Source organism: Desertivirga brevis, assembly GCF_017355835.1.
This window is the reverse complement of sequence record NZ_JAFEWF010000001.1, coordinates 1,557,130-1,613,759: the sequence shown is the minus strand read 5'-3', so window position 1 is coordinate 1,613,759 and position 56,630 is coordinate 1,557,130. Positions and strand designations below refer to the sequence as shown.

At 40.6% G+C, this 56,630-nt stretch carries 56 protein-coding genes and 1 tRNA gene (1 of these 57 running past the window's edge); 20 read left to right on the top strand and 37 right to left on the bottom strand.

Going from position 1 to position 56,630, the window contains the following annotated elements; all coding sequences use genetic code 11:
- From J4N25_RS07125 to J4N25_RS07110, 4 genes are all read right to left on the bottom strand, one after another.
- A protein-coding gene (locus tag J4N25_RS07125; protein ID WP_207421448.1) for a hypothetical protein crosses the window boundary here: on the bottom strand, positions 1–333 show its 5' portion. It extends 63 nt beyond the left edge of the window; 333 of the gene's 396 nt are visible here — the first part of the coding sequence; it begins with the start codon at positions 331–333; its stop codon lies off the left edge, out of view.
- An 11-nt stretch (positions 334–344) separates the two neighbouring features.
- On the bottom strand, positions 345–806 hold the full coding sequence (locus J4N25_RS07120; protein WP_207421447.1) for a DUF4268 domain-containing protein: 462 nt from the start codon (positions 804–806) through the stop codon (positions 345–347).
- Between the two features lie 42 nt (positions 807–848).
- Positions 849–2,252 (bottom strand): APC family permease, encoded by a 1,404-nt coding sequence (locus tag J4N25_RS07115; RefSeq protein WP_207421446.1) that lies wholly within the window; start codon positions 2,250–2,252, stop codon positions 849–851.
- A 136-nt stretch (positions 2,253–2,388) separates the two neighbouring features.
- Entirely contained in the window at positions 2,389–3,099 is a 711-nt protein-coding gene (locus J4N25_RS07110) for a pirin family protein (protein ID WP_207421445.1), read from the bottom strand.
- Positions 3,100–3,417: 318 nt separating this feature from the next.
- Between J4N25_RS07110 and J4N25_RS07105 the strand changes: the two genes are divergently transcribed.
- From J4N25_RS07105 to J4N25_RS07095, 3 genes are all read left to right on the top strand, one after another.
- A complete protein-coding gene (locus J4N25_RS07105; protein ID WP_207421444.1) occupies positions 3,418–4,755 on the top strand; it encodes an O-acetylhomoserine aminocarboxypropyltransferase/cysteine synthase family protein in 1,338 nt (445 codons plus the stop codon).
- Between the two features lie 95 nt (positions 4,756–4,850).
- Positions 4,851–4,921 (top strand) — tRNA-Cys (locus tag J4N25_RS07100).
- A 651-nt stretch (positions 4,922–5,572) separates the two neighbouring features.
- Positions 5,573–6,208: a peroxiredoxin gene (locus tag J4N25_RS07095; RefSeq protein WP_207421443.1), complete on the top strand. Its 636-nt coding sequence runs from the start codon at positions 5,573–5,575 to the stop codon at positions 6,206–6,208.
- Positions 6,209–6,246: 38 nt separating this feature from the next.
- On the opposite strand, the gene J4N25_RS07090 is transcribed toward J4N25_RS07095, so the two are convergent.
- The 4 genes from J4N25_RS07090 to J4N25_RS07075 all read right to left on the bottom strand — a co-directional run bounded on the left by J4N25_RS07090 (position 6,247) and on the right by J4N25_RS07075 (position 10,191).
- Positions 6,247–7,431: a THUMP-like domain-containing protein gene (locus J4N25_RS07090; RefSeq protein ID WP_207421442.1), complete on the bottom strand. Its 1,185-nt coding sequence runs from the start codon at positions 7,429–7,431 to the stop codon at positions 6,247–6,249.
- 46 nt (positions 7,432–7,477) lie between these two features.
- Positions 7,478–8,743, bottom strand: coding sequence for an aspartate kinase (locus J4N25_RS07085; RefSeq protein WP_207421441.1), 1,266 nt, complete (start codon positions 8,741–8,743; stop codon positions 7,478–7,480).
- A 161-nt stretch (positions 8,744–8,904) separates the two neighbouring features.
- Positions 8,905–9,438: a GNAT family N-acetyltransferase gene (locus J4N25_RS07080; RefSeq protein ID WP_242695792.1), complete on the bottom strand. Its 534-nt coding sequence runs from the start codon at positions 9,436–9,438 to the stop codon at positions 8,905–8,907.
- A 42-nt stretch (positions 9,439–9,480) separates the two neighbouring features.
- Positions 9,481–10,191 carry a YggS family pyridoxal phosphate-dependent enzyme gene (locus tag J4N25_RS07075; RefSeq protein ID WP_207421440.1) on the bottom strand — a complete coding sequence of 237 codons (711 nt, stop codon included), beginning with the start codon at positions 10,189–10,191 and terminating at the stop codon, positions 9,481–9,483.
- Positions 10,192–10,231: 40 nt separating this feature from the next.
- Between J4N25_RS07075 and J4N25_RS07070 the strand changes: the two genes are divergently transcribed.
- Positions 10,232–10,765: a DUF4296 domain-containing protein gene (locus J4N25_RS07070; RefSeq protein ID WP_207421439.1), complete on the top strand. Its 534-nt coding sequence runs from the start codon at positions 10,232–10,234 to the stop codon at positions 10,763–10,765.
- The gene (locus J4N25_RS07065) at positions 10,762–13,128 is read left to right on the top strand and encodes an endonuclease MutS2 (protein WP_207421438.1); all 2,367 of its coding nucleotides are present in this window, start codon (positions 10,762–10,764) and stop codon (positions 13,126–13,128) included. Before J4N25_RS07070 ends, J4N25_RS07065 begins: the two co-directional genes overlap by 4 nt.
- A gap of 84 nt (positions 13,129–13,212) precedes the next feature.
- On the opposite strand, the gene J4N25_RS07060 is transcribed toward J4N25_RS07065, so the two are convergent.
- Complete coding sequence (locus tag J4N25_RS07060) at positions 13,213–13,782, bottom strand: pyridoxamine 5'-phosphate oxidase family protein (RefSeq protein ID WP_207421437.1); 570 nt, start codon at positions 13,780–13,782, stop codon at positions 13,213–13,215.
- A gap of 156 nt (positions 13,783–13,938) precedes the next feature.
- Between J4N25_RS07060 and J4N25_RS07055 the strand changes: the two genes are divergently transcribed.
- Positions 13,939–16,281, top strand: coding sequence for a TonB-dependent receptor (locus J4N25_RS07055; protein WP_207421436.1), 2,343 nt, complete (start codon positions 13,939–13,941; stop codon positions 16,279–16,281).
- Between the two features lie 4 nt (positions 16,282–16,285).
- A complete protein-coding gene (locus J4N25_RS07050; RefSeq protein ID WP_207421435.1) occupies positions 16,286–17,080 on the top strand; it encodes a DUF4249 domain-containing protein in 795 nt (264 codons plus the stop codon).
- Positions 17,081–17,094: 14 nt separating this feature from the next.
- Here J4N25_RS07050 and mobA read toward each other — a convergent pair whose 3' ends face one another.
- The 13 genes from mobA to J4N25_RS06985 all read right to left on the bottom strand — a co-directional run bounded on the left by mobA (position 17,095) and on the right by J4N25_RS06985 (position 31,708).
- The gene (mobA, locus tag J4N25_RS07045) at positions 17,095–17,658 is read right to left on the bottom strand and encodes a molybdenum cofactor guanylyltransferase (protein WP_207421434.1); all 564 of its coding nucleotides are present in this window, start codon (positions 17,656–17,658) and stop codon (positions 17,095–17,097) included.
- On the bottom strand, positions 17,655–17,975 hold the full coding sequence (locus J4N25_RS07040; RefSeq protein ID WP_242695791.1) for an Rdx family protein: 321 nt from the start codon (positions 17,973–17,975) through the stop codon (positions 17,655–17,657). Before J4N25_RS07040 ends, mobA begins: the two co-directional genes overlap by 4 nt.
- A gap of 110 nt (positions 17,976–18,085) precedes the next feature.
- Positions 18,086–18,607, bottom strand: a complete 522-nt coding sequence (locus J4N25_RS07035; protein WP_207421433.1) for a molybdenum cofactor biosynthesis protein MoaE — start codon at positions 18,605–18,607, stop codon at positions 18,086–18,088.
- Positions 18,567–18,800: a MoaD/ThiS family protein gene (locus J4N25_RS07030; RefSeq protein ID WP_207421432.1), complete on the bottom strand. Its 234-nt coding sequence runs from the start codon at positions 18,798–18,800 to the stop codon at positions 18,567–18,569. The genes J4N25_RS07035 and J4N25_RS07030 overlap by 41 nt, the downstream gene beginning before the upstream one ends.
- Positions 18,801–18,802: 2 nt before the next feature.
- Entirely contained in the window at positions 18,803–19,765 is a 963-nt protein-coding gene (locus J4N25_RS07025; protein WP_207421431.1) for a GTP 3',8-cyclase MoaA, read from the bottom strand.
- A complete protein-coding gene (locus J4N25_RS07020; RefSeq protein ID WP_207421430.1) occupies positions 19,765–20,496 on the bottom strand; it encodes a sulfite exporter TauE/SafE family protein in 732 nt (243 codons plus the stop codon). The genes J4N25_RS07025 and J4N25_RS07020 overlap by 1 nt, the downstream gene beginning before the upstream one ends.
- A gap of 4 nt (positions 20,497–20,500) precedes the next feature.
- On the bottom strand, positions 20,501–22,003 hold the full coding sequence (locus J4N25_RS07015) for a rubredoxin domain-containing protein (protein WP_207421429.1): 1,503 nt from the start codon (positions 22,001–22,003) through the stop codon (positions 20,501–20,503).
- Positions 22,000–25,521, bottom strand: coding sequence for a nitrate reductase (locus tag J4N25_RS07010; RefSeq protein WP_207421428.1), 3,522 nt, complete (start codon positions 25,519–25,521; stop codon positions 22,000–22,002). Before J4N25_RS07010 ends, J4N25_RS07015 begins: the two co-directional genes overlap by 4 nt.
- Positions 25,522–25,785: 264 nt before the next feature.
- Positions 25,786–27,111: an MFS transporter gene (locus J4N25_RS07005; protein ID WP_207421427.1), complete on the bottom strand. Its 1,326-nt coding sequence runs from the start codon at positions 27,109–27,111 to the stop codon at positions 25,786–25,788.
- A gap of 42 nt (positions 27,112–27,153) precedes the next feature.
- Positions 27,154–28,038 (bottom strand): ABC transporter ATP-binding protein, encoded by an 885-nt coding sequence (locus J4N25_RS07000; RefSeq protein WP_207421426.1) that lies wholly within the window; start codon positions 28,036–28,038, stop codon positions 27,154–27,156.
- A 32-nt stretch (positions 28,039–28,070) separates the two neighbouring features.
- A complete protein-coding gene (gene ntrB / locus J4N25_RS06995) occupies positions 28,071–28,859 on the bottom strand; it encodes a nitrate ABC transporter permease (protein ID WP_207421425.1) in 789 nt (262 codons plus the stop codon).
- Between the two features lie 48 nt (positions 28,860–28,907).
- Entirely contained in the window at positions 28,908–30,113 is a 1,206-nt protein-coding gene (locus tag J4N25_RS06990) for a CmpA/NrtA family ABC transporter substrate-binding protein (RefSeq protein ID WP_207421424.1), read from the bottom strand.
- Between the two features lie 41 nt (positions 30,114–30,154).
- Positions 30,155–31,708 (bottom strand): alginate export family protein, encoded by a 1,554-nt coding sequence (locus tag J4N25_RS06985; RefSeq protein ID WP_207421423.1) that lies wholly within the window; start codon positions 31,706–31,708, stop codon positions 30,155–30,157.
- Positions 31,709–32,282: 574 nt separating this feature from the next.
- Between J4N25_RS06985 and J4N25_RS06980 the strand changes: the two genes are divergently transcribed.
- Positions 32,283–33,014 carry a Crp/Fnr family transcriptional regulator gene (locus J4N25_RS06980; protein ID WP_207421422.1) on the top strand — a complete coding sequence of 244 codons (732 nt, stop codon included), beginning with the start codon at positions 32,283–32,285 and terminating at the stop codon, positions 33,012–33,014.
- Positions 33,015–33,018: 4 nt separating this feature from the next.
- Here the strand turns inward: J4N25_RS06980 and J4N25_RS06975 are convergent, their stop codons facing one another.
- From J4N25_RS06975 to nirB, 4 genes are all read right to left on the bottom strand, one after another.
- Complete coding sequence (locus tag J4N25_RS06975; RefSeq protein WP_207421421.1) at positions 33,019–34,203, bottom strand: molybdopterin molybdotransferase MoeA; 1,185 nt, start codon at positions 34,201–34,203, stop codon at positions 33,019–33,021.
- 45 nt (positions 34,204–34,248) lie between these two features.
- Entirely contained in the window at positions 34,249–35,199 is a 951-nt protein-coding gene (gene moaCB / locus J4N25_RS06970) for a bifunctional molybdenum cofactor biosynthesis protein MoaC/MoaB (RefSeq protein ID WP_207421420.1), read from the bottom strand.
- Between the two features lie 173 nt (positions 35,200–35,372).
- Positions 35,373–35,738 (bottom strand): nitrite reductase small subunit NirD, encoded by a 366-nt coding sequence (gene nirD, locus J4N25_RS06965; RefSeq protein WP_207421419.1) that lies wholly within the window; start codon positions 35,736–35,738, stop codon positions 35,373–35,375.
- Positions 35,739–35,780: 42 nt separating this feature from the next.
- A complete protein-coding gene (nirB, locus tag J4N25_RS06960; RefSeq protein ID WP_207421418.1) occupies positions 35,781–38,285 on the bottom strand; it encodes a nitrite reductase large subunit NirB in 2,505 nt (834 codons plus the stop codon).
- A gap of 634 nt (positions 38,286–38,919) precedes the next feature.
- On the opposite strand from nirB, the gene J4N25_RS06955 reads away from it, so the two are divergent.
- The gene (locus J4N25_RS06955) at positions 38,920–39,123 is read left to right on the top strand and encodes a hypothetical protein (RefSeq protein ID WP_207421417.1); all 204 of its coding nucleotides are present in this window, start codon (positions 38,920–38,922) and stop codon (positions 39,121–39,123) included.
- A 144-nt stretch (positions 39,124–39,267) separates the two neighbouring features.
- Here J4N25_RS06955 and J4N25_RS06950 read toward each other — a convergent pair whose 3' ends face one another.
- The gene (locus J4N25_RS06950; protein WP_207421416.1) at positions 39,268–39,492 is read right to left on the bottom strand and encodes a PID-CTERM protein-sorting domain-containing protein; all 225 of its coding nucleotides are present in this window, start codon (positions 39,490–39,492) and stop codon (positions 39,268–39,270) included.
- A 218-nt stretch (positions 39,493–39,710) separates the two neighbouring features.
- Positions 39,711–40,397: a class I SAM-dependent methyltransferase gene (locus J4N25_RS06945; RefSeq protein ID WP_207421415.1), complete on the bottom strand. Its 687-nt coding sequence runs from the start codon at positions 40,395–40,397 to the stop codon at positions 39,711–39,713.
- A gap of 80 nt (positions 40,398–40,477) precedes the next feature.
- Here J4N25_RS06945 and J4N25_RS06940 point away from each other — a divergent pair, with 80 nt between their 5' ends.
- Both J4N25_RS06940 and J4N25_RS06935 read left to right on the top strand, forming a co-directional pair.
- A complete protein-coding gene (locus tag J4N25_RS06940) occupies positions 40,478–40,990 on the top strand; it encodes a YdeI/OmpD-associated family protein (protein WP_207421414.1) in 513 nt (170 codons plus the stop codon).
- Between the two features lie 2 nt (positions 40,991–40,992).
- The gene (locus J4N25_RS06935) at positions 40,993–41,370 is read left to right on the top strand and encodes an SRPBCC domain-containing protein (RefSeq protein WP_207421413.1); all 378 of its coding nucleotides are present in this window, start codon (positions 40,993–40,995) and stop codon (positions 41,368–41,370) included.
- Between the two features lie 235 nt (positions 41,371–41,605).
- On the opposite strand, the gene J4N25_RS06930 is transcribed toward J4N25_RS06935, so the two are convergent.
- The gene (locus J4N25_RS06930; protein WP_207421412.1) at positions 41,606–41,821 is read right to left on the bottom strand and encodes a hypothetical protein; all 216 of its coding nucleotides are present in this window, start codon (positions 41,819–41,821) and stop codon (positions 41,606–41,608) included.
- A gap of 254 nt (positions 41,822–42,075) precedes the next feature.
- On the opposite strand from J4N25_RS06930, the gene J4N25_RS06925 reads away from it, so the two are divergent.
- From J4N25_RS06925 to J4N25_RS06915, 3 genes are all read left to right on the top strand, one after another.
- Entirely contained in the window at positions 42,076–42,924 is an 849-nt protein-coding gene (locus J4N25_RS06925; protein WP_207421411.1) for a phosphatase PAP2 family protein, read from the top strand.
- Positions 42,925–43,113: 189 nt separating this feature from the next.
- Complete coding sequence (locus J4N25_RS06920) at positions 43,114–43,557, top strand: protein-disulfide reductase DsbD N-terminal domain-containing protein (RefSeq protein WP_207421410.1); 444 nt, start codon at positions 43,114–43,116, stop codon at positions 43,555–43,557.
- 20 nt (positions 43,558–43,577) lie between these two features.
- Positions 43,578–45,242 (top strand): protein-disulfide reductase DsbD family protein, encoded by a 1,665-nt coding sequence (locus J4N25_RS06915; protein ID WP_207421409.1) that lies wholly within the window; start codon positions 43,578–43,580, stop codon positions 45,240–45,242.
- Between the two features lie 4 nt (positions 45,243–45,246).
- On the opposite strand, the gene J4N25_RS06910 is transcribed toward J4N25_RS06915, so the two are convergent.
- On the bottom strand, positions 45,247–45,639 hold the full coding sequence (locus J4N25_RS06910) for a response regulator (protein WP_207421408.1): 393 nt from the start codon (positions 45,637–45,639) through the stop codon (positions 45,247–45,249).
- 118 nt (positions 45,640–45,757) lie between these two features.
- Between J4N25_RS06910 and J4N25_RS06905 the strand changes: the two genes are divergently transcribed.
- From J4N25_RS06905 to J4N25_RS27105, 3 genes are all read left to right on the top strand, one after another.
- Positions 45,758–46,192: a hypothetical protein gene (locus J4N25_RS06905; protein ID WP_207421407.1), complete on the top strand. Its 435-nt coding sequence runs from the start codon at positions 45,758–45,760 to the stop codon at positions 46,190–46,192.
- A gap of 139 nt (positions 46,193–46,331) precedes the next feature.
- Positions 46,332–47,561 (top strand): U32 family peptidase, encoded by a 1,230-nt coding sequence (locus J4N25_RS06900; RefSeq protein ID WP_207421406.1) that lies wholly within the window; start codon positions 46,332–46,334, stop codon positions 47,559–47,561.
- Positions 47,561–47,782 carry a ferredoxin gene (locus tag J4N25_RS27105; protein WP_207421405.1) on the top strand — a complete coding sequence of 74 codons (222 nt, stop codon included), beginning with the start codon at positions 47,561–47,563 and terminating at the stop codon, positions 47,780–47,782. Before J4N25_RS06900 ends, J4N25_RS27105 begins: the two co-directional genes overlap by 1 nt.
- Here J4N25_RS27105 and J4N25_RS06890 read toward each other — a convergent pair.
- A complete protein-coding gene (locus J4N25_RS06890; protein ID WP_207421404.1) occupies positions 47,769–47,978 on the bottom strand; it encodes a hypothetical protein in 210 nt (69 codons plus the stop codon). The two genes, J4N25_RS27105 and J4N25_RS06890, sit on opposite strands and share 14 nt — an antisense overlap.
- 70 nt (positions 47,979–48,048) lie before the next feature.
- Between J4N25_RS06890 and bioA the strand changes: the two genes are divergently transcribed.
- Positions 48,049–49,290 carry an adenosylmethionine--8-amino-7-oxononanoate transaminase gene (bioA, locus tag J4N25_RS06885; RefSeq protein ID WP_207421403.1) on the top strand — a complete coding sequence of 414 codons (1,242 nt, stop codon included), beginning with the start codon at positions 48,049–48,051 and terminating at the stop codon, positions 49,288–49,290.
- Positions 49,291–49,320: 30 nt separating this feature from the next.
- On the opposite strand, the gene J4N25_RS06880 is transcribed toward bioA, so the two are convergent.
- The 5 genes from J4N25_RS06880 to J4N25_RS06860 form a co-directional block, all read right to left on the bottom strand.
- Entirely contained in the window at positions 49,321–50,298 is a 978-nt protein-coding gene (locus J4N25_RS06880; RefSeq protein ID WP_207421402.1) for a hypothetical protein, read from the bottom strand.
- Positions 50,299–50,622 (bottom strand): DUF3817 domain-containing protein, encoded by a 324-nt coding sequence (locus tag J4N25_RS06875; RefSeq protein ID WP_242695790.1) that lies wholly within the window; start codon positions 50,620–50,622, stop codon positions 50,299–50,301.
- 1 nt (position 50,623) lies between these two features.
- On the bottom strand, positions 50,624–51,133 hold the full coding sequence (locus tag J4N25_RS06870; RefSeq protein ID WP_207421400.1) for a hypothetical protein: 510 nt from the start codon (positions 51,131–51,133) through the stop codon (positions 50,624–50,626).
- 51 nt (positions 51,134–51,184) lie between these two features.
- A complete protein-coding gene (locus J4N25_RS06865) occupies positions 51,185–51,769 on the bottom strand; it encodes a TetR/AcrR family transcriptional regulator (RefSeq protein ID WP_207421399.1) in 585 nt (194 codons plus the stop codon).
- Between the two features lie 90 nt (positions 51,770–51,859).
- Positions 51,860–53,149: a nucleoside hydrolase-like domain-containing protein gene (locus tag J4N25_RS06860; RefSeq protein ID WP_207421398.1), complete on the bottom strand. Its 1,290-nt coding sequence runs from the start codon at positions 53,147–53,149 to the stop codon at positions 51,860–51,862.
- A gap of 120 nt (positions 53,150–53,269) precedes the next feature.
- Here J4N25_RS06860 and J4N25_RS06855 point away from each other — a divergent pair, with 120 nt between their 5' ends.
- Together J4N25_RS06855 and J4N25_RS06850 are read left to right on the top strand one after the other, a co-directional pair.
- A complete protein-coding gene (locus J4N25_RS06855) occupies positions 53,270–53,446 on the top strand; it encodes a hypothetical protein (protein ID WP_207421397.1) in 177 nt (58 codons plus the stop codon).
- On the top strand, positions 53,443–54,156 hold the full coding sequence (locus tag J4N25_RS06850) for a LytR/AlgR family response regulator transcription factor (protein ID WP_207421396.1): 714 nt from the start codon (positions 53,443–53,445) through the stop codon (positions 54,154–54,156). The genes J4N25_RS06855 and J4N25_RS06850 overlap by 4 nt, the downstream gene beginning before the upstream one ends.
- 43 nt (positions 54,157–54,199) lie before the next feature.
- Here the strand turns inward: J4N25_RS06850 and J4N25_RS06845 are convergent, their stop codons facing one another.
- The gene (locus J4N25_RS06845) at positions 54,200–56,569 is read right to left on the bottom strand and encodes a PAS domain S-box protein (protein WP_207421395.1); all 2,370 of its coding nucleotides are present in this window, start codon (positions 56,567–56,569) and stop codon (positions 54,200–54,202) included.
- Positions 56,570–56,630 lie beyond the last annotated feature (61 nt).

Here is a 56,630-nt window from a genome sequence, read left to right as displayed (position 1 = left end):
AAATTCAACCTGTACCTTGCCGATCAAGGTGCCTGCATCTATGAACTTTTTATCCTTATCCGAGAAGAAGAAGTCGAGGTGTTGGTTACAGTCCTTCCATAAATTCTTATCATTCTCATCCTTTGTAAATCCGGCTTTGGAAAGCCATTTTTCGTTAATGGGAATTGGTATGATCTCATAGAATTTGATTCTGAAGTGATAGCCTTGTCGCGGAACCAACATCTCTCCGATGATATTATCTTTTTGAATTTCTTGTATTGCTAAATAGCCCTCTTCGTTCTCCCGGGGACTTATTTTTATCAGGCTTCCTTGTCTTAATTTTTTAATGTCCATTGTTAAATTAATTATTTCAAGCTTTCGAAGCTGTATTTGGCATCAGACCAAAATTCATCCAAAGCTAAAATACGAGGTTTGAAAAATGAAATAAGCGCAGGCCAATCATTTTTATTAAACACATTTACGTTATTAAGCTCTGTATAGATTCTGCAAATGATTTTTCCATTTTCATCTGTGGTATGCAAAAGCCATTCCCATTCTTCGTTCAAATAACTCTTAAGAATAGTTTTAAGTTCTTGAAACTGTTCAAAAAATAATTCCTGAATACCCTCGTCCGGGTGAGTGATCTCTATTCCCACAAATGCATTGCGCTTGTCGGCATCCAATCTAAAATAAACATCCTTTACTCCGGTCTTGTAGTTTAACCAGTTAACCCGCACACCTTCAACGCTTTTGATCGGCGCCATATAACTGCCGAATGCGGTCCAAAATTCTTTTCTTATCTGCGAGGCCTGCTCCCTTGTGTACATCTAAGGCAAATTAAATTTAATTAATAGAAATATGAAAGCTTGCTACTGAGATAATCCTCTATCTGCCGAGCCGGAAGTGTCTAATTTAGCTTCAGAAGGAACCATATATTTATAGTAGAGCAAACCGGTAGAAGTAAGAATGATGCCTAACAGGGATGGAAGGGGCGCGGTATATAGGGTAGTTAACATAAATATTAACTGAATTGCCAGAACGATAGTTATGGTAAACGGAAAAGCCCAAACACGATAAGGTCGTTCTTTATCCGGGAATTTATACCGAAGTACGATAACTGAAGCAAATGTTAAAACATTAAAGACGGAAGATGTGAATGAGAAGTAATCTATTATTGCCTCATAAGCATTCTCGGCAACCGTAGAAAAAAGGATCAGGAGGGTAGTCCATAGAGCCTGAGCATATAAGGCATTATTTGGTGTTTTGTACTTAATATGAACAGTTGAGAGTCTGCCGAAGAAAAGCTTGTCTCGCGCCATAGCATACCAGGTGCGACTCTTTACCAGGAGTTGGGTATTGACATTGCCAAAGGTGCTTACCATTATTGCCGAAGTAATAATAAGCGTTCCAATTGTTCCTGCTGCTACCTGCATTGCATCAGCTGCGACTACCTTAGCCTTTCCCATTTGGATTGGTCCAAGTGTGTTTATATATGCCGTATTAATAAGAAGGTAAAGGACGAGGACGAGGCTAATTCCGATAAACAAGGACCGCGGAAGATTTTTACGTGGATTTTTTACCTCCTCGGCTACATATGTGGCTCCTTCCCAGCCACTGTAAGCGAAGAACCCGTAACGCATAGCGGTAAAGATCGCAACAATGCCTGCCCAGCCAGAAGTTTGACTAAGATCAGGGTCACGAAAATTCTCAGGATGTATTCCTGATGAGAAGCCCATTATGATGATGATAGTCAGCACTCCTATTTTCAGGAGGCTAAAGATATTCTGAAGGCGTCCACTCAGTTGTATCCCGAATGAATTAAGTAAGGTGAGAAGCCAAACAAGGATTGTGGCAACAGCAGCAATAGTATATTTTGATATTTCAGGGTTGATAATTGTTAATGCTGTTTCAGAGAAGAAAACTGATACGGCTGCAATTGCACCTGTTTCTGAAACAAAGAACATTGCCCAGCCCCGTAGGAAAGTTACGATTGGAGGGTATGCAGCTTTTAGAAATACATAAGGACCTCCAGATTTAGGCATCATGGCAACCAATTCAGCATAACATAATGCTCCCAGGATCGTCGCCAGTCCTCCAATGATCCAAACGCCATAAAACAAGCCTACGGAAGCAGTTATAAACATAATAGGCGCAGGAGTTCTGAAAATTCCTGAGCCTATTATCCGATTTACAACTATTGAAAGAGTTTCCGGTAACCCAAGTTTTCTTTCGAGTTCTGTTTTCTCATCAAAAAGCTGAGCGTCTTTTTGCATATACCTTCAACATCAAAATTCAGTGGATGTTTATGAGAAGGGAGGAATGAATGATTGAATGATTGAATGAGTGAGTGAGAGAATGAGTGAATGAGAGAATGAGAGAATGAATGAATGAATGAATGAATGTTGGAGATTAATGATTAATGGGAGCTTCGATCAGCAGATATTTGCTGCTGGTAATATTTTCTATTTGAACCCGGTCTGTAGCCCATAGTCCGATTGCGTCTCCTGGCTCAATTTTATGTCCCTCAACTGAAAGTTCTCCTTCGATGTTGAATATGTAAACAATCTTATTTAAGGGATTTAGAGTGTAGCTGGTAGCTTGACCAGGATCAAAGTATCCTAATGAGAGTTTTGCATTCTGATTGATCCAGCAATGCTCTTGTCCCTCCTCGTTGCTTACAATGGTTTTGAGAGTATTTTTTCGCTTTTCTTCCGGAAAATATCTTTTTTGATAGCGAGGATTAATATTTTGCAGCTTGGGCTCGACCCATATCTGCAAAAAGCGAACTTCTTCCTCACCTATATTGTATTCTTCATGGCGTAGTCCCGTTCCCGCACTCATTATCTGTACCCAGTCTCTTTCCACTACTTCTGAATATCCCAAGGTATCCTTATGGTTCATCTTACCTTGCAGCATAATCGAAATTATCTCCATATTACTGTGTGGATGAATACCAAAGCCTTTGCCTGCCTCGACAAAATCATCATTGAATACCTTAAGAAGTCCGAAGCCATTTTTTTCCGGGTTGTAATAATTTGAGAAACTGAAAGAAAAGTTGCTCACAAGCCATCCCAAGTTCTTTACCCCTCTTTCGGCTGATTTGAATATTTTGAAATTCATGTTCAGTGTTGTTTTTAATATTTAGTATTCCAGTTCCTTGCCTGGGTATAGCCAGTTATTTCCTATTGATTTATACCGTGCCCGTTTTTCAAATTTATTGTGAAAATTTCTCCTATGAATTGATCTAGGATAAGAATTTGAAATATTTTTATTGCTTATTGTCAGTATGTTAGTTCCTATGTTTCTCTGTTTTATCAATAATCTACCATTTTTATAGGATATTAATAATAAAGTACTAGATTTGCATTGTCGATCCAGATTTTAATACCTTATTAAATCGAGATCATATCCTTATCTTCAACATAAAAACTTGATACTATGTCAGAGAAAAACCTACGATTCGAAACATTACAGATCCATGCCGGACAAGAAGTAGATCCAACAACTAACTCTCGCGCTGTTCCCTTGTACCAAACATCTTCTTATGTTTTTACAAGTTCAGAACATGGAGCGAATTTATTTGCCCTAAAGGAATTTGGAAACATCTATACACGGTTAATGAATCCTACTACGGATGTTTTTGAAAAGCGTATGGCTGCATTAGAAGGTGGTGTGGCAGCTTTGGCGGTTGCTTCGGGACAGGCAGCGCAATTTATCGCATTAAATAATATCCTTCAGGCCGGAGATAATTTCGTAACTACCTCATTCTTGTACGGCGGCACTTATAACCAATTCAAGGTGTCTTTTAAGAGATTAGGAATTGAAGCGAGATTTGCAAAAGGGGACGATCCAGCTAGTTTTGAGGAACTTATAGATGAAAATACAAAAGCATTATATCTCGAAAGCATTGGAAACCCAGGCTTCAATATTCCTGACTTTGAGAAATTTGCTTATTTGTCGCGTAAATATGATCTGCCCTTGGTTGTAGACAATACATTTGCTGCAGGAGGGTATTTATTCAGGCCACTAGAGCACGGCGCGCATGTAGTTGTAGAATCTGCTACGAAGTGGATTGGCGGGCATGGAACAAGTATTGGGGGTGTAATTGTTGACGGAGGAAATTACAATTGGGGAAATGGTAAGTTCCCTCAATTTACCGAGCCATCGGATGGTTATCACGGGCTGGTGTTTAATGATGTTTTTGGCATTGGCGGACCATTCGGGAATATACAATTTATAATTCGGGCCAGGGTTGAAGGTTTACGTGATTTTGGGCCGGCAGTTTCTCCTTTTAATTCCTTCCTCTTCATTCAGGGACTTGAAACATTGTCGCTGCGTGTGCAGAGGCATGTAGATAATGCACTTGAGCTTGCTACCTGGTTGGAAAAACATCCTCAAGTAGCCAAAGTTAATTACCCAGGTCTGGAAAGCAGTCCTTATCATGCAAATGCTAAAAAGTATTTGAAAAACGGATTTGGGGCCGTGTTGTCTTTCGAGATCAAAGGAAGTAAGGACCGGGCGATTCAATTTGTTGATAGTTTGAAATTGGTTAGTCACCTTGCTAATGTGGGTGATGCTAAAACTTTAATTATTCAACCTTCTGCTACAACGCACCAGCAATTAAGTGAGGTTGAGCAGGTAGCGGCGGGCGTTACTCCGGGATTGTTAAGAGTTTCGGTAGGAATTGAGCATATTGCCGACATTAAAGCAGACTTTGAACAAGCCTTTGCTGCTATTACTAATGAAGAGTTAGAAGTAGTATCTCAGACATCCTAACCCTGATCAGAGGCTAAAAGAGTAGGTTTCGAGTACTTGCTCTTTTAGTGGATGTTATGATGTTAAAGAGCGCTGGTTTTTCAGTGCTCTTATATAGCCGGGTGGCCGAGAGGCGAGGCAAGGGTCTGCAAAACCTTAAACAATGGTTCGAATCCATTCCCGGCGTCGATAAGTATTAACACGGTTTGGCTGAATTATAATGGTAAAGCTTCATCGCCATACAGGTCCTAAATCTTATCCTATTAGTAGGTTGTCCGTGAGCCTATTTCGTAGGCCGCGGAGAATCTACAATCTTTCTTCAACCTCATAAAAAAATTAAAAGTCTTATTGGTACGCCTGATAGTTTTCAGGAGTTGCCCGATGCTTGCTTTTTAGGGTGGTATTAAACTTTAAAATTTCACGGAAATAATTTTGATAGTGGCCTAACTAGGTAATTTTTATGGTGGTTACATTCTTTTTTAATAAAAGTTTTTACCTGGTGTGTATTTAATGTTTCTGAATTTCAGAGCTTTAGCTTTTAAATAGGTGTTCAGACATATTTTTTTTTAATTTTTTTTGTCTATGTAGTGCTTATATATATATTTGTAACGCCCTCCCAAAGGGCATGTTTTTCATAGGTAGATGTAGGGTCGAATACTAGTATTCGACCCTTTTTTTCGTTATCAGGCTATGTTTTGTTTTTATGAAGGTCTGACCTCCTTTTAGGAACAACTCCAACTTTTTACATAAATCTTATACAGTAAATTAGGGAATTACTAATTAAACCTACTAACTTAGTAGGGTTAAAGAAATTTATCTTAATCTAATAATTTATTCTATGAGCTTACGATTAGGCGATTTAGCCCCAAACTTTAAAGCAAAGACCTCACAGGGTGAGCTTGACTTTTACGAATATATTGGCGATAGCTGGGCCGTGTTATTTTCACATCCCGCTGATTATACTCCGGTTTGTACTACTGAATTGGGAAGAACAGCTTCTCTGAGTGAAGAATTTGCTAAGCGCAACGTTAAAGTAATAGCGCTAAGCGTTGACCCAGTTGACAAGCATCAAGGTTGGATCAATGACATTAATGAAACTCAGAATGTAGAAGTTAACTTCCCTTTGATTGCTGATGAAAATAAGGAAGTAGCAGAAGCTTATGGAATGATACACCCTAATGCTTCTGAAACAGCTACGGTTCGTTCTCTTTTCATAATAAGCCCCGATAAGAAGATAAAGCTTATTATTTCTTATCCGGCTTCCACAGGAAGAAACTTCCAGGAGATCCTGAGGGTAATTGACTCACTTCAGTTAACAGCTAATTATAGCGTGGCAACTCCTGCCGACTGGAAAGAAGGAGAGGATGTTGTAGTAAGTCCGGCAATTAAAACAGAGGATATTCCAGCGAAATTTCCTAAAGGACACCGGATTGTAAAGCCTTATTTGCGCTTTACTCCGCAACCGAATAAATAAAAGCAAGAATCCCGGTCCTACAAATGGAACGGGATTTTTTATTGCTGAACTTTTATTGTATGAATCGTAAGTAGGTTATCACTCGGACCTTTACAGAAAATCAAAAAGTCTTCTCCTCCGTCCTGAACCTTGTGTTTCTTCTTAAGTTCTTCGGGCGACATTGGAAAATTACGGGAGATAATATTAGCCTTCTTTATCTTATTGTCTTTACTGAACTGGCTGTACGTTTTAACGTCTTTCACTTCAAATGAACGCCCAATAAATCCTGGCATGGGATCCTTTGACGTATAAAGATGAGTGTTGACGTTAAGCTTTGAAAGTTTATACTGGTTTGAGATCGATTTGAAGCCGCCTGCTTTTAATAATGCAACATCTGGCTCGAACAGATAGTTACTGGGCATGCTAAAATCCACCTGCTTTAGTTCTTTCTCTGCCGATAAAGTAAAGCTAAAATTTTGCTCTACTCCACTTGATAGCGCAGCACAATGTACCACCGGTTCTGCTTCAAAGGCTGCATCGATTACCCAGATCAGCTCCTTACAATCGTTTTTAACGCTAATGACGTGTATTTCACTTACATTATACAATTCGTTAAGCCCCGACTGGATATCGAAAAGCGGAGAGGTTTTAATGATAGTGCGGGCTGCTCTCTCCAGAAACATCGGGAGGTTTTCAACCACATCCGGCTCAGTATCTTTTAATAGAAATACTTTTTTGGATTGAACCCTTCTTGCTGGATCAACGTAGATCGTGTCAAATTGCGAATTTGAGCTCTTTAGGCATTCGATACTGTTGCCCACAATGAACTCAATATTGCGGGCTCCCAAAATACCCGAATTATGTTTTGTAATAGCTGAAAGTTCTTCATCACGTTCGAAATAACTTACTTTTTCGACCTTTTGGGAGAAGAAGTAATCATCAACCCCAAATCCGCCAGTAAGATCAGCCAGGGTTTTTCCCAACACCAGTCTGCTCTTATATGCTGCCGTTTGTTCTGATGATGCCTGTTCTATATTCAGTTTAGGCGGATAATAGATACCGGGAGTGTTAAACCAGGTGGGGAGTTTCTTTTCGGATCTCTTTTTACCATCTATTTGTTGGGCAAGCTCAGCGCTGCTAAGTGCTTTAAACGGGCTTTTAGAAAGCAGAAGCTTATTAATGTCAGTATTGAGATGATCATTTATAAACCTCTGGGCCTCGCTATTTAAAATTTCTTTGTTCAAACATGAAAATTTAATAGTTCTTCTGATTGCACTGCTACCTTAGCCTTTATACAGTCTTAACAACCATTTGGGCGGTATGGCGGCTCAATTGTTCTAAAAGCACGGTTTTTCCTTCAGACAGCTTTCTAAGCATTTCTGATTTATAATGCCTTACAGTGATCAAAGTTAATCCCTCGTTGTACCTGAAGGTATAATTCCTCTCAAGTAGCGCCTTAAGCTTATGAAACTTTCGTTCATCCCAATCAAAGCCAGCCGAAAAGCTTATTGCAGATAACTGCATTGTGTTAGTCTTTACATGCGCTTTTGCAAAAATCCCGTATATCTCGCAAAGGTGCTCTTCTGTTATAAAAGCCAGATCTTTGCTTGAGATAGTAAGTAATATCTGATCCTTTTTAATAATAATTGCCGGCTCTGTAATAATGATATTGCTTTCGGTTATCTTAGTTCCTTGCTCTTCCGGCGCAAGGAATGGCTTTACAAAAAGTGGGATCTTTGAATTTTGAAGAGGTTTGATGGTCTTAGGATGGATTACTGTGGCCCCATAATAGGTCATTTCCAAAGCGTCGCGATAAGAAAGCTCTTCGTATTTGACAGTGTCCGAAAATAGCTTGGGATCAGCATTTAATACCCCTGGTACATCTTTCCATATGGTAACAGCTTCGGCTCCAAGGCATGAGGCGAAAATAGCTGCGGTATAATCTGACCCCTCTCTGCCTAACGTTGCGGTGAAGTTCTCGGATGTGCCTCCAATAAAACCCTGGGTGATAGCCACCCGCTCTTCGATAATTCCCGGAACCTGCGACTGTATAGCTGATGTTGTTTTATTCCAATTTACCTGACCTTCCCGGTAAGTATTATCCGTATGAATAAAGCTTCTTGCGTCAAGCCATATATTTTCAATCCCAATAGATCCGAGGTAAGCACTTACAATTTTGGTCGATACCAATTCTCCTAATGAAACTATCTGGTCGTAGATATAATCGTAATCATCGTGAGGTTCTTCCTCCAATATCCAATCGATCTCTACAAAAGAATTAGCAATATCATCAAAAACAGGATGGTTAGCGCTGCCAAAAAGATGAAGCATGATAGCCTCGTGGTACTCCTTTATCCTCTCGAAGATCTCATGCATATTCTCCTGTTGATTTACATAAGCATAGGTTAGGTCTTCCAATGCATTAGTCGTTTTTCCCATGGCAGAAATAACCACCAGGAGCTGCTTACCTGTATTAAGCCTTATTATTTGTGCGAGATTTCTGATGCCTTCTGCATCTTTTACAGATGCTCCACCAAATTTGAATACTTCCGCCATTCGGATTTTATTGATTTAATTGTAATAACAAATTTTAGTCCTGCAGTTCGAGACGTGGCTCAAATTTTTTGTAAACTTTGATTTGGATAGCAAGATCTTTAGTTGTTTTTTGACAGCCCTTTTGATATTTTTCAACAGCCTTTGATAGTTGAAAAAGACCTTTAAGATATTTTAATTCCTGCCTCTAAGTGTTTGGTAAGCAAAGTTGTTATCTGATCATTATTCAAAGAAGCGTTCAACCATTCTGATTCCAAGCTGGCTTCGTACTTCTTATAAAAATTAATCGCCGGCTCATTCCAATCCAGAACCTGCCAAACCATGCCTTTGAAGCCTTTTTTGTCGGCTTCCTGGATCACCGCCTCAAAAAGTTGTTTGCCTATTCCCTGGCCGCGGTAATTCTCTGTTACCAGAAAATCCTCCAGGTAAAGTCTGCATCCCTTCCACGTGGAGTAGCGGACATAGTAAAGAGCGAAGCCCTGTACTACTTCTTCAACTTCGGCAACTATAGCCGTCCATACCGGCTTGTTTCCAAATCCAGCTTCTTCAAATTCATGTAAAGTAACAGTTACCTCTTGCGGTGCTCTTTCGTAATGAGCAAGTTCCATAATAAGCTCGAGCAGGCGAGGGCAGTCGGCTTTAGTAGCATAGCGAAGATTAGCTTTTAACCCCCTTCGCATGTTATTTCCGTTATTCATTATTTTCCTTTATGTCTTTGGCGGGAGTATTCGAAATTGGACCTATTCATCTCCTTTAGAAGACTGGCCTGCTTTCCAATGTTTGATCACCCGTTGACCAAAAATAGTACTACCCACCCTGATCATAGTGCTACCTTGTTCAATTGCAGTTTTATAATCGCTAGACATGCCCATGGAAATCTCTTTAAAATAATCGTCTTTCCTGAAGAAACTCTGCTTCAAACCTTCAAAAAAAGTTTTTAATTCGTAAAACTCTTCCTTTATCTGCTTTTGATTATCTGTGTTTGTTGCGATTCCCATAACACCCACAATACGCACAAATTTCAATTCTGTAAATTCTTCAGAACGTAAAAGCTCTATGGCTTCGTCAAAACCCAGGCCGAATTTGGTATCCTCATCTGCGATATATACCTGTAAAAGACAATCGATCACTCTATTGTTTTTTCCGGCCTGTTTGTCAATTTCCTGAAGGAGCTTCAGGCTGTCTACCGAATGGATAAGACTAATGAATGGTGCGATATATTTAACCTTATTTGTTTGTAGATGCCCGATCAGGTGCCATTCGATATCCTTAGGCAACGCTTCATATTTCGATACCAATTCCTGAACCTGGTTTTCCCCAAACACACGCTGTCCCGCATCGTAAGCTTCCTTAACTATTTCTACGGGTTTCGTCTTCGAAACCGCTATCAATTTCACTTTTACGGCATCGGTTTCCCTCTTTAATTCCGTCAGGTTGGCTGCTATACTCATTTATATGTACTTTTGTCAGAAAACTCGGCTAAATTAAGAAATGAGGCGTTTACTGGTATTGTTTTTTCTGGTGATTTTTTCTGCCGCGTGCAGATTAGGAAGCGAGCCTAAGGGAGTGATCCCGGAGGAGAAGATGGTTGGCGTTCTGACCGACATGCACTTGGTTGACGGGTTCACCTCAGGAAGCGTTGATACGGTAAAGATCGTTGAATTGTACAAAACGGTTTATAAAAATCATGAAATTGATTCTTTAACGTTTAGGAAGAGTCTTGAACATTACAGTAAAGATCCTGCAAAGCTACAGCAGATATATGGAAAGGTAACAGCGAACCTTGAAAAGCTGCAGAAGGTAGAACAGAAAAAGGCAGAGAATAAATTAAAAGAACAACAGAAGCGCGAAAAGAAAACGGCAGACTCTTTGAAAAGGGTTGAAAAAATACGTAGGGATTCAATACAACGCGATTCAATCAAAAAAGAAACAGCCCGGAAAGCTTTGCTAAAGAAAGATTCATTAAAGAGGGATTCGATAAGAAAAGCTAAGCTTGAAAGGATGAAGGTGAAAAAGAAACAATGATATACCCGCAAAACGCAGTAGATAAATTAGGGTTTACAGAAATAAAGTCGCTTATAAAGGGTCATTGCTTAAGCGAGATGGGGCAACAAATGGTAGACCGCATCCAAATGATGACCAGCTTCGAGCAAATAAATAAATTCTTAAGGCAAACTCAGGAGTTTAAGGAAATCCTGGAGAACGATTCGCCGTTACCTATCAGGAATTTATTTGATATTAAAGTATTAGCAGATAAAGTAAGGATAGAAGGAGCTTTCTTAACCGAAGCAGAACTTCAGCAGGTGCTTTTATCATTGCAAACTGTTTTTGCAGTAATAAATTACTTTAATGAAAGGGAGGGCAGGTATCCAAACCTCGAGGCTCTGTTCGAGCACCTTCCTATTGAGAAAAAGATCATAAAAAGTATTGAGAAGGTTATTGATGAAAAAGGAAAGATCCGTCCAAACGCCTCGCCCGAGCTTCAAAACCTGATCTACGCCATTGCTAAGGCAGAGCAGGAAGCAAGAAGAAAGATTGATCATATTTTTAAAAGTGCCCAGAACAGCAATTGGACCGCAGATGGGAATTTAACGATAAGGGATGGTCGTTTATGTATTCCGTTACTTGCAGAGAACAAGCGTAAGTTGAAAGGCTTTGTGCATGATGAATCGGCCTCGGGACAAACAGTATACGTAGAACCAGAAGAGGTTTTTCAATTAAATAATCAGGTTCGGGACCTGGAGTTTGATAAACGCCGGGAAATCGTAAAGATCCTTACTGCCTTAAGTAACGAACTGCGGCCATACGTACCTTTATTGATTGCTTATCATGGCCTGCTGACAAAGCTTGACTTTGTTAGGGCGAAGGCGCTTTTTGCAATCGAAACAGAAGCAAGTATGCCGGTGCTGTTGAATACGGCTGAAATTAACCTGGTAAATGCCCGGCATCCGCTATTGCTGAGAGCGCTGAAGAAAGAAGGACAGACAGTAGTTCCCCTAAATATCAAGATAGACGAAGGTCAGCGAATACTTGTTGTTTCAGGGCCTAATGCCGGAGGGAAGTCGGTATGTATGAAAACGGTGGGCTTGCTTCAGATAATGTTTCAGGCAGGATTGCTAATCCCAGCTGATGAGAGTTCGAAGCTTGGCATTTTTAAGCAAGTGTTTGCGGATATCGGGGATGATCAGTCTATCGAAAGTGATTTAAGTACTTATAGTGCTCATTTATCAAAGATGAAGCATTTTGTAGAAAATTCTGGAGGCAAAACGATGGTGCTTATTGATGAGTTTGGCACCGGAACTGATCCCCAGTTTGGTGGGCCGATAGCTGAAGCCGTTCTTGAAGCATTGAACCGCAAGAAAATCCGAGGAGTAATTACAACACACTACTCGAACCTTAAAACATTTGCAAACGTAACGGAGGGTATTGAAAACGCATCAATGATGTTTGATAACATGGAAATGCGACCGTTGTATATTCTGGAAACAGGAAAGCCTGGAAGTTCTTATGCGTTTGAAATAGCTCAGAAGATAGGTTTACCGGTACCAGTGCTTAATTCTGCAAAAAGTAAGATCAGTGGATATCAAAAAAAGGTGGATAGTTTGCTCGTCGACCTTGAGCGAGATAAAAAGGAGCTTTTGGAGAGCCGGGTTGCGGTTGAAAAGCAACAACGGAAAGTAGCAGCTATGCTTGAGGAGAATGAGAAGCTGAAAAATTATCTTGAGGAGAATCAACGGGCGATCCTTAAAGATGCCAAGCAGGAAGCACGGAATATCATCCTGAATGCTAACAAGCTCGTAGAGAATACGATCTCTGAAATAAAAAGTACTAAGGCAGATAAGGAAAAGACGCAACAACTTCGTCAGAATCTTCAAAACGAGCTTCACAAACATCAGTTAAAGGAAGATGCTCCTAAAAAGGTGGTTGCTGAGAGTACGGAATTAGCGATCGGGGATTGGGTAAAACTGGTGGATGCCGAAACAGTTGGGCAGGTGCTTGACGTAACTAAAGATAATGTTATCCTTGCTATTGGAGACCTTCGCTCTGTGGTTAAACGCAAAAGGGTCCAAAAGGTATCTAAGAAAGAGGTTCCGAAGGAATTGCGTACTTCCTATTCATCTCAGGTAACTGATGCAGTTGCTAATTTTAAACCTGAGATAGACGTTCGTGGAATGCGGGGAGAGGAAGCCCTTTATGAGATCGAGAAATATCTTGACAAGGCTATCATGATGAGTTTTCCTAGTCTTAAAATTATCCATGGTAAGGGCGATGGTATTCTAAGAAAGTTAATTCGAGGCTATCTTAAAAAATATTCCCAAATTTCAAGAGTAGAAGATGAGCACCCTGACAGGGGAGGTGATGGTATAACATATGCCTATCTGTCCTGATATAAAAAACAGAAAGGCGGAGTCATCTACGCCTTTCTGTTTTTTATTGATTTCTATAAATTAGGTCACTAATAACCTTGGTGATTAAGTATTCTTCTTGTCCTCCCCGTGTTGGTTAGTTAAAAAGTCTATTTTCTTGTTTTCGCCCTCTTCATATGCATTTCCACTTATAGTGTTTTTTACAAGGGAAACAATTTGAGCAAGTAAAATATCAGGGCTCTGCCAGTACTCTGCCTGCTGAGGAGTGATCTTTAGAAGTGCAAGGTTGGGATCAGTTTTCCCATAGGGAAACCAAGCCTTAAAGCGGTCGCTCCATAACTCTTCGATTTTTACAGGATTGTCGCTCACTTCTGCCAGTCCGTTTACCGTTATGTATAGATCGTGCTGCGGATTGCTGTAATTTAAAATTACATTAGGGTTAGTTTCGATTTCTTTTACCTTATGAGAGTCTTTCGCAAGAAACATCCATATAATACCATCGTCTTTGACATCGAAAGTGTACATTGGCCTGCTGTGCGGCTTTCCCTCATTATTTACGGTGGTGAGCATGGCAATCTTAATGTCTTTAATCTTATCTGCCACCTCCCGTACTTTTTTTATATGTTCTATTTCCTCAAGTTGCTCCTGAACGGTTGTCCCATGTAGTTTTTCCATAGCGAAAATTTATACATAGTAAAAAGGCTGAACAGAGTTTTTGTTTAAGATAAGTTGAATTTCTGCTATACCTGACAGGTTAACTAGCCTGAGAATTCAGAATTATTAGTAGGGCCAATGCACCAATTGTTATCTTAGCGGATAATTGATACCAACATGCCCAAAGGGATAAAATATCCTCTTACTAGATTATTCCTTCTTGCTTCGTTGTTCATGATGCTTCCATGTCAGCTTTCGGCCCAATTAAAGTACACCATTAAAGGGGTAATAAAAGATTCTGTGTCTGGAGAAACATTGATCGGTGCTTCTGTAAGAATTCTTGAAGAGAATAAAGGCACTTCTACTAATACCTACGGTTTCTACTCTATAAGTACAGGGTCTGGAGAGCTTACTATCCAGATAAGCTATATCGGTTACCGCACCCTTTCAAAAAAAATTAATGTCCTGGCTAATCAAAACCTAAATTTCGAATTGGCTCCGACCAGTCAATTAAGAGAAGTGGTTATCAATAGCCAGTCGTCGAAAGAACAGATTATTCGTCCCCAAATGGGTTTAGACAAGCTTAATATGGAGGGAGTGAAGAACATCCCTGTACTATTAGGTGAAAGAGATATCTTAAAAACAATTCAGTTGCTTCCAGGAATTAAGTCGGCAGGGGAAGGAAATAGCGGTTTTTATGTACGTGGAGGGTCTTCTGATCAAAATCTCATTCTGTTAGACGAAGCAAATGTTTACAATGCTTCGCATCTTCTTGGATTCTTTTCAACTTTCAACTCAGATGCAATAAAGGATGTTTCTGTTTATAAGGGGGGAATGCCTGCTCAATATGGAGGAAGACTTGCATCTGTGGTAGATATAACAATGAACGAGGGGAATAGAAAGGAGTATACAGCTGAAGGGGGTATTGGACTGATTGCCTCACGTTTAAAAGTGGAAGGCCCTATTAACAAGGGAAAGGGGTCGTTCATGGTGAGTGGCAGAAGGACCTATGCGGATCTTTTTTTGAAATTATCACCAGATACTACACTTCGCAAAACTGTGCTTTATTTTTATGACTTCAATGTCAAGGCAAATTACAAGCTTAACGATAATAATACGATCTATGTATCCGGTTATTTTGGAAAGGATCAACTTGGCCTAAATAAGAGCTTTTATTTCAATTGGGGTAACTCTACTGCCACTATTCGCTGGAACCATTTATTTAGCAATAAGCTTTTTTCTAATACAAGTTTGATCTACAGTGATTATGATTATGCGATTGAAAACCTAAGCGAGGGAAGTGATTTCAGGGTAACATCGATAATACGGGACTGGAACCTGAAGCAAGATTACCAATACTTTGCCGCCAGCAATCATACCGTTCGTTTCGGTTTAAATGCCAATCATCATAAGATCAGGCCCGGCGAGATAATTTCTTCCTCGACCTCAGACATAAATAGTAAAGTAATTGCAAGTCGGCAAGGAGTTGAACTAGCTGCTTACATATCTGACGAATGGAAAGTTTCTAATTACCTTAGTATAAATTACGGATTACGGACTAGCTCTTTCGGCTTACTGGGTCCGGGTTCTATTAAAACTTACAATGATACCGGCTCAGCTATAGACTCAAAAGAGTACCAGAAAGGAGAGGTTGTTAAGTCTTATCTTAATTTGGAGCCACGGCTGGCGGCAAGTCTTCAGCTTGATAACAATTCATCTGTAAAAGCCTCACTTACCCGCAATACTCAAAATCTGCACTTACTTTCCAATTCAACAGCAAGTTTACCAACAGATACTTGGGTAATGAGCAGTAATAATATTAAGCCTGAGATTGCGGACCAAGCCTCGCTCGGCTATTACAGAAATTTCTTTAATGATAACTTCGAATTTTCTACCGAGCTTTATTACAAGAAAATGGAGAATCAGATCGATTACAAGAATGCTGCTAATCTTAGAGGGAATGCTGATGTTGAATCGGAGCTATTATTTGGCAAAGGAAGGGCGTATGGAGCGGAGTTGTTTCTAAAAAAGAAACAAGGTAGATACAACGGTTGGATAGCTTATACAATTTCCAGAACTGAAAGAAGTTTTGCTGGAATTGATCACGGCAATTATTTTCCAGCACGGCAAGATCGCACTCATGACCTGTCCTTGGTAAACATCTATAACCCCGGCAAACGTTGGACGCTTTCTGCTACTTTCGTCTATAATACTGGGAATGCCGTAACCTACCCGAGTGGTAAATATCAATTAGATGGTCATACAGAATACCTGTACTCTGAGCGAAATGGTTACAGAATGCCTGAATATCATCGTTTGGACTTTGGAGCAACACTTAATGGTAAAGCTAATAAACGCTTCAAGTCAAGCTGGACGTTTAGTGTTTATAATTTGTATAACCGGAAGAATGCATATATTGTTGAATTTAAGGATAATCCAGAGGACCCAGGCAGAACACAAGCTGTTCAAACATCATTATTCGGTATTATTCCATCTGTAACCTGGAACTTCAAATATTAGCACGATGCGATTGATTCAAACCTTTTTTGTTCTGTTTGCCCTGCTGTTTTTTTCGGCCTGTGAGAAAGTGATCGATATTGAGCTAAAAGGTTCAGACCCTTTATTGGTAATAGAAGGTGTGATCAATAACAGAACGGATACGCAATCAGTTAGAATCACATCTTCCGTACCTATTGGCGAGTCAAATAGATTTCCCGGCGTATCCGGAGCTACTGTTACGGTTAAAGACCAGGACGGAATCACCTATGCTTTCCGGGAGAGGGCTCCCGGGATCTATAGCTCGCGTCGAATGAGGGGAATTCCCGGAAGAACCTATTCCTTAAGTATCTTATACAACAGGAAAAGCTACACAGCTCAATCCAGGATGCCTTCGCAAGTCACTATAGACTCTATTGGATTCCAAAGTACCACTATATTCAATAATAGCCGTACTTCTCTTCAGCTGATCTTTCGGGATCCCCCACAGATAAAGAACTACTATCGTTTTGTGTTATCGGTAAATGAGGTAAAGACTAGTTCAATATTCGTTTATAGCGATGATTTTACAGACGGAAAGCAGGTAACTCGAGACCTTTTTGATGTGGATGTGGATTTAAAAAGCGGCGACAAGGTAGCAGTTGAAATGCACTGTATTGATCCTGTTATTTACCGTTATTGGTTTGGCCTCGATCAAAACAGAAGTAGGGGAGGCGCTTCTGTTACGCCGGCAAATCCTGTTTCTAATATAAGTAATGGAGCCCTGGGTTATTTTAGTGCCCAGACACAGCAAACGGAACAGCTTTACGTACCCTTTTTATAAAGATATTTTGGTTCTTACAAATTGTTGTAATTATTAAAAGCTTGGATATTGTTTAAGGGGATGAACTTTGTCTTGCCTTCGTTAAAGCGGTCGTGCAAACTGTATTTCTTTAGCTCTTTATTCATAAAACGTTCGAATACACCCTTTAACCCCTGGGAGGTAAAGATTGAGCAGAAAGATTGTGCAAATCCATCCTGTTCGTAAGCGTAGAAGTCAAAGCCTGGCTCATTATTGTAAACCTGTAGAAGATTATTAAGAGTGTCTCCGTCCATGTCTATAAGGTCTGTAGCCATTAGTAATATATCTTTATCGGGAAAGTGCTCATGAATAGTAAGCAATCCGTTTAAGGGGCCATTAATGCTAAGCTTATCAACAATCAAAGGAGTGTCAGGGAAAAGGGTTTCGTAGTCAGCCTGCTGTTTCCCGTTGATCGAAACTACAACAGGAAGTTCCAGCTGCTTTAATTTTTCAGCTATTAAAACCGCCCAGTGTTTGCCATCTTGTTCAATCAGGCCTTTATCCCGGCCCATACGTTTGCTCTCGCCTCCGCATAAAATAACTCCTATTAGCTTACTCATGATTGTTTTTTGTCAGAGTGACCCAGACTTTTTTCGGGATTAACAATGTCCCGAACGATCTGTTTCAGTTCCTTTATTTCAGGGAAGCCTCCTGCAGTTTTTCGGTCAAAAATCAATTTAGTTTCTATAAATATTTTAAAAGTTCCGCTCGTTTCAGAGGGGGCAAGCAGCACCCCTTTCACATCCTCGGAAAAAGTCGTAAGAAGCTCCTGGGCAAAGTAAGCAGAACGGAGCATCCATCCGCATTTTGGACAGTACTCAATTGTTATGGTTGGTTTACCCCCTAATTCTCTAAATGGGGAATGCATTTCGTTCATAATCTATCTTATTTGATCTTTAGCCTCTTGAAGTGGAAGCGCGTTTATTACTACTCCCTGTTTATGCGCTCGCTTCTCCCTATTAGGGCGCTGGCCATGCGCCTAGGTTACTAACCCTTTAGAGGTAGGGTAGCTTCGCTCTCATATAAGTGCTTGTTCGGATCGCCTGTGATATCATGGCAATTACAATTGCCTCCCCACTTCTTCGTGCCATCCGTAAAATACTCACACTTCCATATCGGAACCTCGTGTTTAATCCGGTCAATAATGTAGCGGTTGGCCTCGTATGCTTCGCGTCGATGAGGTGTTGCAGTTATTACAACTACAGCGCATTCACCAACAGCTACTTTACCCGTACGGTGTTGAGCAACAGCTATGTTTAGATGCCAGCGTTCTTTTGCTTCTTGCAATATCTCATGGATCATTTTTGCAGCCATGCTTTCTTTGGCCTCATATTCGAGATAGTCAACCTGTCTTCCGAGATTGTTATCTCTCACGTCGCCACTGAAAAGAACAACGGCACCCGCAAGCGGATGGTGACTTTTAGCAAGCAATCCAGCAAGATCAAGCGGGTCTGAAGAAATATATTGGCTAACCTCCACTGCTGGGAGGGATGATGCTAATGCTGTCATTTTCTTTCAATTGGTAAGTGTCGCTAACAAACTCATCATCTACCGCAAATCTGCAGGAACGTAAAATGCCTGTTGCTTCTGGTTTCTGTTCAGAAAGATATTCTTTTAGCGAATTTATGTCGGTGATCTGTTCTTTGATAATAAACTGCTTCTCAAAATAATCTTTCAACATTGCATAAACTTCTATCGTCATCGTTATCCTCCAATATTAAGCATACTTAAGCTACTGCCTGTAAATTTAACCGTTTGTTTTTGCCACATAGCCACCTGGAGTTTTTCTGTTAACTCTTCATCCTTCTGAACATTTCTAACAGAGATTGGGAAATTGCTACTTAGGCAACCATAGATGTTGCCTAGTGAATCCAGTCTCAGTCGATTGCAGTCTCCACAAAAAGGCTCGCTTTCGTTAGCCACTATTCCAAAAATATGTCCCTCTTCAGTTTTCCAATAGTTAGCAGTGGAAGAGTTTTTTCGCAGTTGCCGGGTAAATTCATAGCGGGTATTGATCAGCGACAAGATTTCATCCTGAGAGAAGAAGTGCTTCTCTGACTGTCCAAACAAATGTCCCATTGCCATGATCTCCAAAAAGCGGATCCTAAGGTTTCTGCTAAAAGCAAAGTTGAGCAATGGAAGAACCTGATCCTCATTTAAACCTTTCATTACCACTGAATTGATCTTGACGTCAATGCCGCTCTCTATTGCCTTGTCAATTCCCCTGAGGATTCTATGTATTCCACTTCTGCGACTAACCTTGTAAAATATATCTTCATCGATAGCATCGAGAGAAACATTCATGGATGTAATACCTGCTGATGCGAGGTCTGCTGCGATATTTTCTAATAGAAGGCCGTTAGTGGTAATTTTTAAATCGTTAATACCAAGTTGTTTAACCGATGAAACGATTTTCAGAAGATCTTTATATAGCAGAGGCTCGCCTCCGGTAAAGCGAACCGTCTCCAATTGGAGAGTATTGTGAAGGTTTGAAATGATCGCGGAAAGTTCGTGAGCCGAAATTCCTTTTTCTTGGGTTAAAAGATGGTTCTCTTTCAAATCCTCTGTCCCGCAGGTGCAGTACACGCAGCCAAGATTGCAGGTATTTATTAGGCTTACCCGCAGAGTCTTAAACTTTCTCTCAAAATCATCTCTAAGTTCAACCATCACATAAAAAATATAAGTTTTACGGAAGCTATTGCCAGAACAGCTGTCAACAGGTATCTGACAGTGACAACTTTAAAACGTTGACTTCCCCAGTAGGCCCCCGCAATTCCGCCACACAAAGCTGCGATAAACCACGCAGAAGAAGAAATGTCGAAATTGATTTGACCATTAAAGCCTAAAAGACCCGAAGCTGAATTAAGGACAATAAAAATAGCAGAAGCCGCGGCGGCTTCTTTCGCATCTGCCCAGGCTAATAAGATCAAGACAGGGCTCAAAAATATTCCTCCCCCAATATTCAACATGCCCGACAAGAAACCTATAATGACCCCAATAAACAGTGCTAAAGGAACTTTAACAACTTTTCGCTGAAGTTTTTCAACAGGGGTAAATCCAAGCAGTCTGATTACCGGAACGACAAGGGCTAAGCCTAAAAGAAGATTGTACAAATCTCCCTTGATAGGCATTTTAGAACCTATAAAAGCTGCTGGAATGGATGTAAGAAGAAAAGGCCAGCATAACCGCCATTTAAAATAGCCTGCTCTTGTAAACTGAATAAAGCCCATGCTCGCCACCAGAATATTTAAAACCAGGATCAATGGTTTATACTCTGATACCGGAATAGCAAATATGGATAATACCGCGAGATAGCCGCTAGCTCCGCCGTGCCCAACAGATGCATACAGAAATCCTATCACGAAAAGAGATAGTGCAAGCAGTAGGTTTAAATCCATTCTTCTACAAAAGTACCAATTGTGCCAAAGAGTTTTTGTCAACTTCTGTAAAATCTCCTTTAGCTGAATCACAAGTGGGGCAGGTGTAGTTGTTTGGTAAAGCCGAGAAAGCAGTACCTGCTGCTATACCATTGAATTCTTCACCATATTCCTGATCATAAACCGTTGCGCAATGCTTGCACTGGTGCACAAAAACTTTCTCTTCTTCCAACTCGGGCTCATTAACAGCAGATAGAATAGAAGGTGAAATGGTATCTCCGTCAGTCTGTAAGGTATAGAAGTGGTCTGATAGCTTGATAAGGACCTCTGCGAGGTCATCGTAGGATACATCTGTGCGGTAGGTCACAAAGTCTTTGGAATTCGGATTGAAATCTCGCGTATGCAGCACATCAAAGTTATCAGGCTCTCCTTCAGTTGTTTCAAACTGTTTCTTAATAATAACTGATCCGAATAGTCCCGTTTTAGGATTTATTTTGATGGCAAAGCATAGCTTGAACGTACGAATATCCTCGAGATCAAATTGCCTTACCAAATGTTGTTTGAGCTTTAACCCATAAACGCACTGGTCTTCAATTTGCCAGTTTAACTCGTTAGATGCGTGTCGAACATTAACCCTGTTTTTGGCAAGGATAAAATTCCAAAGCTTTCTGTTTTCAGGGTTAATGTCTTTAATAATAAGTGATTTCCAGGGCGTTGTGTAAATCTGGCCAACCCTGCTTTGAAGGCAGATCGAACAAATGTCTTTCAGAAATGAAATAGAATATTCTTCGTTACGCTTATATATCCCCAGCCAATATTTGTTTCCGTATTTATTAAATCCTTCGTAATAGGGAAGCTGAAAGTCGGGAAGAGTTAAGGGCTCTGTAGGCTCCTGAGTAATGAACCTTTTTAGTACTGAAATCTTCTCAAAGAGAACAGATCCATCTACGGTCTCCTGATCGTAAAAGAGATTTTTGTTAGCAAAAATGTTCTCCTCTATAAGTTTGCATAAGATAGCAATATCCTCGGTATAAACCAGGTTGGGCCAGTAATAAAAAGTGTTCGACTTAGGGAAACGGATATGGAGGTGCCAAAAATTACTTAAGTTAGAAGCAATGAAGTTCAGATTTCCAGTAAAGAAGGGTATGAAACTTTGGTTGTTATCTGCAAGATTTATCTTTAGGCGGGGTTTGAAGTCAAACCCATCGAGGATATCCTTATATACCCCTTCACGAAGCCAGTTGGAGACACTGAAGATGTCTTCTGAAACATAAGAGCTGATAATATTGGGGAATGTATCTGAATCTTTTTCATATTCAATGTCTTCCATCAGGAACTCATGTTCCAGGTCTTCCAGCTTTTCATCCTTTACCGTCAGAAAGAGTTGCTGCCTGTTCCCAAGGCTGATTTTATTTACACCTGCTTTTTCTGCAGCATTCAGTATTACCAGTAAATCTCCGGCTGCTACGATGCCTCCGGGAAGATTGATCTTTATAGAATGGGTGGTATCTATTAATTCCTCTTTCATACTGCAGCACTTTCTACTAATTCATTTTTTAAACTTTCTTCAAGCAGACGCTTCACTTCCGGCCGACAGGAGCCGCAACCTGTTCCTGCTCCCGTTGATGCACATAACTCTTTAAAGTCCGTGCATCCTCCCTGAATCTTGTTTTTGATATTCTCGCTTCCTACATTATTACAGCTGCAAACGAGTTTTCCTAATACAGGGTCAGCTTTTTTGCCGCTTCTTAGTAATTGAATTCGTTTTTCGCTTAGCTCAGTTTTGTTTCCAATAAGTTCCCTGAATTCCTGGAACTCTGATTTATCGCCGATAAGGATTGCTCCAACTAATCGGTCTTCATGAATGATACATTTTTTATAGTACCTCTTTGCTTTGTCGATGAATACGATCTCTTCGTAATTTCTATCGTCCGGGCATTCGGGGATTCCAATGCTGCAGAGATCAAAGCCCTGAATTTTTATAATATTCATAAACAGACTACCCTGGTAATAGCTGGCAATATCTCCGCTAAGATAGCGAGCCACAACTTCGGCCTGCTGTTCTGCGGCTGCTGTTATTCCGTATAAAACACCCTCAAATTCTGCAATCTCTCCAATGGCAAACACCTCAGGGTCACTTGTCTGTAAACGCTCGTTCACTACTACACCTCTTTTGCACTCTAATCCCGAATCTCTTGCAAGCTCAAGATTTGGAGTTGTTCCTATAGCGATGATCAGTGCATCGCAATTAACCTTTCTGCCGCTGGCTAATCCAACCCCCGTTAATTTCGACCGGCCGTAGAATAGTTGGACTTCATCATTATAATAGATGTCGCAACCTTGATCCACCATCTCTTCATGCAGTAACTGACTGCCGAGGGGGTCTAATTGACGGTTGAGGAACCTGGAGATACGTTGAACAATGGTAATCTTTATTCCGATCTCGCGTAAAGAAGCGGCCATTTCAAGCCCCAGTAATCCACCACCTACAATTACCACATGACCGTTCTTTGGAACATGTTTTTTGAAATTATCAGCATCTGTACGACTACGCATAGTAAAGATGCCCGGAAGGGAAGGTACATTGCGTGGAACGGAAGCACGGCTGCCGGTAGCCATAATAAGCTTGTCGTAATATGTTCTAATGCCTCTTGAATCAATTACATACTTTTCTTCCCGATTAACCTTCTCGACACTTACGCCTCTTAGAAGTCTGATATTGTATTGGGGTTCTTCAGAGTCTTTCATTTTTACCAGTTGTTCCCATTGCTGTTCGCCACTGATATAATCAGGTAACATGACCCTGTTGTAGAATGGAAAATCTTCCTTACTGAAGATGGTGATCTCATCTTCCTGATTGATCTCACGATAGCTCTTAACAAATCCGAAAGATCCCGCCCCGGCGCCGATAACAACCACATGTTGCTTTGGCTTGATGTATTTTGCAACGCTAACCGCGCAAAATTTAAAATCAGGTTCTTTAGAGTAAGGGTCAAGAATTGTACTAGTAACATTATTTGCCCTGTTCAGATCATTTCCCAGGATCTTACCCCAATGCATGGGAAGAAAAACAACACCTTGCTTTATGCTGGCTGAGACCTTTGCTTTTACACGAACATCGCCTCTTTTGGAAGTTACTACAACTATTCCGCCGTCCTTTACACTCAACTGTTCAGCATCAGCAGGATGGATTTCCAGAAAAGCCTGAGATATGTGCTTTTTAAGTTTATTGACCTTTCCGGTTTTACTCATGGTGTGCCAATGGTCCCTGATCCTTCCGGTAGTTAGGATAAAAGGGAAGTCTTCATCAGGCATTTCGCTGGTAAAAATATCTTCAGGTGAGTGAATGATTGCCTTAGTGCTTGGAGTATAGAACTTTTTGTCTGTAAACAGGCGCTTGGTGCCTGTATTATTCTTTTTATTAAAAGGCCATTGAACTGTTTTTTGTTCTCTGATTATACTATAATCAAGACCTTGAATATTAATGTTGGTTTTTGCCGTTAGCCTGGTGTGCTCCTTGTAGATTTCTTCCATTGATTTGTAATCAAAGCCGTGGAAGCCCATTTTTCTCGCAAAGCGGCAGATGATCTCTGCGTCTGGCAGAGCTTCTCCCGGAGGAGGAACAATCTGATGTAGATAACTGATCCTTCTTTCGGAATTAGTCATGGTACCTTCTTTTTCGGTCCATGCTGCTGCCGGGAGGATTACGTCAGCGTATTTAAGCGTTTCAGGTTTGTTGCTAACTTCCTGAACGACTACAAATTTGGCTTTTTTAAGAGCTTCCTCTGCGAAGCGGGTGTTAGGGAGGCTGGTAAGCGGGTTTGTACAAAGGATCCAGATGGCTTTTAGGCGGCCATCATTTAATGCTTCAAACATTTCCGTTGCCGTTAATCCTGGTTTTTCAGGAATGGTGGTTCCGCCCCAAAACTTTTGAACCTCTTCACGATGTAAAGGATTGGCTAAGTTCCTATGGGCAGGTAGAAGATTTGAAAGGCCTCCTACCTCGCGACCGCCCATTGCATTTGGTTGTCCTGTCAGGGAAAAAGGTCCAGAACCCGGTTTTCCTATATGTCCCGTGATCAGGTTTAAGTTTATTAAGCTTAAATTTTTATTTGTGCCGATAGAACTTTGATTAAGTCCCATGGTCCACATAGTTATAAATCCTTTAGCATCACTGATATATTCCGCTGCAAGAAGAATGTCGTCTTCATTAACACCACAGATAACTGAAGCCTCGAATATTGTCTTTTGGAATACCAGTTCCCGGTATTTGTCGAACCCTTCTGTATGTTCATCAATGAAGTTTGTATCAATAGCCCCGTTTTCAATAAGCGCACGGCCTATAGCATAATTTAAAGTCACATCCGTGCCGGGGTTGATTTGTAAATGCAAGTCGGCTATAGAGCAAGTGTCGGTAACCCTCGGGTCAACCACGATGATTTTTACATCTGGATTTGCCGCCTTATGGGCTTCAACACGACGCCATAAGATTGGATGGCACCATGCAGGATTCGCTCCGGTAACATAGAAGCAGTCAGCAAGTTCGATATCATCATAGCATACCGGAACACTGTCTTCTCCTAATGACATTTTATACCCCACCACTGCACTGCTCATACAAAGCCTGGAGTTTGTGTCGATATTATTACTGCCGATAAATCCCTTTATCAGCTTATTAATTACATAATATTCTTCGGTGAGGCATTGGCCTGAAGCATAGAAAGCAACGGAATCTGGCCCGTATTTATCAATAAATGTTTTGAAAACAGCGGCAGTACGCTCAAGGGCGAAGTCCCAGGAAACCCTCTGTCTCGGCATGTTTTTATTGAAGCGCATCTCGGGATACAGTAAACGATCCGTTTTATCATTTACTGTATATTGAAGGTTCATCCCTTTGCTACAAAGCATTCCTTTGTTTACAGGATGATCTTTATCGCCGCTAACGCTAATTGTGCCATTCTTTTCCTTGTCGACTACTACTCCGCAACCAACACCGCAATAGCAACATGTTGTAGTAAACTGATTTTGTAGATGCTTTGCTGTCATATTATTGCTAATACTTGTTTGAAAACTGCCTTTTATTCTCTAATGCTATTGCATTTAATATACAAATGTCAATATCTAGTGATTTGTTAATCAAAAATATGAAATTTATAATAAATATTTTATGTTTATTAAAAAAATAAGGCTTAAAATCATGATCTTTCTCATGTTTTGAGCCTTGTTTTGACCTTTTTTGTATTATTTAAATCTGTATTTGTTTGTTTTGTTAAAAAATAGGTCTATTTGGTGTATATTTTTATGATTTTATTACTTTGGATCTGATAATTCTATTGCAAGTTTTCCTTTTTTGCCTGCAATTTCTGTTTGTTCCTCTGTTTTAGATTCTTTCTGGAATCTTGTAAATAGTATTATTCCCGCTACGGCCATTACCGCATAAGCGATATAAGTGAAAGCTTCATTGTATGTTATGCTTTCTGATTTGAATAAAAATCCGAACATCATACCTCCCAGATTTCCGCCAGCGCCGACGATTCCGCTCACTAATCCAACATTTTTCTTGTTAACAAAAGGTGTTATCGCATAAGTTGCTCCATTTGACATTTTCAGGAACATAGCAAATGAAACCATATAGATGATTGCAGCAGTAAGGGAGGTAGCGTTGGCAAAGAACGTTAATCCGATCCCTTCCAGTAAAAGCATTGATGCTAGTAAAAGACCTTTGCCTTTTAGTCCGTAAGATTTTCCAATTTTGTCAGCCACAATTCCCCCGAAGGCTCTGGCAAAAAGGTTCATTGCTCCAAAAGCTCCGGCCAGTAAACCTGCCGTTTCTTGCTTTAATCCGAAAGTATCTACGAAGTGAAGAGATGCAACGTTATCAAAAGTGATTTCCATTCCAAAGCACATTCCATAGGCAAGTGCCAGTGCCCATACTCTCCAGTCGGCTAAAACAGACCAATCTGTTTTTCCTGTATCGGCCTTGGTGTAGCCAATTTCCTTATAGTTTCCATTTGGGGTGTCTTTAGTGAATTTGAAGTAGAAGAAGGCGATAATAAGCATCATTACTCCCGGAAAGATCATCGCGTATCTCCATGCCTCTCCCTTAGTGTATCCCATCCCAACGATGCTTGCAAATATTATTGGCATAACCATGTTGGTGATTCCGCCTCCCAGGTTGCCCCATCCGCCGGTCACTGCGTTTGCTGTTCCTTTGATCTCAGGAGCGAACATCATTGATGTGTGGAACTGAGTGATAACGAATGATGCCCCGATCATGCCTATTGCAAGGCGGAATAATAGGAAGGTGCTGTAGTCCTGCGCCAGGCCAACAAGCATTACGGGTATTGATCCTAAAACGAGCAAGCGCACTGCTGTTATTCTTGGTCCCCAAGTGTCGCACAAGCGTCCTATGATTAGCCGGGCTATAATAGTGGAGGATACTGATGCGATGATCAAGTTTCCAACCTGGCCTTTAGATAAGCCGAGGTCTTCGCGGATAGTGGGCATTAACGGAGCCAGTCCGAACCAGCCAAAAAAACATACAAAGAACATCATCCATGTAATGTGGAAAGTTCTCATCTGAACTCCATTGAAACTGAAGATGTTGAGCTTTGGTAGTGGTTTGTTGCTTGTCATTTTAGTATTATTTGATAAAAAAAAGTGTTGTAGGGAATTGTCTTAGTGGATGTCGTTGATGGAGAATTTGTCAAACAAGAGACTTAGCAGTCTGTCGTGGATCTCCATATATTTGGGATCATGTACAATGTCTTTCTTGTTTCTTGGTCTTTCAAGAGGGATATCTACAATTTCCTTAATTGTGGCCGCTGGTCCATTGTTCATTACCACTACCCGATCTGAAAGGAAGATAGCTTCTTCAATATCGTGGGTAACCATGACTATAGTCTTGTTGCGGTTGTCAAGGTTCCATAATTTAAGAAGTTCAATGTGCATAGATCCTTTTGTCAGGGCGTCGAGAGCGCCGAAGGGCTCGTCGAGTAGAAGGATCTTTGGACTAATGGCGAAAGCACGGGCAATTGCTACCCTTTGTTTCATTCCTCCGGAAAGTTGTCCTGGTAATTTGTCTTTATGAGGAAGTAAGTTCACCATGGCAAGTGCATCTGTTGCAATTTGTTTCTTTTCAGATGGTGATTTTCCTTGGATTACAGAGTCAACAGCCTCATAGATGTTCTTGTATACAGATAGCCATGGAAGCAAAGAGTAGTTCTGAAAGACAATTCCTCTGTCTGGCCCCGGACCTTTAACAATGTTGTCGTTAGCCGTCACTGTTCCTTGTGTGGGAGTTACCATTCCGGAAATTGTATTCATTAGAGTTGATTTTCCACATCCGGAGTGTCCAATCAAAGAAACGATCTCTCCTTTTTTAATATTAAGGTTTATGTCTTTGATCGCGGTGTAAATTCCTTTTTTAGTTTTGAACGATACAGTTACATCTTTAACCTCAATGGAGTTTGCTATAGATATATTCTGAATGGTAGTCACTTTCGCTTTTCCGTTTACGTGACTCTCAACTAGTGTTTCCGATAATTGATCTGTAAGTGCCATAGTTTTATATTTTATATCTGACCCGCAAAAAATTATTTATTCTCCCAAGGGAATACATGTTGTACCGCATTGAAAACCTTGTCAAGTAGTAATCCTACTGTGCCAATGATTAGAATCGCAATAAGGATCTTTTCCAGTGATAGGCCATTCCAGCTATCCCATACGAAGAACCCGATGCCTACTCCGCCCGAAAGCATTTCGCCTGCTACAATAACCAGCCACGCTACTCCGATTGATAATCTTAGTCCTGTAATTATGTGAGGTAAAGCAAATGGTAACATAATCTTTGTCACATATTTCCATTTTGAGAATCCGAAAGCCTTGCCGACGTTTTTATGGTCGTCAGGAATGGATGCTACGCCAAAAGAGGTGTTGATTAATGTAGGCCAAAGAGAAGTAATGGCGATAATGAATACTGTGGCACCCTCGGCTGCCTGAAAGGCAAGGAGTCCAAGAGGGAACCATGCAAGGGGAGAAACAGGGCGAAGGATCTGAACGATAGGGTTGAAAAGGCGCATCATTACTTTTGATGATCCCATTAAAAGTCCCAAGGGAATTGCGATCAGGGATCCGATGCCGAATCCTAAAAATACCCGTTTGATTGAACTCATTAACTGGATGCCAATTCCCTTGTCGTTGGGTCCGTAATCGTAGAAAGGATCGGCTACCAATTCTTTAAAAACTGCCCAGGTTGGTATAGGTCCGGGAATCTCGTGTTTAGTCAGGATGGAAATTAGTTGCCATGTTAATCCAAGGATAATTAAACTTCCAAAAAAGGCAAGGATAGTGTACAGGGTGTCGAGTGTGAAAATCTTCTTCATCTTTTTCTGTTTAATACCTCCGGTTTCCCGGAGGCGGTGAATTTGTCCTTATTTTTTTGTGCGTTTCAAATAGTCGTTGATGTTTTTCGGGTCGAAAGGAATGTCGAGGTTGGTTTTGATGATCCCCATATCAGCCTGAGCAGGTATGTTCATCTCTTTAGCAACCTCTGCGTATAAATCGTCAAGAGTTAGTCTTTCTGCTATTTGTGTGTAGTTTGGCTCTGATTTAAGTAATCCGAATCGTACGTATTGCGCAAGGAACCAGTAAGAGTAAACCTTTTTAGGCATAGGAACAGTGCCATTTTTGTAGAACACCATGTAGTTACCTTTGTATTTCTGAACTCCCAGGTCGCAACCTAAATCGCTTGATCCTAGTAATCTTGCTTCGATTACTGCCAGGGGTGCGTTAACGTAGTAGGGTTTAGTGAGCCACTGTGCTGCCTTTTTGCGATTTCCTAAATTGTCTAGCCATCTTTGAGCCTCGATGATAGCTTTCATTACTTTTTTCAGGTCCTCTTTGTCGTTTTTTGCAAAATTGGAATTAACAACTAATGCTTTCTCAGGGTGATCGCTCCATAGGTCCTGAGAAGCAATATGTGTAAAGCCAATGTTTTGAGTTGCTGCAACTCCGCCCCATGGCTCACCTACGCAAAATCCTTCCATGTTATCGACGCGCATGTTTGCCACCATTTGGGGGGGAGGGATAGTGATGATACCTACGTTTTTAGGTGCTCCTGATGCTGCCAGCCAATATCTTAACCAGATATCGTGCGTTCCGCCCGGGAAAGTCATAGCAAAAGTGACTTCTTTACGGCTTTGTACTTTCTTTACCGCTGGCGCTACTTTGTTGGTTTCTTTGTATCCAACAAGGCTGCAGAAATCTTTCGAAAGGGTTATTGCTTGTCCATTGAAGTTTAGCATCATAGCAATCTTCATTTCTGAGCCAGCTTTTCCTCCAATACCCGTATAAACTGAAAGAGGCATAGATGAAAGGCAGTGTGCTCCGTCTAATTCTCCGAGAAGTATCTTGTCACGAACATTCGCCCATGAAGCTTCTTTTGAAAGTTCTACATCGACTCCGTATTTAGCAAAAAGTCCCAGTTCTTTCGCTGCTACCAAAGGGGCGCAGTCTGTAAGTGGAATAAAGCCTAATTTGATTTTTTTTGCTTCAGCGCTGCTTGAAGTTATTGTTATGATGGCAGCTGTAAGAGCTGTGAAAGTAATAGCCTGTTTTAATTTGTATATAAGTTTCATTCGTTTCGTGTTTAATTAAAATGCCTTGTTAATTTTGTTCCTTACTGCTTGATCGCCACTGGTTTCGTAAATAAGAAATCAGGTTTGATATTAATCATCAGATATGCAAAGTCTGGCGATTTGTCTAGTCCTGTAGTTGGAAGTCCTTTGGCTTGCGGCAAGCTGCTTGTGGCCCAGGCGTGCGAGTAGCCGAGATCGATAGTGGTGAATTTATTGAGCGTATAGCTTGTTACTACATCGAGTTCATGCGCATAGTGCTTTGTTGCGCCTGCTGCTGGAGAATGGTCGGCATCGAAACGATGGAAATCTGCTGCTATAGAATATTCGTTTGTAGTAAATTTCGTTTTGAAATAGTAGTCTTTCAGGCCTGCGGCTGGAGAGCCTGAAGGTGCGTAGAAGAAATCCATGAACCCCCAGAATTTATGCGGAGTGCCATATAAGGGATCAAATCGTTTGCTTTCGTTCGGAGCTGTTGTTGTTTTGTTTCCTGAAAGGAAGTCAAAGCCTGGTCCCACAGTGAATTTGCCTTTTGAATAAGTTGCTGCAGCGGTGTAGTGGAAGGCGTTTAGTTCTTTTCCGTCTCTGTCTTCACCCATTTGGTGATAGTAAGCTGCCTGAACTGCAATTTTTCCAAATCCTGATGCGTTTCCAAATGTGGGACTAACCATGCCACCAAGAGTGTAGCGATTGTTGGTGCCTTTTTGGTTAAAAGTTCTGCCATAAACAAACCCACCATTGGTTGTAGGTGTCGTGGTTGCTGTGTATTTCCCAAAATCGTCTTTGAAGAATAAAAGGGAAATTTTCGTCTGGTTAAGCTTTTTGGCAATGTATAAGCTTACGAAGTTTTTGTAATTTTGATTGCCTGCATTTGAATTAGCGGGGTTGTTGTAAGCTGGTGTGCCTGTTGCAGAGCTGTTTGCAGAAACTGATCCTCCTATAGTTAAAGGAACCACTCCGGTGGGTGTAGTAACCAGTTCTCCGTTACTGTCTCTAATGAACTGAGGAACGTTTCCTGGGGTGTAAAATGTCCCCGCGTTGTTTTCTGCATTTTGATTGTAGGCGTAACCTAGATCAATCTGCCATCCATGGTGTACGATCTTTAATAAAGCCATATCGAAACGACGCCCTTGTTGTAGCCAGTCAAGATTGCCTATTAACCTTGCGTCGTCGTAGATCAGTTCCTGGCGACCAATCTTGAATGAAAGATTGTCAACCAGCTTAAATTTAATTGTTGTATCTGCTTTGTTGGCTAATACAATGTCTGCCCATCCTTCATGTAGCATTAGTCTGTTTCCGTCTGCTGGGCTAATGGTGGATGCATCTTGTCCCCAAACCCTTACATCCTGAACAGTAGCCCCAAAGGTTAGTCTGTCCCATTTGTATCCGAAGATTAGCCTTGTTCTTTGTGAAATAAAGGAGCCTGGCGAAGCTGTAGTGGGAGTTAAGTTTGAAAACCCATCTCTTAATTCAGCTCTTGGTCTTAGTTGACCAGAAAGGCTCATTTGAGCCGAAACCTTGCCTGCAGACAGAATTGCGACCAATGCTGCAGTTAGTGAAGTCTTTGTAATACTTGATGCGAGAACTTTTTTGTACATTTGATAGGTTTTTTAAGTTTGTTAAAGCACTTGAAACTTTGCCCCGTTTGGACTGCGACCTCCGACGGGGTTTTCTTTTTTAATGGTTTTTCTGTTTAAATCTTCCTCATTTTTTTGCTGTTTGTTAAAAATCGACTTAGTTTTTGTTTTTGTTTAAGCTAAAAGTAGAGTATTTAATGGAAAAACAAAAATTTTAGAGGTTAAAATCATTATTTATATGATTTAACCAATATAAAACAGTGTTTTTTTATATTTTATTAAATTGAAAGTAGTTAAACATTTAAAAATTATTGATTTTTTAATTTTTTTGACTGAATTTATTGATGTAAATCATGTTTTCTTGTCTTTTTGCTGTGCTTTTATCGTAAAAAAGCTTAGTTTTAGTTGTATTTAGTTTTCAAAATGAATTTTTTTGTATTAAAATCTATTGGAGGAAACGATTATAGCTGGGTACTTAGGACGGGTTGACAATTATTATAAGAACAAAGGTGGGGTTCCTGGATTCATTTCTGCGACATGAATCCGGGTGTAGTAGATTCCCTTTAAAAAATGATAGATTATTAAGAATTTTAAAATGAAAAGAACAAAACATGAGTGCGGTTTAGACAGGTGCTTTTTATGCAAGACCTGTTTAAAGGAATGGCTTCCTGCTTTGGATGCACACCGTCAGACATATCAGGTTAAAAAAGGCGAGCAAATTTTTAAGGAGGGTGAGAGGGTTACCGGGGTTTATTTTGTATATGAGGGTAATGTTAAGGTTCATAAAAAATGGGGGCCGGATAAAGAATTAATCATTCGCTTTGCAAAAAAGGGAGCGATAATAGGTCATAGGGGCTTAGGTACTAATCTTTATTATCCTGTTTCCGGTACAGCTCTCGAGAATGGAATTGTGTGTTATATACCAATTGATGTTTTTGAAGGTACTCTGAAGGTGAATCATGAATTAACATACGAGTTGATGATGTTTTTCGCTGATGAATTGCAGGAATCTGAAAGGAAGATGAGGAATTTGGCTCACATGCCAGTGAAAGGACGTATTGCTCAGGCTCTTTTCTCATTAAAAGATAAGTTTGGATTTACGATAGATGGTTTTATTGATATAGAACTAACGCGTCAGGATCTGGCCTCCTACGCCGGTGCTACTTACGAGACGGTTTTCCGTGTTATAAATGAACTCGTTGCTGAAGGTATTATCGTTACTATGGGTAAAAGTATAAAGATCCTGGATCCTGAAAAGCTCGCTGTTTTGGTGAGTGACAGTGAGTTGCTTCCCGAAGGAAGTAACAAAAAGAAACAGTTACAGTAATCTTTTATAGAGATATGCAGGTTACTAAAATCCCGGGCGGAAGTTCGGGGTTTTCTTTTGGGTGGTGTGCTATTGCATCAGCATACAATCCTAATCTGATGTCGCCTGAGCCATTAAGGTCTACAAGTTCTATTCTGGATGGATTTCCCTCTATTCTCACAGGAAAAAATTCGTCAAAGCCGGATTTTCTGATTCTTTTCCCCGCAAATGGTAAGTGGAGTGTTTTGGACAGAGTTTGATGTAGTGATTTTGAAAGGAATGTCTCAATGAAAAGCTTGAAGGTGACAAGTGTAGAAAAGGGGTTTCCTGGAAGGGCGAATACTAATCCTCCGGAGGGTATTTCCCCGCACCAAAATGGTTTGCCTGGTTTTATGGCAACCTTGTGAAATAGTTTTTTTACCCCGAGGCTTTGCAAAATTTCTGGTACATAGTCTGCGTCACCTGCAGAAACTCCTCCGCTCATAATTAGAATATCAAAAGAAAGTCCTTTTTCTATATTTACTGATAATTGTGCTTTGTCGTCCGGAAGATGTTTGTAAAGTTGAGGTTTGATCCGCCACGACTTCAAAAGAGTTTTTACCAGCCATTCATTGCTGTTGCGGATCTGTATTTCATTAACATCCGATCCTGCTGGTTTAACCTCATTACCAGTTGTAAAAAATGCAACTCTGGGAAGTTTCTTTACTGTAATTGTTGTTTTTCCCAAAGTAGCAAGTGTGCTGACCACCGGCGCATTGCATAGGGTGTTTTTTTGAATAGCTAATGTCTCTTTTTTAATGTCTTCGCCTTTTCTGGCAATGTTCTGGAATTTCGTTACCGTTTCGATAGTGAAACTAACACTGTTTCCAGTTTCAGCAGAGTCTTCTCGCCGGATAACGGCGTCCGCGTCCAGTGGGACTGCCGCTCCAGTCATGATCTTGTAACAGTAGCCCCTGTCTAAACCTTGAGTGGCTAAATCACCAGCAAAAATTGTTTCTTTTATCGCGAATTCTCTTATTCCGGAACTCCAATCCTCTAATCTAATAGCGTACCCATCCATAGCAGAGCGATTGAATGGAGGGTAATCCCGGTCGGCAAAAATATCTTCATCTAATACCCGGCCTTCAGCATCCTCAAGATCAATAATTTCAGAACCAAAACTTTTGGCTTTTGATGTAATTATTTGTTGTGCTTCCCAGAAATTAATCATAAGTTTTCTTATAGTTTACGGCTTTGAGCGTTCAGCTTTGAGCTCCTAGTGTCCTCCGCCTTTCATCATTTTTCTTGCATGAAAGACAGCTGGCAGGATGGCCTCTAGTGATTCGCGTGCTCCATCGCTGCTTCCGGGAAGTGTTACTATCAGGGTGTGGGCGATGGAGCCTGCGACTCCGCGACTCATCATTGCCAGAGGTGTGCGCATTTGGCCAAAATTTCGCATCGCTTCCGTTATGCCGTCAGCGTCCCGTTCCAGAATTTCCCTGACTGCCGAAACGGTATTGTCCCGTGGGCCAAGTCCGGTTCCTCCAGTCGTAAATATAAATTGAATATCTTCCGTCACCCACATTTTGATCTGCTGCTGAATTTCATCTTTGTTATCCGGAAGGATCTTGTAGTATTTTACCTGCGCTTTCGCTTCTTCAAGCATCTTTTGAATCAATTTGCCACTCCGGTCCTCTCTTTTTCCTTCAGCACAGGAATCTGAACAAACCAGAACAGCGCAAGTAGGAGATGTGGCGAAAAACTTCTTACGGTCACTTTTTCCACCTTTTTTCTCTAATAGTTTAATGTGCCCGATCTCCAAAGCAGTATCTACCGGCTTCAACATGTCGTAAATTTCAAGAGCCGCTACGCTAACAGCAGTCAGCATTTCCATTTCTATTCCTGTGCGGCCAATAGATTTTGCTTCTCCGTAAATGACAATTCCGCTTCTGGAAAAAACAGACTCTGGAAAGTGATCGGAATGCAGCTTCTGATCTAGAAATTCAAATCTGATATCCATTCCGTCTATAGTTACAGGGTGGCAATGAGGAAGTAGTTGAGGTGTAAGTTTAGCGCCGATAAATCCTGCAGCTTTCGCTACGTCAAACAGGTTTCCTTTCGGGAGCTGATCTTCTTTTATAGTTGTTATTGTTTCGGCCGAGCAGAAGATGATTCCTGTAGCTCTTGCGCTGCGAAGTGTTATCTGTTTGTGAGTAATATCCCTCATTTAGCTTGGGTATTTCGGACAAATATATGGGTTTTAAGGAGGTAAATGGTAAAAGCAGAAAGGTAAAAGGGGGAAAGGTAAAAGCAGAACGGTAGGGGAAAGGTAAAAGGAAAAAATTCAAAAAAAACCCGGCATCTCTGCCGGGTAAACGATATTTAACAATGGCAACTCTTTCAAGTTGTTGATCTTATTCCGACGTATACCTTATCGCCTTCGAGTTTTACCGGATATGTTTTTATTTGATATTCGTCTCCGCTTAAGCATTCTCCTGAAATTAAAGAGAAGGTTTTTTTATGGAACGGGCAGGCAACTTTTGGTTCGCATTCTTCTCCTGCACTTCCGATCATCCCTCTTGATAGAACCATTTGCTGTTTGTGCGGACACAGATTTTGTGTTGCAAACCATTCACCTCTTCTTGTAAAATTGAAGACAGCAATCTGTTCTTCTTCGTATTTAACACAGGCTCCTCCGTTCTCTGGTACATCGCTCGCATAACATGCAAGTACCCATTTTATATCTGTTGTTGTTTCTGTTTCCATGATACTTTAATTAAAAATTCAAATATTAAATCCCTGGACTTTTTACCACTCCTTGGCTTTGATCTGTTCTCTCATTGAGTCGAACTCAACGGTAGGGTCTTTTTCTTCCGGCGCGTTCACAAAGTGTGAGAATTGTTTGCGTAATTCCGGGTTTCTAACCACTTCAGTCCATTCGCAGTGGTAAGAGTTGATCAGTTGTTGAATTTCCTCTTCCAGTTGTTCTCCGATTCCTAAGCTGTCATTTACTACCACATTCTTCAGGTAGCTTAGTCCGCCTTCCATTTTGTTCAACCATGTTGCGGTACGAGCTAGTGGGTCGGCAGTTTTAATGTAGAACATCAGGAATCTGTCTAAGTATTTGATACAAGTTTCTTTGTCTACGTCGGCAGCTATCAGTTGTGCATGTTGAGGTTTTGAACCTCCATTTCCACAGACGTATAAGTTCCAGCCTTTTTCCGTTGCGATAATCCCGAAATCTTTTGCCTGTGCTTCAGCACACTCGCGGATACAGCCACTAACACCACCTTTTAATTTATGCGGAGAGCGAATTCCTTTATACCGCTCTTCTACTTCGATAGCGAAAGACACACTGTCTTGTAGTCCGAACCGGCACCAGGTGCTACCAACGCAGCTTTTTACTGTACGAAGTGATTTTCCGTATGCGTGTCCGCTTTCAAATCCTGCATCGATCAATTCTTCCCATATTGCAGGAAGATCGTTGACGTGTGCGCCGAATAAGTCGATGCGCTGTCCACCAGTGATCTTGGTGTATAGGTTGTATTTCTGGGCAACCTGGCCAATGACAATCAGTTTCTCAGGAGTGATCTCGCCACCGGGGATCCTTGGGACTACAGAGTATGTTCCACCTTTTTGGATGTTCGCAAGGTATCTGTCGTTGCTGTCCTGGATTGGCTGATGTTTAACAATGAGGTCGTTCCAAAGGCTTGAAAGGATTGCTGCCACGGCTGGTTTACAAACTTCGCATCCATCTCCGCGACCATAATGATCGAGTGCTTCATCGTAACTTCTCACGTTATTCATCTTGATCAAATCCATCAATTCCTGCCGGGAGTAGTCGAAGTGTTCGCAAAGAACATTTTTAACATACATTCCCTGCTCTTTCATGGTTCCAACCACTAGGTCTTTTACCATTGGAATACAGCCGCCGCACCCTGTTCCGGCCTTGGTTGATTTTTTGATTCCGTCGACGGTTGTAATGCCTTCGTCTCTTACTTTGCAGCAGATAGCACCTTTTGTTACCGATTCACAGGAACAGATCAATGCTTCTTCCGGAAGGTTCATTACACCGGCTCCGCCATCACTTGATTCTCCTCCTCTTGCTCCAAGGATCAGATCTTCAGGGTTTGGAGGTAGCGCAATATTGTTCTTGACGGTTTGAAGTAACATGTTGTAATCGTCGGCATCTCCGATCAATACACCACCCAGTAGGCTTTTTCCGTCTTTAGTTATGTTAATACGTTTATAAACCCCTTTGCTTGTGTCCTCAAGTGCGATAGTACGGCAGTCCGGTTCGTTGATGAAAGGATCTCCAAAGCTGGCAACGTCAACACCAATTAGTTTAAGCTTAGTGCTCATATCGAAGCCATGGAATTCCCTTTCTCCTCCTGAGATTTTGCTTACTACAACTTCAGCCATCTCGTATCCTGGAGCAACCAGTCCGTAAATCATTCCTTCATGAAGAGCACATTCACCAATGGCAAAAATGCTCGGGTCGGAGGTTTGCATAGTTTCGTTCACAACGATACCACCGCGGTTTCCTACTTGTAGGCCTGCCAGTTTTGCCAGTTCATCCCGGGGGCGTATACCTGCAGAGATTACAAGCATATCTACTGGTAGAGAGGTATCGTCAGCGAAATTTAATGCTGTGATCTTTCCGTCGCCGGCAATTTCCGAAGTGCTTTTATTTAAATGAATCTGCAGACCAAGTTCCTTTAATTTCATTTGAAGCATGGCGCTTCCTGGTTGGTCTATTTGCCTTGGCATAAGCCTTGGCGCAAATTCTATAACGTGAGTTTCTTTGATTCCAAGATCTACCAGCGCTTTTGCGGCTTCAAGTCCCAAAAGACCGCCGCCCATAACTGCTCCGTTCTTAGCTTTTTTAGCATAAGCAGTAATTAGCTCAAGATCTTCAATTGTTCTGTAAACAAAAACACCTTCTTTTTCAACTCCTGGAACGTCAGGTACGAAAGCAGAGGAGCCAGTAGCTAATACCAGGTAATCATACTTAATTACTGCTCCCATTAAAGAGTGAACGGTCTTCGCTTCGCGATTGATTTCCTGGACGGGATCATTAAGGTGAAGAGATATTTGGTTTTCTGAATACCAATCCAAGGTATTCATCAACAGGTCATCGGCGGTTTTGCCACTGAAGTATTCACTTAAGTGAACGCGATCATATGCTGGCCTTGGTTCTTCTCCGAATACTATCACCTGATATGCATCGGTCTTCGCTACAAGTTTTTCGCAAAACTTATATCCAACCATCCCGTTTCCGACTACAACAATTGTTGGTTTTTCGTTTGCCATGAGATTAAAATTTTGTTAAAGCATCGTTTTTTTTAAATCACTTCAAATATTCTAGCGACTTTTAACTTATTTAATGTGATTTAAGACAAATTTAAATAAAAAACATATATAAATATGATTTAAGTCATGTAAAAGTTTAAGAAGGCAATGATTTTTATTAAAATTTTAATTTTTATTAATCTTTTTATGGAGTTATCTATGCTGAATCGAGTATTTGTATCTAAAATTGACAGTTTATTAATAGTTTATACCTTATATTTTTTAATTACATCGTCTGTTTGGAGGTTTTTCTTCTACAACCTTAATAGATGTACGGCATTTTTGGGTTAATAGGTGGGTCTCTGAATGATTTTTTGAAGGAATAATAGTTTTTTGATGTTAATAGAGACTTTTTAAGACTTCAACTTGACAACTTCGTTATTCTAATAATAAAGAAGAGCCTTCAGAAACTTTCGTTCTTCGGTTTGCTCTTTCTGTTCATTAAGCTTTTTTCCAAGGAGCATATTATTTTAGCATGTCAGAGTTTGTTTTTTCGTCGGTTATTGGAAGCTGGATTATCTTAAATAGAGCCTCAAACATTCTGAGATGTTTGAGGCTTTTATATAAAAGTATAGACGGAAAAGAAGAATTGGCTATGAAAGGATTTTCAATAGAAGTAAACGGACAAGCATTTCATGTAGAGCAAGGTTTACATGAGAATCTGTACGAAGTAAGTAATGATGGTAAGAAGTTTTTAATTGGAAAAAGAGAGAACGGTGAATGGGAAGTGATGCTTCAGGATTCGGAACAAACTGAAATATCTGCAGCGGAGATTGGTTCTGCTATCGATGCAATATAAATACAGTCCCTCCTTTGACATTGCATAACATATTTCTACGCTACCAATTTACAGTTGGAAGAGGGTTGAAAGTATTCTCCTGGCTTTAAAGAAAAAACTAAAACTTAGGAAAAAACTGTTGTCCAGCCGACAACAGTTTCTTTACTATAATATCTCTTTTTGGTAGGACGATTTTAACTTTTTAACTCCGTAAATAGTTGATAAACCAAGTAGAATAGTTACACCTCCGTCAACTGGAGCTGGGTTGTCAGGGTCTTCCCCACAATTCTCCCCTCCCCCGGCTGTGCCATCGTTCGTTTCGCAGTCGTTTGCGAAAGCAGGCATTGATAATAAAGAACAAAATAGAGCGCTAAAAAAGAATTTTTTCATTATTTCATATCAATCGTTAAAAATCAGGAGGAGCATGCTCTGGAGGAGACAATGTTCCGCGCTTAAAGAAAACATACCAAAGGCTGTCATTCAACATTATTTTCTGATAAAATCTTCTAATATTTCTCTTTAAACGTCCCAATGTTGTCCTTCTACGTTGAAGGAGGTACGAGGTTTCGTAAAAATTAAAAAGCAAGCTTAGTACAATTGATCTCGTGTTAAAAAATTAACCTCCCAAGATACTGATCCTGGTCGTCCTGCATTAGTAATTCAAAATTAAACGACAATCCCCTTGCTATATCATTAAAGGTAACCGGATCGATGTAGAGCCAGTTAAACCACTCATCACTTATATTCTTATATTGGTATTGGAATGCAACTTCTCCGTAGTAGCCTTTCGGTTTCCGGATATTTTTATCTTCATACAGATAAGAAATGTCGGAAGAATCGAAAATAATTTGGCCTCCCGGTTTCAGTAGAGATTTACAATGTTGAAGTAGTCCATTCAAGTTCTCTACTGTGCCGCAAAGCCCGATCCCATTCATTAAAAACAATAAGGTGTCATATCGACAATCTTTGTATTTGAAAATGTCCTGGTTCACTACGTTCTTCACTCCACGATCTTTCATTATACCGCAGGCTTTCGGCGAAATTTCAATCGCCGTCACTTCTATTCCCCGTTTCTGTAATAATAAAGAATGACTACCTACACCTCCTCCAACGTCTAATACTTGTCCCTTGCATTTTTTCAGTGCAAGTAATTCCATTTCTGGCATTTCCTGCAGATCTCTAAAAAAAACCTCAACAGGCATTTTCTCAGGTTCTCCATATGAGGTGTTGATCCATAATATATCTTCAGAACGGTGGTTGTAATAGTCGGAAAGCGCCTCTCCTAAAACATCCATCAGGGGGCGAATTTACATTTTTCAATGATATCTTCGAAATATTTAAGCAGGAGGTGAAATAAAACTAACTTTACAGCGTTATGAAAAGCTTCGTATCGCGAATCCTCAGGTTTGAGCAACATGGCGATAAAACTGGATGGACTTACATAGTGGTACCTCAGGATGTGGCTCAAGAGCTTATTCCGGGAAATAAAAAGAGCTTTCGAGTTAAAGGGTTTCTTGACAGCTTCCCTATAACAGGAGTAGCTTTATTGCCAATGGGTGAAGGGGCTTTTATTTTGCCTTTAAATGCAGAGGTAAGGAAGGGTATACGAAAGGCTGAAGGGGCGTTGTTAAATGTTCAGTTGGATGTGGACACTGAATATCGACTGGAAGTACCTTCCGAACTGCAGGAGTACTTGGAAGAGGACCCTCAGGCTGCCGATTTTTTTCAAAATTTAACAAAGTCACACCGTGATTATTTTGTTAAGTGGATAGAAGGAGCCAGAACTCAGCTTACCCGGGATAAACGACTACTAGAAACTGCAAAAGCTCTTTCAAGCAAGATGAGCTACAGTGAGATGATTCGATCTCTTAAGAAAAATAAAGAATAAGTATGAAAGATTATAAAAAATACTACACGGTTCCGGCTGCACCCGAAGAAATATATCTAGCTTTAACTACACCTGCTACGATATTTTTATGGACTGGAGAAGAGGCGGAAATGTCTACTGAACCAGGAAGTGAATTTTCCTTGTGGGAAGGCAGTATTTCAGGGAAGAACCTTGAGTTTGAGTATGGAAAGAAAATTGTTCAGGAATGGTATTTCGGAGATCAGGAAGAGAAGTCTATTGTTACTATAAAACTTCATCCCGACAAAGACGGCACATCTGTAGAATTAAGGCATTCCAATATCCCAGATGAAGATTTCGAAGATATTAAAGATGGCTGGGATGGAGCGTATTTTGGAGCCTTGATCGACTTTTATAGCTAAGTTTATCAGTGCTGATAAAAAACCAGCAAAGGTTTTTATCAGCACAATTTCTTTGTTAGTGCCTTTACTGAAATATAGTGACAATGCAAGCATTTCCTTTGCAATAGTCTCTAATCCTAAACAACCAAAGCCAATATTATAAATGTGATATAGGCTGCATCTCCATTACCAAACCCATCAGCCGATATTATTAATGCTGAAAAAAACTGTTGAAGATATTTACCGCCTTAGTTATTTAGTTAAGTAGGGTTTCGTCCAAATATCTTCCAATTTGCTCTACAGGGATATTAACAGATGGATTGTACTGTGCCTCTATGATCCAATTCTTGTCTTTGTCTTTCGCAATACAGCAAGTTCCATTCTTTCTATTTACATAAAAGATGTTGTAGTCAGAGCTAGGTTGCTCGATAGTGAAGAGCTGGTCGTTTATTTTTACGTTATAGATTTTCATAGTTTTTGTTTTGCTAGGTAAATGTATGTAAAATATTCAATCAAATAATCAATACATTGTTAAATGTTTATTATTTTAGTAAATATTTTTATTATTTAACAATCTGAGGGGCGATTAGTTTTAGCTGATGTCCTTTTTACTAATACAGCTTGTCCATCTTCCTTAGCAAAGGAGAGGCCAAAAAACCTTGTATTATCTTTTCAAACCATTCAAAAAGAAAAGGTGTTAATCAGTTAACATAAATTTTAACACCTATGAAATCAACTATAATTTTACTTTTATCGTTAATAGTATCTCTTCCTGTCTTCAGTCAGGACAGTATCTCTGTCTCTAATAGCATTTCTGGACAAAGCCGCGGTAAAGCTGAATCTCCTTACGAGACAAGTTGGAAGGTAGATGGACCTGTGATTGCAGGGACGCTCGGTCTTAACTTCCTTGGTTTAAGCTTAATTAAAAATAAGGAAGGATTAACAGAAGCGGAGGTAGCTATGAAGAACAAAGCTAATGTAAATGGTATTGACCGTTTTGCTGCCGGCAACTATTCAGAGAATGCTGATAAAATAAGTTATTATCCTTTCTACGCATCCTTCGCAATGCCAGTAGCCTTGCTTTTAAATAAGAAGGTTGGAAGCAAGGCTGGCCAGGTAATGGCTTTGTATATTGAAACGATGGCTGTTACAGGAGCACTTTATTCAATAACGGCTGGCTCAGTAAATCGAAGCCGTCCATATGTTTATAGCGCAGAAGCTCCTATGGATGAACGTACTAAGAAAGGTGCGCGAAGATCTTTTTTCGCTGGTCATACTGCAGCAACTGCTTCAGCAACCTTTTTTGCGGCTAAAGTCTATAATGATTTCAACCCTGACAGCAAAGCTAAACCTTACGTGTGGGCTGCTGCTGCGGTAATTCCAGCTGCAGTAGGTTATTACCGTTTAAAGAGCGGGAATCACTTTTTAACAGATAACCTTTTAGGTTACGCTGTCGGAGCCGGTGCTGGGATTTTAGTTCCTCATCTTCACAAGAAAGGAACCCCCAATAATTTAAGTGTTGTTCCGGTAACTACTCCAGAATATAAAGGACTCAATCTTTCTTATACTTTTTAAAAAAGGTTAGAATTATTAGAAAAGAAAAGCTGCTCCTCTTAGGGCGGCTTTTCTTTTTAAGAAAGATGCTACTATTTTTAAATTTACCTAATTAAACTATTGCAGAAAAAATGGCTCTATACCAACAAATGCTCAATTAAATCATAAACACTAAGATTTACATTTGTAGTGTTAAATAAAGTAAGTTCAATGAGAAGTTTGGTAGTTGCTGCTCTTTTATTCATTACAACTATTGCCTCAGCGCAAATAGTTAATCCTGTAAAATGGTCTTACGCGGCTAAGAGGATAAGTAAAACGGAAGCGGTTGTATTATTTAAAGCCACTATTGATAATGGATGGCACTTATATTCACAACATATCGCTGATGGAGGTCCGGTGGCAACTAAGTTTGAATTTGCTCCATCGAAGGCATTTACCACGGTTGGTAAAACAAGCGAACCAAAGCCAATAACAAAATTCGAAAAAGTGTTCAATATGAATGTGAGCTACTTTGAGAAAGCAGTGATTTTCCAACAAAAGGTCAAACTGGCTGCAAATCAAGCAGTGGTAAAAGGGAAACTGGAATACATGGTATGTAACGACCGCCAATGTCTCCCCCCAGATGAAGTAGATTTTAGTATTGCAGTAAAATAGTCTCCTTCAGCACGTTTTAAATGAAAATCTTAAAATTAATTATACCAGTGCTTTTATGCCTGGTGCTGTGTCCTTCTTTATATGCTCAGACTCCTGATACCATCTCTACAGACGATATTGTTTTTTCTGATGTAACAGATACCATTATCGATTCCGCTAATGTCACTGTGGCCGAAACAAAAAACGGGTCGGAGGGCATTAGTCAGGTAGAATCTACTCTTAAGTCATCCGCAACAAAAGTATCAGCTCCTGGTCAGTCAATATGGCAAATCTTGCTTGAAGGATTTTTAAGCGGACTGGCCGCTGTTTTAATGCCATGCATCTTTCCCATGTTGCCATTAACAGTTAGCTTTTTTACTAAAAGTTCATCTTCCAGGAGCAGTGCTATCGGAAAAGCTTTAATTTACGGGCTTTCAATCATTGTAATTTATGTTGTGTTGGGTTTGCTGGTAACAGTGATCTTCGGTTCAGATGCTTTGAACAATCTGTCGACTAACGGAATATTCAACTTCCTTTTTTTTATTCTTCTTATTGTATTTGCCGTATCATTCCTTGGAGCCTTCGAAATAACACTTCCTTCGAAGTGGGTTAATGCTGTTGATTCAAAAGCTGATACAAAGGGGTTTGGTGGATTATTTTTTATGGCAGGAACCCTTGCTTTGGTTTCTTTCAGTTGTACAGGACCTATTATAGGAACTTTACTGGTCAGAGCAGCTACAATGGGGGAATTGTTAGGGCCGGCGGCTGGAATGCTTGGCTTCTCAACAGCACTTGCTATTCCTTTTGCCTTATTTGCCTTGTTCCCCTCCTGGTTGAAATCTTTACCAAAATCAGGAGGCTGGCTTAATAGTGTGAAAGTAGTCTTAGGATTTCTGGAACTAGCACTGGCATTGAAATTTCTTTCCAATGTAGATCTTGCTTATCATTGGAACCTGCTTGATCGTGAAGTATTTCTTGCACTTTGGATAGTTATTTTCGGATTACTTGGCCTTTATCTACTTGGGAAGGTGAAATTTGCCCACGATAGTCCTGTAACTTCTATCCCGCTGCCTCGTTTCTTCCTCGCTGTTATCACACTCACTTTCACTATTTATATGATCCCTGGCTTATGGGGCGCACCTTTAAAAGCAATATCAGCTTTCCTGCCGCCACAACATACACAAGACTTTGATTTATTTACTGCAGGTCTAGGTGCAAGCTCAGCCTCTAAACATTCGGCTGTCCCGCATAAGTACTCAGATAAATTCGATGCTCCTTTAGGACTTGATGCTTTCTTTGATTATGAGGAAGGTCTGGCTTATGCAAAGAGTGTTAATAAGCCTGTGATGATTGATTTTACCGGCCACGCCTGTGTTAACTGCCGGAAGATGGAGGCGTCGGTTTGGTCTGATAAGAAAATATTGGAGACTATTCGCGAAAAGTACGTACTGATCCAATTGTACGTGGATGATAAAACCGAACTGCCTAAGGAAGAACAGACAGTTTCGGCATTTAAGAAGAAGAAAATCAGAACTATTGGTAATAAATGGAGCGATTTTCAGGCATCCAGGTTTAATTCGAACTCCCAGCCCTTTTATGTTTTACTTAGCAATAATGGCGAGCTCCTAGTGCAGCCCACCGGTGCCGAGTTCGATACTGAAAAATATCTTAAATTTCTGGAAAGCGGATTAGCTGCATTCAAGTGAAAGGCTAATTGCAAAGACTGCTGATTTCAATTAATTTTTGCGTGTCAAGCGGTTTAGTAATAAATTCTTTTACAAACGAATACTGTGTTGACCGGTCTATTTCAGACTGTATTGCACTTGATGATACAATAAAAACCTGAATGTTCTTCTGAAGTTCGGCTTTTTGATCCTTAAATTGGTCAAGGAAGTCCCAACCGTCAAGTACAGGCATATTAAGGTCAAGCAGGATTACGTCAGGAAGGTTTTCGGGCTCATTTTTATGTAATTGTAAGGCTTCAATAGCAGAACTTACACCAGGGAAAGCCGTGTGTTTCTTGAACGCTCCTGACTTTCTGATCAGGATCTCAGTTATTTTTTGATGAATAGGATCATCGTCAATTACATAAACAAAGCACATTTTTTTTTCTTTTTATAAATCTTCTCAACGTAGGCAATATTAAAAAGTTTCCACGGTTTTTCATTTGTTATAAACAAAAAACTTTTGTTCTTGTATAGGAATGAAAGCACAGTACATTATGACTAATCTCCAAATAGACCACCTGACTCAGAAGTTTTACGAGAGCATTTGTTTTAGTCACGAGAAATATCCTAATTTGGATCAGCTACAAGAATTATTCTATGGAGATGGGAAACTGGTGAATGGTAACTTTGACAATCCCTTAGAGTTTACAGTTCAAAGTTATATGCAGGCCATTATGCATCAGATAGAAGAAGGGAATGCAGAATTTTATTCTATTCAGGAGATCGCTGATGTTACTGAAGTTTTTGGAAACACCGCTCATCGTGTCAGTGTATATGAACATGCATCCCGGCCTAATTCTGAACAACCCTGGAAGCGTGGAGTAAATTATATCCAGTTTATTTTTAATGAGGGCAGTTGGAGGATCATTTCGATGTTGTGGAATGATGAGAAGGAGGGGTTAAAAGTCCCTGAAGAGTATTTTGGTTAGTATCTCAAAAATCCATATCAGCAGGATAGCCGGTTTTAGGTTGTTGTGATCTTCGTCATATTTATTTTTGAAGGTTTTGTGAAGATTTGCGAACTGATCAGTGCATCCCTCGTGTTGCGCTGATAACGCAAGTTTTATTATGAAAACTCCCGAATTGCTTTCCCCCGTTGGTTCTTACGATTCTTTGTATGCCGCGATTCGCGCCGGTGCCGATTCGGTGTATTTCGGTATCGAACAGCTCAACATGCGCGCGAAATCCGTCAATGCTTTTTTTCTGGAGGATTTAGAGGAGATAGGGCGTATTGCAAAGGATAACAGTATAAAGTGTTATTTAACTCTGAATACTATTATCTATAACCATGATCTTAAACTTGCAGAAGTACTTATCAAAGAAGCTAAAAGATGCGGGATAAATGCAGTAATTGCTGCAGACTATGCCATTATCCAGCTATGCAATCAGGTGGGGATGCCTTTGCATATTTCTACTCAGGCAAATATCACTAATATCCAATCAGTTACCTTCCATTCAAAGTTTGCAGATGTAATAGTACTTTCAAGAGAGCTCACATTAAAACAAATTGAAGAAATAACCAGGGAAATTATCCGTAAGGATATCAATGGACCTTCAGGAAAACGCGTAGGTATAGAGGTTTTTGTACATGGAGCATTGTGTATGGCGGTGTCAGGGAAATGTTATTTGAGTCTTCACACTCAAAACGCTTCAGCAAACCGCGGTGCATGCTCCCAAAACTGCCGCAGGCCCTATAAAGTATTCGACTATGAGAACGGACACGAACTAATGGTAGAAAACGAATATATCATGTCTCCTAAAGATCTGTGCACCATTGATATTCTTGATCAGATAGTGGCTGCAGGTGTTAACGTTCTCAAAATTGAAGGCCGTACTAAGTCGGCGGAATATGTCTACACCACAACCAAGTGTTACCGGGAAGCCCTGGATGCTATTGAGGCAGGTAATTACAATCAGGAACAGGTTGACAACTGGAAGACGGAATTGAATAAAGTTTACAATCGAGGATTCTGGGAAGGGTATTATTTAGGCAGGGAATTAGGGGAGTGGACGAGTCATCCGGGTAACCAGGCAACCCAGAAAAAAATATACGTGGGGAAAGGTAGTAATTATTTCAATCAGCCCAAGGTTGCAGAATTTACGATAGAAAGCGGCTCATTAAAAAAAGGAGACTCGATCCTAATAACAGGCACCAAAAAAGGTGTTATAGAGCTGAAACTTGAGGATTTCAGGGTAGATGGACTGGAGAAAGCAGAAGCAGCAAAAGGGGAAAAACTTACAGTGCCACTTGCCGATAAAATCTCCAAAGGCGATAAATTGTATAAACTTGTTAACTGATGCCCAAGATAGTTCATCTACGGGAAAAATGTATTGGTTGTGCAGTTTGCGCCGAAATGCAGCCGAATTTGTGGTCCATGTCTAAAAAAGATGGAAAAGCAACTTTACTTCACTCTACCTCTAAACGCAATATTTCCGTCCTACCTGTGGACACTCTCACTCATGAGAGAACTCAAGTTGTGGCAAAGGCTTGCCCTGTAAATATTATCAAACTGTCGTGAGGACACCGATTAAAATCAAAATCAGCAAGGCAAGAAAAACATTGATCTTTCTGGCAAAATTCATCTGATAGCCCATCATCCTATGACGCTTGGGCACAATTGTCCGCGGATCTTCGGTATTGTAATAGAACATGCCGAATTTGTAGTTCCTTAAATCATCAATAGGATCCATATTTCCGGTTTCTCCTTTATTCAAATATAAGTGTTTTTAAATATCAACTCGCCTGTGTATAGGTTCCTTTTATCTTTGGCAAAATTTAAAAGCAATGATCTGGTATCCCTATACACAAATGAAACACCTGAAGGACCTTCCTAAAATGGTTTCGGGCAGAGGTGTAAGGATGAACCTGGAAAACGGCCGCTCTTTGATAGATGGCATTTCTTCCTGGTGGGCTGTTATCCATGGATATAGTCACCCAGCTTTAAATACAGCATTAAAAGAACAAATAGATAAGTTTGCGCACGTAATGCTTGGCGGACTTTCTCATCAACCGGCTATTGATCTCGCCGAAGCATTAGTCCGCATTACTCCCTCCGGATTAAATCATGTTTTTTTTTCCGACAGTGGCTCCGTAGGGGTTGAAGTGGCACTAAAAATGGCTATTCAATACTGGAGCAACAAGGGTTACACGGAGAAGTCCAAGTTCTTGTCCCTTAAGAACGGCTATCATGGGGACACCTTTAAAGCGATGGAAGTTAGCGATGATTCTGACTTCAGCAGGTCTTTTTCTGGTGTATTACATCGAGGCTTTATGCTTGAAATTCCTAAAGGGGGATTTGAAGCCGGGCCAGAAACAGTACAACTTGCCGTTCAACAGCTTGAAAAAACTTTGTCCGAAAAACATCATGAGATCGCAGGTATCATCCTGGAACCTATTGTTCAATGCGCCGGGGGCTTTCATATTTACTCGCCTCATTATCTTAAGGCAGTCCGTGAACTAAGTAAGAAGTATCAGGTTCTTCTGATATTTGACGAAGTAGCTACAGGTTTTGGACGAACAGGAAAACTGTTTGCAGCAGAATATGCTGATGTAACTCCGGATATCATGGTTATTGGCAAAGCGCTCACTGCCGGTTATTTAGGGCACGCTGCAACCCTAGCTACTACGGACGTATATGACAGCTTTTTGGGCGACGATTACAACAAGGCCCTCATGCACGGGCCGACTTTTATGGCCAATCCACTTGCCTGCGCGGTTGCTCTTCGAAGCATTCAGTTAATAGAAGAGGAGAATTATCTCGAAAAGATTCAGGAAATTAACCGCATAATTAAAGAGCAGTTCAGGACCCTTAATTCTCCTCTTATTGTTGACAAAAGAGTTATTGGAGCCCTTGGAGCTATTGAAGTTACTGATCCTTCGGTACTCTCAGGTTTCAAAGAATTTGCTCTTAGCCAAGGTGTATGGCTCAGACCAATAGGTAATATAATTTACCTTATGCCTCCTTATATTATCGATGAACTTGAACTGGTAGCCTTAATAGATGTGATCCGTAACTGGCTAAAATAGTTCTCCCAGCCAGTGCTGATATTCCATTTATTAAGGCAAGCTTTTCAGATATTCCTCAATCAGGTCAATGCCTTCGACATCAGGAAGGGTAGTGCCAAGTTTAGGCATATGATACTGCCCCATGATTTTCATCCGCTCAGGAATAGGTTTGCGATGCAGAAGTAAGCCAGAAGCACTTAAGGTTGTGCTATAATCAAGAGAAATAGTTTGGGCAGATGCAAAGCCTCCTGGATTATGGCAGTGAGCACAGTTTATCTTGAGGTAAGCCCTTGCCCGTTTCTCCAAAGAATTTTTATTATCAAAGTAAGCGGGAAGGCCCTCAGCTATCTTCGAACCTTTTCCCAACTTTAAAAATCCCAATGCCTGCATAATTTGCAGCTGATTTACAGGTTTTCCGTCTTTTCCTGCTACCATTCTATTCAGGTTTGCCAATTCTGGTCCTATCGTAACCATGGTTCCTGACTTTTGGTGACAAGTGCCGCAGTCTTTTGTAGAAGGAATCCGATAAGCAGTTTTCCATTCGCGATCCTTCGTGTCTTTGAATGTCACAGGTACATTTTCCCCTTTGGTAACTAATCTTGCGTCGTCCTGCGACTCATTCCATTTATAGGTAGCTGCAGCCCAGCTCCCATTTATTCTCTCTAGAATACGGGTTTCCATTATCCTGCCTTCTTTTCCTGATTTCGGATAGTAAAATGTTTTGGCGATGATCGTTCCTTCTGGAAAGGATAATGCAGAGCTCTTATCCACTTGAATCATTTTTCCTCTTGGAAGCCTGATCAACCTTTGCTTTTCTGTATAATCAGTAAAGAGGGCTGAAGACAGCTGATAGCTGAACACATTTCTTGAAGGTTGAAGTCTCTTGATTGGTCCATCAAAAAGGCCGTAGTCCTTCAATGACAATGGGAAAGCAGAACTATTATTCTTTGGGGTCTTTTTCTGATTACAGAAGGATATGTAGAGTAAAGGAAATAACAGAATTGCCAGAAGCAGGATTTTAGTTCTCATTTAATTAATCGTCTCCAGAACGCTATCTGAACTTTTATTACGTAAAATACGTCTGTCAACGTAGAAAGTTCCGAAAGGAATCATGCAAGCTACCAAAACCTTCCAGGTTACTTCTCTAAACTTCCAATGGTGTTCCACAGCAACGCTTAAGGTGTTAAAGATATACCAAAGAAATAAGGCACCGTGAACCGGACCTGCAATTTTGACAATACTTGGGTTATCTGCCCAGTGTTTCATCGGAACGCCGACAAAAAGAAGGATCAGAAGAGAGCAACCTTCCAAGTAGCCTATCAGTCTCAGGCGTCCTGTAGCTGTTTTAATCATATTATACATTGTTTTTAGTGATTGTGTTATTTACCGTTGATGTTTCAACCGCGAAATCCCGGAGGACTGGACGTTTTGCCAAAGGAGAAAAAGGCCAGGGGATGGCAGTCACTATTAGTAGGAGTCCTGCTCCAAACCAGGAAAGCATAATTCGATGTTTAGCTTTGTCAGTGTTAGCCCTTTTTGCTTTAGCAGAACCTATTGTGATTACTGTAATGGCGATAAGCATCAGGAGGAGATGCAAGTAGCGGAAGAAATATTGTTCTGAGATAAGACCATCCCCACTATCAGATATTTGTAGTTTAATCAAGGGACTTTGGAAATAAAGCGTTAAGCCTATCATGAGCTGGAGATGAGCAATTGTGGCGGTCCAATGCCTTATAGTGTTCACACTTTTTGAAAATGGCTTGTTGTTTACCAGGCCGAAATAAGAAAATAAGATGGAAAAGATCAGACTGATAACTACCAGCCACCGGAATAATGAATGAAGGGAAAGTAGTGAAGAGTACATGTTTATTATCTTTTAAAAGATACTAGTTGGTATGTTTATGCTTAAATTTTTTTACTTCAGTGCCGATAGATATTTTTTGAATTCCTGAAGGAATTTGCCGTAGCAGGTCCTGCCCAGAACTTTTCCCATATTGCGTATACCGTTGTAATTGATAGTTATATAAAGAGCAATCATCTTTGCATCATGTTGTGTATCTATTTCACCTTTTGCCTGAGCCTTCTCAATGGCAATCTCAATCGCTTTTTGCCATTCCTTCACCAGCTTTTGAAGTGCAGATTTAAAGGCCTCATTTAGTGGAGCCATCTCTTCGATCAAATTGACTGTAGGGCAACCATGTTCGACCTCAAAAAAGGGGGCTTGCAAAAGGTTTTTTATCATATTATAGATCTTGTCAGGGATATTTCCGGGGCCCTCAAGTGTAGAGATCATATAGGGATACATTGACGGATACATCACTTCATTGATTATAGCCAAGCCCATTTCTTCTTTATTTTTGAAATGATAGAAGAAAGCTCCCTTGGTAACCTGAGTGGTAGCGATGATCTCATCGATACTTGTAGCTTGAAATCCCTTTCGGTAAATCAGGGTAAAAGCTTTCTGTAAAATATTCTGCCTGGTAAGTCCTGCTTTAGACATAGAACATACTAAATAGTATGTTGCAAGTATCGCGCATTAGACGCTTTTGAGCAATAGTTTGCCGTCAGAAAATTGCAATATTACTTCTTCTTATTTCAGCCAGCTCCAGCGATTTGCCCAGTCGGCCAATATAGCTTCGCGCCATTTGAAAACAGTTTTGCCTCCCTGGATTTTCCCCTCATAGAATCGCTCGCCCGACTTGTCCGTATACCAGCTGGAACCTAATCTATAATCGCTAGCGTTTGCTTTTCCCGGCCATTTATTTGTTACTACTAGTATTCCTTTACCCAACGGGAAACCAGGAATAGCCGAAGTAAAGTGATAGTTAAGGACTTCCGCTTGCTTGGGAACATATTTAAGACCGTATATTCCTTTGCCAAGATAGTAGCCAGGCCATTTCTGTACAGATGTTTTATACGGAGTTTCCATCCAGAAACAAATGGAGTCGGCAGGCACATCGATCTCAGGCCCTTTAAAGTTGAATTCAACCATAGTGCAAAAGGCAACCGTATCTTTAATCGTCGTAGCACGATTGAACAGAACACGAGCGCTTCGATTCGTTTTTTCGAAGCTGCCACCCCAGCTTTCGCGCGTAGGGTTGCCAGGGTCTCCATCCATCATATATAACAAAGAAGGGGTGTCGCCCATTTTAACTTCGCCATTGTAATAACTTTTAAAATCCTTGCCCAGATTTCCCGCACCGAAAATATGTTTGTCGTAAAAATTACTTGTATTTACACTGTCGACTATGTTGCTATTCGAGAAGAACCCGTAATAAGAAGAGTTGACCTCTATAAACCAAAGCTCAGGGAAGTTCTTTGCAATATAATCGTAGCTGTTCGCGCTCCATTTTTTATTCGGACCACCTATCCAGTAAACCCGTATGTTCTTTTGAATCTCGGGAGCATCGTGTAAGGCTTGAGCTATATCCTCCAGGCCACCCCAGCCCAAAACCCACAAAGGCTGATCACTTTTCTTTTTCGCACATTTAATGATCCATTCTGAACCCTCGGTTGCGGTACTAAAACCGGAATAAACGGCTCGGCCATGTTTTCCTTGCTTGGTAACTGATCTTAGGTAATCTGGCTCCAAAAATCCCTTCTGATGCTTTTTCAGTTTAGGCAGATCCTTTTCGTACAGGCCGATCATCCGGAAGATCTCCTGTTTGCTGCCGTTACCATAGGAAGGAGAAGATACCAGTCCTTCAATATTAAACCTGTCACTATACATTAGTAAATGAGTCATCGATTGGTTGTCATCAGGGTCGGTACCACCGATGTCTGTACTTACAATCACCCTGGGTTTAACGGGCACAGGTTGCTGTGCAATCAAACCAACAGAATATAAGAGAAACAGGAAGCTCAGAATTAGATTGTTCATTGGTTATAAGCAGGGGAGCTTGGTTATATACAAATATGTCAATTCAAATCGTCATTCGTAATGCCTCTTTTACTTTTCTTTACCGATTCTTTGAGTTTACCAAAACGGTAATTAATACTGGTGTTAAATTCCTGCAGCAACGAGCGTAACGAAAATAAAATAGGACGGAAAGACAATGGCTTAGGCCTGGCTAATGTGAAGCGGCGGCTAGCCTTGTTATACAACAAAGAGCATGATCTTAAGATTGAAGAAGGGGAAGAGCATTACACGGTAATGCTTCAATTAAAATTCAAATGATGAAGAGTGTTAATTGTCTGATCGTTGATGACGAGCCGGTTGCCAGGGAGATCGTGCAAACGTATTGTAATGCATATCCCGGACTAACAGTTGTTGGATCATGTGAAAATGCGTTGGACGCGCGGCGGGAACTTGAAGCTCAAAAGGTGGATATTGTATTTCTTGATATCAATATGCCCTTACTTGACGGCCTTGCATTCATGAAGATTATGAAGACAAAACCGCAGGTCATTTTTACTACCGCTTACAAGGAATATGCGTTAGATGCTTTCGATCTTGCAGCCTGCGATTACCTGCTTAAGCCTTTTTCTTTAGAGCGTTTTATCTGGGCGGTAGATAAGGCAATAGAAAGGATCAATAAGCCGGAAGAAACCCCAGCTGTTGTACAAGCTGCCACTGCGCCGGTATATATATTCCTTAAATCGGAAGGGAAGATCTTCAAGGTCTCGTTTGATGAACTGCTATTTGCCGAAGCTCTGGGAAATTATACCAAAGTAACCACCAGCAGCGGTGTTTTACTGCCAATAATGAGCATTTCCACCCTTGAACAGCAGCTGCCTTCTGCTTTGTTCCTGCGTACCCATCGCTCGTATATCATTAATAAATCAAAGATCAGCCACATCGACGGAAACCGCGTGTTTATCGGAAAATACGAAATCCCTATAGGAGCTAGCTATAGGGATTCATTTCTTGGAGGGCTGGGATTATAAACGCCGACAGAAGTTTAAAACGCTGTCCGTTGTAGTCTCACCCCTAAGACTCCATTAAATAAGGATAGATCTTTTTATATAGCACTGAAGGTTCAAAAGGCTTCAGAACGTAATCATTCATTCCTGCATTAAAGTATTTATTCTCTTCGCCGCTCATCACACTGCCGGTCAGGGCAATCACAGGCAAGGTCCTAAAACGCTCTTCCGGCATGCTCCTTAAAACTTCCGTAGCTTCCAGACCGTCCATCACCGGCATATGCACGTCCATAAGGACTAACTGATACTCTTTCTCTTTTACCTTATTGATAGCTTCCAGTCCGTTTTCAGCAAAGTCAACTTTCAGCTGCCATCTCTCAAGCACCTTTCTTGCAAGTATCCTGTTAATTTGGTTATCGTCTACCACCAATACATCACCCTTCAATGGTGCATCCTGCACCACTTCCTTTACCGGTGCAAGAGTCTTTACTTTAGGGAAGGTAATGCCGAAATAGAACTTGCTACCCTTTCCCAATTCACTTTCTACCTGTATGGATGAGCTATGTAGCGCTATCAGCTTTTTTGTGATTGTTAGGCCTAGGCCCGTTCCTCCATACTTCCTGGCAGTGTCTGTATCTGCTTGAGTATAAGCATCAAATATTGATTTTATTTTATTCGCTGGGATACCAATACCCGTATCTGAAATTTCGAACCGTATGCTAACCTCTTCTTCAGTTTGCTTTTCCTGCAACATGTAAAGCTTTACTTCTCCTTGCTCAGTAAATTTAACTGCGTTACCCAACAAGTTCATAAAGATTTGATAAAGACGGGTTGAATCGCCCAAAATAAATTTAGGAAGTGCAGGATCCAACTCATATTTTATATCAAGTGTTTTACCTTCAGCCTTAAACTTTAGTGATTCAACTGTTTGAGTAGCTAATTTCTGAATATCTACAGGCACGGCTTCTAACTGAAGATTACCAGTTTCAATTTTAGTGAAGTCGAGGACATCGTTAATCAGCGTAAGAAGGTTTTGTGAAGAGAATTCCAGGATTTCTAAATTCTTTTTCTGGCGCTCAAGAGGATCTTCCTGTTTTAGAATTCGCGTCATTCCAACCACTGCATTTAGTGGAGTCCTCATCTCATGGCTCATCACTGATAAAAAGTTCTCCTTAGCCTTACTCAGCTTAATTGCGTCTTCACGGGTTTTAATAAGCTGCTCTTCCGCCAACTTTCTATCCGTAACGTCAACGAGAATAGATACTTGCTTAACAAAATTACCGCTTTCGTCAAAAAGAGGGTTAGTTGAGGTGAGCACCCAAACCGGAGTTTTATCTTTCCTGTAAAGCACCATTTCCAGCTCATAAGGTTTTCCTTCATTTACCGCCTTCCTTGCCTTTTCCACAACAACCATATCAGTTTTGGAGCCCACAAGAAGGTTTCCGAAAGTGCGGCCTTCCAGCTCGGCCAGCTGGTATCCTATAATTTCTTCTGCGGAGGCATTCATCCACTCAATTTCACCAGCAGCATTCCGGATAACTACACCCGCTGCTGCCTTTTCAAGTGCAACCGACAAGGTTTTAATCCTGGCCTCGTTTTCCTTGCGTTTGGTGATATCCGTTCCGTTTAGTAACCATTTATTATTTTTAACTACTCCCGACCAATTGATCCATTTTTGTTCACCTGACTTGCTTATAACAATAGTTTCAATAGAAAACCTGCTTTCTCCACGGTTTACCAAATTGTTCACTTCGGGCATGATCAGACCTTTTTCTCCTTCACGGCAGTAATTCCAGATCTTTTGTTTCAACATTTCATCCTCTTTATAACCTAAAAGCGTGGTTACTGAAGAGTTGATAAATTCTATTACCCCTTTATTATCGGTAATGCAATGAATCCCGTTTGAATTATTAAAAAGTTCTTCGAATCGTCTAGATCTTTTAAGTGATTTTTTTAAAGCCCTGGTTTTCTTAGAGCATTCGAGATGAGCAACTACCTCCCTGGCTAAAGTTTGTAACGCTGTCCTTTGTTCTTCAGATAATTGGCGAGGTTGATAATCATTGACACACAAAGTACCCAAACTAACACCATCTTCCGTAATAAGTGGGCACCCTGCGTAAAAACGAGTTCCTGCCTCCATTTTGACGTTTGGAAGCTCTGAAAACCTGGAGTCAAGCTTAAGATCTTGAACCTCAAGGAGAGTATCCTCATAAAGGGTAGTTTGACACACTGAAATGCTGCGGGGAACCTCCGTAATGCCATCAAGGCCTACCTGAGATTTAATCCAATATCTTTTATCGTCGATAAAGGCAATAATAGCAACTGGGGTTTTACAAATAAAGGAAGCTAACTTTGTTATATTATCATAAATGTTCTCTGGCAGAGTATCTAGAATTCTGTAACTTCTTAATTTTTTGAGCCTGTTTTCCTCATTCATTTCGAAAATCCTGATTTTACTTTTCTGCGAAGGAATAGGTAATTGTTTATGATCGATTGAT

Excerpts from the sequence above, each read along its gene's own strand:
- J4N25_RS07120 (WP_207421447.1), bottom strand. The coding sequence starts at position 806 with ATGTACACAAGGGAGCAGGCCTCGCAGATAAGAAAAGAATTTTGGACC.
- J4N25_RS07115 (WP_207421446.1), bottom strand. The coding sequence starts at position 2,252 with ATGCAAAAAGACGCTCAGCTTTTTGATGAGAAAACAGAACTCGAAAGA.
- J4N25_RS07110 (WP_207421445.1), bottom strand. The coding sequence starts at position 3,099 with ATGAATTTCAAAATATTCAAATCAGCCGAAAGAGGGGTAAAGAACTTG.
- J4N25_RS07105 (WP_207421444.1), top strand. The coding sequence starts at position 3,418 with ATGTCAGAGAAAAACCTACGATTCGAAACATTACAGATCCATGCCGGA.
- J4N25_RS07095 (WP_207421443.1), top strand. The coding sequence starts at position 5,573 with ATGAGCTTACGATTAGGCGATTTAGCCCCAAACTTTAAAGCAAAGACC.
- J4N25_RS07085 (WP_207421441.1), bottom strand. The coding sequence starts at position 8,743 with ATGGCGGAAGTATTCAAATTTGGTGGAGCATCTGTAAAAGATGCAGAA.
- J4N25_RS07080 (WP_242695792.1), bottom strand. The coding sequence starts at position 9,438 with ATGAATAACGGAAATAACATGCGAAGGGGGTTAAAAGCTAATCTTCGC.
- J4N25_RS07075 (WP_207421440.1), bottom strand. The coding sequence starts at position 10,191 with ATGAGTATAGCAGCCAACCTGACGGAATTAAAGAGGGAAACCGATGCC.
- J4N25_RS07070 (WP_207421439.1), top strand. The coding sequence starts at position 10,232 with ATGAGGCGTTTACTGGTATTGTTTTTTCTGGTGATTTTTTCTGCCGCG.
- J4N25_RS07065 (WP_207421438.1), top strand. The coding sequence starts at position 10,762 with ATGATATACCCGCAAAACGCAGTAGATAAATTAGGGTTTACAGAAATA.
- J4N25_RS07060 (WP_207421437.1), bottom strand. The coding sequence starts at position 13,782 with ATGGAAAAACTACATGGGACAACCGTTCAGGAGCAACTTGAGGAAATA.
- J4N25_RS07055 (WP_207421436.1), top strand. The coding sequence starts at position 13,939 with ATGCCCAAAGGGATAAAATATCCTCTTACTAGATTATTCCTTCTTGCT.
- J4N25_RS07050 (WP_207421435.1), top strand. The coding sequence starts at position 16,286 with ATGCGATTGATTCAAACCTTTTTTGTTCTGTTTGCCCTGCTGTTTTTT.
- mobA (WP_207421434.1), bottom strand. The coding sequence starts at position 17,658 with ATGAGTAAGCTAATAGGAGTTATTTTATGCGGAGGCGAGAGCAAACGT.
- J4N25_RS07040 (WP_242695791.1), bottom strand. The coding sequence starts at position 17,975 with ATGAACGAAATGCATTCCCCATTTAGAGAATTAGGGGGTAAACCAACC.
- J4N25_RS07035 (WP_207421433.1), bottom strand. The coding sequence starts at position 18,607 with ATGACAGCATTAGCATCATCCCTCCCAGCAGTGGAGGTTAGCCAATAT.
- J4N25_RS07030 (WP_207421432.1), bottom strand. The coding sequence starts at position 18,800 with ATGACGATAGAAGTTTATGCAATGTTGAAAGATTATTTTGAGAAGCAG.
- J4N25_RS07025 (WP_207421431.1), bottom strand. The coding sequence starts at position 19,765 with ATGGTTGAACTTAGAGATGATTTTGAGAGAAAGTTTAAGACTCTGCGG.
- J4N25_RS07020 (WP_207421430.1), bottom strand. The coding sequence starts at position 20,496 with ATGGATTTAAACCTACTGCTTGCACTATCTCTTTTCGTGATAGGATTT.
- J4N25_RS07015 (WP_207421429.1), bottom strand. The coding sequence starts at position 22,003 with ATGAAAGAGGAATTAATAGATACCACCCATTCTATAAAGATCAATCTT.
- J4N25_RS07010 (WP_207421428.1), bottom strand. The coding sequence starts at position 25,521 with ATGACAGCAAAGCATCTACAAAATCAGTTTACTACAACATGTTGCTAT.
- J4N25_RS07005 (WP_207421427.1), bottom strand. The coding sequence starts at position 27,111 with ATGACAAGCAACAAACCACTACCAAAGCTCAACATCTTCAGTTTCAAT.
- J4N25_RS07000 (WP_207421426.1), bottom strand. The coding sequence starts at position 28,038 with ATGGCACTTACAGATCAATTATCGGAAACACTAGTTGAGAGTCACGTA.
- ntrB (WP_207421425.1), bottom strand. The coding sequence starts at position 28,859 with ATGAAGAAGATTTTCACACTCGACACCCTGTACACTATCCTTGCCTTT.
- J4N25_RS06990 (WP_207421424.1), bottom strand. The coding sequence starts at position 30,113 with ATGAAACTTATATACAAATTAAAACAGGCTATTACTTTCACAGCTCTT.
- J4N25_RS06985 (WP_207421423.1), bottom strand. The coding sequence starts at position 31,708 with ATGTACAAAAAAGTTCTCGCATCAAGTATTACAAAGACTTCACTAACT.
- J4N25_RS06980 (WP_207421422.1), top strand. The coding sequence starts at position 32,283 with ATGAAAAGAACAAAACATGAGTGCGGTTTAGACAGGTGCTTTTTATGC.
- J4N25_RS06975 (WP_207421421.1), bottom strand. The coding sequence starts at position 34,203 with ATGATTAATTTCTGGGAAGCACAACAAATAATTACATCAAAAGCCAAA.
- moaCB (WP_207421420.1), bottom strand. The coding sequence starts at position 35,199 with ATGAGGGATATTACTCACAAACAGATAACACTTCGCAGCGCAAGAGCT.
- nirD (WP_207421419.1), bottom strand. The coding sequence starts at position 35,738 with ATGGAAACAGAAACAACAACAGATATAAAATGGGTACTTGCATGTTAT.
- nirB (WP_207421418.1), bottom strand. The coding sequence starts at position 38,285 with ATGGCAAACGAAAAACCAACAATTGTTGTAGTCGGAAACGGGATGGTT.
- J4N25_RS06955 (WP_207421417.1), top strand. The coding sequence starts at position 38,920 with ATGAAAGGATTTTCAATAGAAGTAAACGGACAAGCATTTCATGTAGAG.
- J4N25_RS06950 (WP_207421416.1), bottom strand. The coding sequence starts at position 39,492 with ATGAAAAAATTCTTTTTTAGCGCTCTATTTTGTTCTTTATTATCAATG.
- J4N25_RS06945 (WP_207421415.1), bottom strand. The coding sequence starts at position 40,397 with ATGGATGTTTTAGGAGAGGCGCTTTCCGACTATTACAACCACCGTTCT.
- J4N25_RS06940 (WP_207421414.1), top strand. The coding sequence starts at position 40,478 with ATGAAAAGCTTCGTATCGCGAATCCTCAGGTTTGAGCAACATGGCGAT.
- J4N25_RS06935 (WP_207421413.1), top strand. The coding sequence starts at position 40,993 with ATGAAAGATTATAAAAAATACTACACGGTTCCGGCTGCACCCGAAGAA.
- J4N25_RS06930 (WP_207421412.1), bottom strand. The coding sequence starts at position 41,821 with ATGAAAATCTATAACGTAAAAATAAACGACCAGCTCTTCACTATCGAG.
- J4N25_RS06925 (WP_207421411.1), top strand. The coding sequence starts at position 42,076 with ATGAAATCAACTATAATTTTACTTTTATCGTTAATAGTATCTCTTCCT.
- J4N25_RS06920 (WP_207421410.1), top strand. The coding sequence starts at position 43,114 with ATGAGAAGTTTGGTAGTTGCTGCTCTTTTATTCATTACAACTATTGCC.
- J4N25_RS06915 (WP_207421409.1), top strand. The coding sequence starts at position 43,578 with ATGAAAATCTTAAAATTAATTATACCAGTGCTTTTATGCCTGGTGCTG.
- J4N25_RS06910 (WP_207421408.1), bottom strand. The coding sequence starts at position 45,639 with ATGTGCTTTGTTTATGTAATTGACGATGATCCTATTCATCAAAAAATA.
- J4N25_RS06905 (WP_207421407.1), top strand. The coding sequence starts at position 45,758 with ATGACTAATCTCCAAATAGACCACCTGACTCAGAAGTTTTACGAGAGC.
- J4N25_RS06900 (WP_207421406.1), top strand. The coding sequence starts at position 46,332 with ATGAAAACTCCCGAATTGCTTTCCCCCGTTGGTTCTTACGATTCTTTG.
- J4N25_RS27105 (WP_207421405.1), top strand. The coding sequence starts at position 47,561 with ATGCCCAAGATAGTTCATCTACGGGAAAAATGTATTGGTTGTGCAGTT.
- bioA (WP_207421403.1), top strand. The coding sequence starts at position 48,049 with ATGATCTGGTATCCCTATACACAAATGAAACACCTGAAGGACCTTCCT.
- J4N25_RS06880 (WP_207421402.1), bottom strand. The coding sequence starts at position 50,298 with ATGAGAACTAAAATCCTGCTTCTGGCAATTCTGTTATTTCCTTTACTC.
- J4N25_RS06875 (WP_242695790.1), bottom strand. The coding sequence starts at position 50,622 with ATGATTAAAACAGCTACAGGACGCCTGAGACTGATAGGCTACTTGGAA.
- J4N25_RS06870 (WP_207421400.1), bottom strand. The coding sequence starts at position 51,133 with ATGTACTCTTCACTACTTTCCCTTCATTCATTATTCCGGTGGCTGGTA.
- J4N25_RS06865 (WP_207421399.1), bottom strand. The coding sequence starts at position 51,769 with ATGTCTAAAGCAGGACTTACCAGGCAGAATATTTTACAGAAAGCTTTT.
- J4N25_RS06860 (WP_207421398.1), bottom strand. The coding sequence starts at position 53,149 with ATGAACAATCTAATTCTGAGCTTCCTGTTTCTCTTATATTCTGTTGGT.
- J4N25_RS06850 (WP_207421396.1), top strand. The coding sequence starts at position 53,443 with ATGATGAAGAGTGTTAATTGTCTGATCGTTGATGACGAGCCGGTTGCC.
- J4N25_RS06845 (WP_207421395.1), bottom strand. The coding sequence starts at position 56,569 with ATGAATGAGGAAAACAGGCTCAAAAAATTAAGAAGTTACAGAATTCTA.